Source organism: Lysobacter sp. P5_B12 (assembly GCF_056400425.1).
In genome coordinates this window covers 112649-167832 of the sequence record NZ_JBFULG010000009.1, presented here as the reverse complement: position 1 = coordinate 167832, position 55184 = coordinate 112649, and the positions used below count along the sequence as shown (strand labels likewise).

The 55184-nt window shown below is 67.3% G+C and carries 54 protein-coding genes (2 of these 54 running past the window's edge); 24 read left to right on the top strand and 30 right to left on the bottom strand.

The window, feature by feature from the left end:
* The 4 genes from AC1DOM_RS14465 to AC1DOM_RS14450 form a co-directional block, all read left to right on the top strand.
* Positions 1–459, top strand: partial view of an acyl-CoA thioesterase gene (locus AC1DOM_RS14465; protein ID WP_498964493.1) — the 3' portion only. Its footprint begins 429 nt before the window's first position; 459 of the gene's 888 nt are visible here — the last part of the coding sequence; its start codon lies off the left edge, out of view; it ends in the stop codon at positions 457–459.
* 1 nt (position 460) lies between these two features.
* Positions 461–1318: a hypothetical protein gene (locus AC1DOM_RS14460; RefSeq protein ID WP_498964491.1), complete on the top strand. Its 858-nt coding sequence runs from the start codon at positions 461–463 to the stop codon at positions 1316–1318.
* A 28-nt stretch (positions 1319–1346) separates the two neighbouring features.
* Positions 1347–2495 carry an RNA polymerase sigma factor gene (locus AC1DOM_RS14455; RefSeq protein WP_498964489.1) on the top strand — a complete coding sequence of 383 codons (1149 nt, stop codon included), beginning with the start codon at positions 1347–1349 and terminating at the stop codon, positions 2493–2495.
* 71 nt (positions 2496–2566) lie between these two features.
* Complete coding sequence (locus AC1DOM_RS14450; protein WP_498964487.1) at positions 2567–3307, top strand: arginyltransferase; 741 nt, start codon at positions 2567–2569, stop codon at positions 3305–3307.
* A gap of 240 nt (positions 3308–3547) precedes the next feature.
* Here the strand turns inward: AC1DOM_RS14450 and AC1DOM_RS14445 are convergent, their stop codons facing one another.
* Both AC1DOM_RS14445 and purT read right to left on the bottom strand, forming a co-directional pair.
* Positions 3548–3952, bottom strand: coding sequence for a hypothetical protein (locus AC1DOM_RS14445; RefSeq protein ID WP_498964485.1), 405 nt, complete (start codon positions 3950–3952; stop codon positions 3548–3550).
* 4 nt (positions 3953–3956) lie between these two features.
* The gene (purT, locus tag AC1DOM_RS14440) at positions 3957–5150 is read right to left on the bottom strand and encodes a formate-dependent phosphoribosylglycinamide formyltransferase (RefSeq protein ID WP_498964483.1); all 1194 of its coding nucleotides are present in this window, start codon (positions 5148–5150) and stop codon (positions 3957–3959) included.
* Positions 5151–5215: 65 nt separating this feature from the next.
* On the opposite strand from purT, the gene AC1DOM_RS14435 reads away from it, so the two are divergent.
* The 8 genes from AC1DOM_RS14435 (at position 5216) to AC1DOM_RS14400 (ending at position 10564) form a co-directional block, all read left to right on the top strand.
* Positions 5216–6109: a hypothetical protein gene (locus tag AC1DOM_RS14435; RefSeq protein WP_498964481.1), complete on the top strand. Its 894-nt coding sequence runs from the start codon at positions 5216–5218 to the stop codon at positions 6107–6109.
* 92 nt (positions 6110–6201) lie between these two features.
* Positions 6202–7065 carry an SPFH domain-containing protein gene (locus tag AC1DOM_RS14430; RefSeq protein WP_498964479.1) on the top strand — a complete coding sequence of 288 codons (864 nt, stop codon included), beginning with the start codon at positions 6202–6204 and terminating at the stop codon, positions 7063–7065.
* Positions 7065–7256, top strand: coding sequence for a type II toxin-antitoxin system antitoxin (locus AC1DOM_RS14425; protein ID WP_498964477.1), 192 nt, complete (start codon positions 7065–7067; stop codon positions 7254–7256). The genes AC1DOM_RS14430 and AC1DOM_RS14425 overlap by 1 nt, the downstream gene beginning before the upstream one ends.
* On the top strand, positions 7246–7425 hold the full coding sequence (locus tag AC1DOM_RS14420) for a DUF4177 domain-containing protein (RefSeq protein WP_498964475.1): 180 nt from the start codon (positions 7246–7248) through the stop codon (positions 7423–7425). Before AC1DOM_RS14425 ends, AC1DOM_RS14420 begins: the two co-directional genes overlap by 11 nt.
* An 11-nt stretch (positions 7426–7436) precedes the next feature.
* On the top strand, positions 7437–7628 hold the full coding sequence (locus AC1DOM_RS14415; RefSeq protein ID WP_498964473.1) for a hypothetical protein: 192 nt from the start codon (positions 7437–7439) through the stop codon (positions 7626–7628).
* A 22-nt stretch (positions 7629–7650) separates the two neighbouring features.
* Complete coding sequence (locus tag AC1DOM_RS14410; RefSeq protein ID WP_498964471.1) at positions 7651–8454, top strand: M15 family metallopeptidase; 804 nt, start codon at positions 7651–7653, stop codon at positions 8452–8454.
* Positions 8444–9502 (top strand): acyltransferase family protein, encoded by a 1059-nt coding sequence (locus AC1DOM_RS14405; RefSeq protein ID WP_498964469.1) that lies wholly within the window; start codon positions 8444–8446, stop codon positions 9500–9502. The genes AC1DOM_RS14410 and AC1DOM_RS14405 overlap by 11 nt, the downstream gene beginning before the upstream one ends.
* A gap of 105 nt (positions 9503–9607) precedes the next feature.
* A complete protein-coding gene (locus AC1DOM_RS14400) occupies positions 9608–10564 on the top strand; it encodes an RICIN domain-containing protein (RefSeq protein ID WP_498964468.1) in 957 nt (318 codons plus the stop codon).
* 22 nt (positions 10565–10586) lie between these two features.
* Here the strand turns inward: AC1DOM_RS14400 and AC1DOM_RS14395 are convergent, their stop codons facing one another.
* The 5 genes from AC1DOM_RS14395 to AC1DOM_RS14375 all read right to left on the bottom strand — a co-directional run bounded on the left by AC1DOM_RS14395 (position 10587) and on the right by AC1DOM_RS14375 (position 14840).
* A complete protein-coding gene (locus AC1DOM_RS14395) occupies positions 10587–11273 on the bottom strand; it encodes a DNA-3-methyladenine glycosylase family protein (protein WP_498964467.1) in 687 nt (228 codons plus the stop codon).
* A 10-nt stretch (positions 11274–11283) separates the two neighbouring features.
* Positions 11284–11652 (bottom strand): DUF423 domain-containing protein, encoded by a 369-nt coding sequence (locus tag AC1DOM_RS14390; protein ID WP_498964466.1) that lies wholly within the window; start codon positions 11650–11652, stop codon positions 11284–11286.
* A gap of 67 nt (positions 11653–11719) precedes the next feature.
* Positions 11720–12793 (bottom strand): polyketide cyclase, encoded by a 1074-nt coding sequence (locus tag AC1DOM_RS14385; RefSeq protein ID WP_498964465.1) that lies wholly within the window; start codon positions 12791–12793, stop codon positions 11720–11722.
* A gap of 128 nt (positions 12794–12921) precedes the next feature.
* Positions 12922–13575 carry a response regulator gene (locus AC1DOM_RS14380; RefSeq protein WP_498964463.1) on the bottom strand — a complete coding sequence of 218 codons (654 nt, stop codon included), beginning with the start codon at positions 13573–13575 and terminating at the stop codon, positions 12922–12924.
* A complete protein-coding gene (locus tag AC1DOM_RS14375) occupies positions 13572–14840 on the bottom strand; it encodes a sensor histidine kinase (protein WP_498964461.1) in 1269 nt (422 codons plus the stop codon). The genes AC1DOM_RS14380 and AC1DOM_RS14375 overlap by 4 nt, the downstream gene beginning before the upstream one ends.
* A 145-nt stretch (positions 14841–14985) precedes the next feature.
* Between AC1DOM_RS14375 and AC1DOM_RS14370 the strand changes: the two genes are divergently transcribed.
* The 6 genes from AC1DOM_RS14370 (at position 14986) to AC1DOM_RS14345 (ending at position 20467) form a co-directional block, all read left to right on the top strand.
* Positions 14986–15588 carry a GNAT family N-acetyltransferase gene (locus tag AC1DOM_RS14370; protein WP_498964459.1) on the top strand — a complete coding sequence of 201 codons (603 nt, stop codon included), beginning with the start codon at positions 14986–14988 and terminating at the stop codon, positions 15586–15588.
* Positions 15585–16361, top strand: a complete 777-nt coding sequence (gene minC, locus AC1DOM_RS14365) for a septum site-determining protein MinC (RefSeq protein ID WP_498964457.1) — start codon at positions 15585–15587, stop codon at positions 16359–16361. The genes AC1DOM_RS14370 and minC overlap by 4 nt, the downstream gene beginning before the upstream one ends.
* Positions 16362–16394: 33 nt before the next feature.
* On the top strand, positions 16395–17204 hold the full coding sequence (gene minD / locus AC1DOM_RS14360; RefSeq protein WP_156641447.1) for a septum site-determining protein MinD: 810 nt from the start codon (positions 16395–16397) through the stop codon (positions 17202–17204).
* Positions 17205–17207: 3 nt separating this feature from the next.
* Positions 17208–17471, top strand: coding sequence for a cell division topological specificity factor MinE (gene minE / locus AC1DOM_RS14355; protein ID WP_156641446.1), 264 nt, complete (start codon positions 17208–17210; stop codon positions 17469–17471).
* A 3-nt stretch (positions 17472–17474) separates the two neighbouring features.
* A complete protein-coding gene (locus AC1DOM_RS14350) occupies positions 17475–17963 on the top strand; it encodes a hypothetical protein (protein ID WP_498964455.1) in 489 nt (162 codons plus the stop codon).
* Positions 17964–18487: 524 nt separating this feature from the next.
* Positions 18488–20467 carry a M2 family metallopeptidase gene (locus AC1DOM_RS14345; protein ID WP_498964453.1) on the top strand — a complete coding sequence of 660 codons (1980 nt, stop codon included), beginning with the start codon at positions 18488–18490 and terminating at the stop codon, positions 20465–20467.
* Position 20468: 1 nt separating this feature from the next.
* On the opposite strand, the gene AC1DOM_RS14340 is transcribed toward AC1DOM_RS14345, so the two are convergent.
* Positions 20469–21128, bottom strand: coding sequence for a protein-L-isoaspartate(D-aspartate) O-methyltransferase (locus AC1DOM_RS14340; RefSeq protein ID WP_498964451.1), 660 nt, complete (start codon positions 21126–21128; stop codon positions 20469–20471).
* 98 nt (positions 21129–21226) lie between these two features.
* On the opposite strand from AC1DOM_RS14340, the gene AC1DOM_RS14335 reads away from it, so the two are divergent.
* The 3 genes from AC1DOM_RS14335 (at position 21227) to AC1DOM_RS14325 (ending at position 24012) form a co-directional block, all read left to right on the top strand.
* Complete coding sequence (locus AC1DOM_RS14335) at positions 21227–22330, top strand: aromatic ring-hydroxylating oxygenase subunit alpha (protein WP_498964448.1); 1104 nt, start codon at positions 21227–21229, stop codon at positions 22328–22330.
* A gap of 126 nt (positions 22331–22456) precedes the next feature.
* Positions 22457–22750 (top strand): hypothetical protein, encoded by a 294-nt coding sequence (locus AC1DOM_RS14330; protein WP_498964446.1) that lies wholly within the window; start codon positions 22457–22459, stop codon positions 22748–22750.
* 2 nt (positions 22751–22752) lie between these two features.
* A complete protein-coding gene (locus AC1DOM_RS14325) occupies positions 22753–24012 on the top strand; it encodes a multidrug effflux MFS transporter (RefSeq protein ID WP_498964444.1) in 1260 nt (419 codons plus the stop codon).
* Between the two features lie 4 nt (positions 24013–24016).
* Here AC1DOM_RS14325 and AC1DOM_RS14320 read toward each other — a convergent pair whose 3' ends face one another.
* The 17 genes from AC1DOM_RS14320 to rlmE form a co-directional block, all read right to left on the bottom strand.
* Positions 24017–26095, bottom strand: a complete 2079-nt coding sequence (locus AC1DOM_RS14320) for a mechanosensitive ion channel family protein (protein WP_498964442.1) — start codon at positions 26093–26095, stop codon at positions 24017–24019.
* Positions 26096–26206: 111 nt separating this feature from the next.
* Complete coding sequence (locus tag AC1DOM_RS14315; protein ID WP_498964440.1) at positions 26207–28861, bottom strand: M1 family metallopeptidase; 2655 nt, start codon at positions 28859–28861, stop codon at positions 26207–26209.
* Between the two features lie 125 nt (positions 28862–28986).
* Entirely contained in the window at positions 28987–31497 is a 2511-nt protein-coding gene (gene uvrA, locus AC1DOM_RS14310; protein ID WP_498964438.1) for an excinuclease ABC subunit UvrA, read from the bottom strand.
* Positions 31498–31507: 10 nt separating this feature from the next.
* Positions 31508–32722: an NAD(P)/FAD-dependent oxidoreductase gene (locus AC1DOM_RS14305; protein ID WP_498964436.1), complete on the bottom strand. Its 1215-nt coding sequence runs from the start codon at positions 32720–32722 to the stop codon at positions 31508–31510.
* Between the two features lie 36 nt (positions 32723–32758).
* The gene (locus tag AC1DOM_RS14300) at positions 32759–34051 is read right to left on the bottom strand and encodes an adenylosuccinate synthase (RefSeq protein ID WP_498964434.1); all 1293 of its coding nucleotides are present in this window, start codon (positions 34049–34051) and stop codon (positions 32759–32761) included.
* A 127-nt stretch (positions 34052–34178) separates the two neighbouring features.
* Positions 34179–35042, bottom strand: coding sequence for a protease modulator HflC (hflC, locus tag AC1DOM_RS14295; RefSeq protein ID WP_498964432.1), 864 nt, complete (start codon positions 35040–35042; stop codon positions 34179–34181).
* Entirely contained in the window at positions 35039–36130 is a 1092-nt protein-coding gene (hflK, locus tag AC1DOM_RS14290; RefSeq protein ID WP_498964430.1) for an FtsH protease activity modulator HflK, read from the bottom strand. Before hflK ends, hflC begins: the two co-directional genes overlap by 4 nt.
* A 90-nt stretch (positions 36131–36220) precedes the next feature.
* Complete coding sequence (hflX, locus tag AC1DOM_RS14285; protein ID WP_498964429.1) at positions 36221–37549, bottom strand: ribosome rescue GTPase HflX; 1329 nt, start codon at positions 37547–37549, stop codon at positions 36221–36223.
* Between the two features lie 42 nt (positions 37550–37591).
* Positions 37592–37873, bottom strand: coding sequence for an RNA chaperone Hfq (gene hfq / locus AC1DOM_RS14280; protein WP_498964427.1), 282 nt, complete (start codon positions 37871–37873; stop codon positions 37592–37594).
* Between the two features lie 210 nt (positions 37874–38083).
* Entirely contained in the window at positions 38084–39031 is a 948-nt protein-coding gene (gene miaA / locus AC1DOM_RS14275; protein ID WP_498964425.1) for a tRNA (adenosine(37)-N6)-dimethylallyltransferase MiaA, read from the bottom strand.
* A gap of 3 nt (positions 39032–39034) precedes the next feature.
* Positions 39035–40540 (bottom strand): sodium/proline symporter PutP, encoded by a 1506-nt coding sequence (gene putP / locus AC1DOM_RS14270; protein WP_498964423.1) that lies wholly within the window; start codon positions 40538–40540, stop codon positions 39035–39037.
* 111 nt (positions 40541–40651) lie between these two features.
* Positions 40652–43135, bottom strand: a complete 2484-nt coding sequence (locus AC1DOM_RS14265) for a TonB-dependent receptor (protein WP_498964421.1) — start codon at positions 43133–43135, stop codon at positions 40652–40654.
* Positions 43136–43229: 94 nt separating this feature from the next.
* Positions 43230–45257 carry a tetratricopeptide repeat-containing sulfotransferase family protein gene (locus AC1DOM_RS14260; RefSeq protein WP_498964419.1) on the bottom strand — a complete coding sequence of 676 codons (2028 nt, stop codon included), beginning with the start codon at positions 45255–45257 and terminating at the stop codon, positions 43230–43232.
* 102 nt (positions 45258–45359) lie between these two features.
* Positions 45360–46259, bottom strand: a complete 900-nt coding sequence (folP, locus tag AC1DOM_RS14255) for a dihydropteroate synthase (RefSeq protein ID WP_498964417.1) — start codon at positions 46257–46259, stop codon at positions 45360–45362.
* An 18-nt stretch (positions 46260–46277) separates the two neighbouring features.
* Positions 46278–47918: a TPR end-of-group domain-containing protein gene (locus AC1DOM_RS14250; RefSeq protein WP_498964415.1), complete on the bottom strand. Its 1641-nt coding sequence runs from the start codon at positions 47916–47918 to the stop codon at positions 46278–46280.
* Positions 47919–48005: 87 nt separating this feature from the next.
* Positions 48006–49898, bottom strand: a complete 1893-nt coding sequence (ftsH, locus tag AC1DOM_RS14245; RefSeq protein ID WP_498964413.1) for an ATP-dependent zinc metalloprotease FtsH — start codon at positions 49896–49898, stop codon at positions 48006–48008.
* Between the two features lie 34 nt (positions 49899–49932).
* Complete coding sequence (gene rlmE / locus AC1DOM_RS14240; RefSeq protein WP_498964411.1) at positions 49933–50595, bottom strand: 23S rRNA (uridine(2552)-2'-O)-methyltransferase RlmE; 663 nt, start codon at positions 50593–50595, stop codon at positions 49933–49935.
* A gap of 67 nt (positions 50596–50662) precedes the next feature.
* Here rlmE and yhbY point away from each other — a divergent pair, with 67 nt between their 5' ends.
* Complete coding sequence (gene yhbY, locus AC1DOM_RS14235) at positions 50663–50974, top strand: ribosome assembly RNA-binding protein YhbY (protein ID WP_498964409.1); 312 nt, start codon at positions 50663–50665, stop codon at positions 50972–50974.
* Between the two features lie 17 nt (positions 50975–50991).
* Positions 50992–51366, top strand: a complete 375-nt coding sequence (locus AC1DOM_RS14230) for an Mth938-like domain-containing protein (RefSeq protein ID WP_498964407.1) — start codon at positions 50992–50994, stop codon at positions 51364–51366.
* A gap of 3 nt (positions 51367–51369) precedes the next feature.
* On the opposite strand, the gene AC1DOM_RS14225 is transcribed toward AC1DOM_RS14230, so the two are convergent.
* From AC1DOM_RS14225 to surE, 4 genes are read right to left on the bottom strand one after another with little or no spacing between them, the layout of a single operon-like run.
* Positions 51370–52143 (bottom strand): peptidoglycan DD-metalloendopeptidase family protein, encoded by a 774-nt coding sequence (locus AC1DOM_RS14225; RefSeq protein ID WP_498964405.1) that lies wholly within the window; start codon positions 52141–52143, stop codon positions 51370–51372.
* Entirely contained in the window at positions 52140–52754 is a 615-nt protein-coding gene (locus AC1DOM_RS14220) for a YqaA family protein (protein ID WP_498964403.1), read from the bottom strand. Before AC1DOM_RS14220 ends, AC1DOM_RS14225 begins: the two co-directional genes overlap by 4 nt.
* Before the next feature lie 3 nt (positions 52755–52757).
* Positions 52758–53453, bottom strand: coding sequence for a protein-L-isoaspartate(D-aspartate) O-methyltransferase (locus AC1DOM_RS14215; protein ID WP_498964401.1), 696 nt, complete (start codon positions 53451–53453; stop codon positions 52758–52760).
* The gene (surE, locus tag AC1DOM_RS14210; RefSeq protein WP_498964399.1) at positions 53450–54232 is read right to left on the bottom strand and encodes a 5'/3'-nucleotidase SurE; all 783 of its coding nucleotides are present in this window, start codon (positions 54230–54232) and stop codon (positions 53450–53452) included. Before surE ends, AC1DOM_RS14215 begins: the two co-directional genes overlap by 4 nt.
* 59 nt (positions 54233–54291) lie before the next feature.
* On the opposite strand from surE, the gene AC1DOM_RS14205 reads away from it, so the two are divergent.
* Positions 54292–54849, top strand: a complete 558-nt coding sequence (locus AC1DOM_RS14205; protein WP_498964397.1) for a Smr/MutS family protein — start codon at positions 54292–54294, stop codon at positions 54847–54849.
* Here the strand turns inward: AC1DOM_RS14205 and truD are convergent.
* Positions 54846–55184, bottom strand: partial view of a tRNA pseudouridine(13) synthase TruD gene (gene truD / locus AC1DOM_RS14200; RefSeq protein ID WP_498964395.1) — the final stretch only. It continues 672 nt past the right edge of the window; 339 of the gene's 1011 nt are visible here — the last part of the coding sequence; its start codon lies off the right edge, out of view; the stop codon is at positions 54846–54848. The genes AC1DOM_RS14205 and truD overlap by 4 nt on opposite strands.

The following is a 55184-nucleotide window of genomic DNA, read 5'->3' as shown; positions in this document are numbered from 1 at the left end:
GATCATCTCGCGCGGTTGCCCTCGAAGGTGCAGCGCTGGTTGTCGCGCCAGGGGCCATTCGAATTCCGCCACGTGTATCCGCGCGACGAGCTCAATCCGCCGAAGCGCCCGCCGTTCCAGCACGTGTGGTTCCGGTTGGGCGAACGCGTGGGCGACGCACCGGAATTGCATCGCGCGCTGCTTGCGTATGCCTCGGACTTCCATCTGCTCGGCACCGCGACTTTCCCGCACGGCATCAGTTACTACCAGCCGAATGTGTTGATGGCTTCGCTCGATCACGCGCTGTGGTTCCATCGCCCCTTCCGCGCGGACGAATGGCTGCTGTATTCCATCGACAGCCCGACGGCGCAGGACGGGCGCGGCCTCGCGCGCGGCCAGATCTACGACCGCGCCGGCAAGCTGGTGGCGAGCACCGCGCAGGAAGGCCTGATCCGCGTCATCAACGAAGGCAAGGCCTGACATGCGGCAAGTGTTTTCCAGTCCGCGCCTGGCCAACGTCGAAGGCATCGCGAAGATGCTCGCCGACGAAGGCATCGAAGTGCGCATCACGCACGGGCGTTCGTACAAGAGCGCCTGGAGCGGGCGGCGCACGTACAAGGACGACGAAGCCGGCGGCCCCTTGCCCGCGGTGTGGGTGCTGAAATCGGAAGACCAGCCGCGCGCGCGGCAGATCCTGCGCGAAGCGGGCCTGCTCGATTCCACGCGCGGCGGGAGCGACAGCTTCCTGCCGGAGTCCACGATCACCGGCACCTACGAATTGCGCGCCGCGGTGGCGCCGACCAAGCGCGCGTTTCGTTACAAGATGGGCTTGTTGGTGCTGATCGTCGTTGCGGTCGGGCTTGCATGGGTTGCGGCGCATCGGGCGAATACGTCGGCGACCGTGGCAACCGCCGTCGTCGACAAACATCTGTTCGATGCGCGCGCGCCCAAGGCTGCGAGTACCACGGCGCCGCCGGCCGAGCCGGTCCCCGGCGCCTATCCTGTCGAAACCCCGCCCGCGCTGGCGACCATGCTCGCCGGTGTCGAACTCGCCGCCGACGCACCGGCCGTGGCCTGCGTGCGCATCGACGGCACGCCTGCCACCAAGGCCCAACTCGCCGACCTGCCCGCCTCGAAGACCCGCTTCGATTGCGGCGACACAACGGGCAAGTCTTCCGTCCTCATCGACATCCGCGGCTACCGCACCGACGGCTCGGGCACCGGCACGGTCGAGCTTGCCGTCACCAGCGCAGGCGCACAGGCCACGCAGGTCCGCACACTGCTGGTGCGCCGGACCGAGGCGACCTGGCGGGTGTTGCGGGTCCTCGCGGTCCGTTGAGTCACATCCGGCGACCGGCGACGTCTTGATGTCCATGGACACCACCATCGACCAGCTGATCCGCCTGAACCTCCCCGCCGCGCGCGACGGGGACCGCGATGCCTACGGCCGCATCGTGATCGCCTGCCAGAACACGATCACGGCGATTGCGCTGGCGATCACGCGCGACGTGCCGAGCAGCGAGGACATCGCGCAGGACGCCTTCCTCAGCGCATGGCAACACCTGCGCCGCCTGCACAACGCCGACAGTTTCCTGCCCTGGCTGCGGCAGATCACGCGCAACCTCGCGCGCGATCATTTGCGCGCGAAGGTGCGCGGCCCCTTCCCGGTCGATGACGTCGAGGCCGCGATCGCAGCCGCCGCCGATCCCGCGCCGTCGCCCTTGCATGCGCTGATCGACGAGGAGCGCCACATCGCCGCCGCCGACGTGATTTCCGCCTTGCCCGAAGACAGCCGCGAAACGCTGTTGCTGTTCTATCGCGAAGGCCAGAGTTCGAAACAGGTCGCCGCACTGCTCGGCTTGTCCGACGCCGCGGTGCGCAAGCGTCTGTCGCGTGCGCGGCAACAGGTGCAGGACGACCTGCTCCAGCGCTTCGGCGAATTCGCGAAGGGCTCGGCGCCGGCCGCTGCGTTCGCGACCATCGTGACCAGTGCGCTCGTCGTCGCCAGCCCGTCGGCCGCCGCGGCGACGATGATCGGCGGCGCGGGCCTGGGCGCGAAGACGATCGGCCAGGTGCTGCTCGGCGCCGCCTCGGGTGTCGGCATCGGGCTGGTGGCCGCGAACGCGAGCATCTTCTGGGGCTGGCGCAAGCAGATGCGCGAAGCGATGGATGCGCAAGAACGGCGTGCGCTCACCCGTTCGGCCATCGTGAATGTGTTCGCGATCTTCGGTTACCTGGTGTCGATGCTGCTGACCACGACCTCCACGCGCGGATGGGTGCCGGCGACGGTCGCCACCTGCGTGTTCATGGGCATCGTGTTCTGGCAGACGGGCGTCGTGCAGCCCCGCGCGAAAGCGCGCCGCCTCGCCGTGGAAGCGCGCGTCGACCCCGAAGGCGCCGCCAAACGTCGGCGCCGCGAGCGCATCCAGTGCCGCATCGGCCTGGTGCTCGGGACGCTGGGCGGTTTGGGCGGGCTGATCGCCGGTCTGGTGGCATCGGGCCGCGTGACGTTCTGACACGGACTTCACGACATCGCGTGACGGGGACGCGACAACGTCTTCGCATTCGATGGCGGTATGCTCCGGCCATGGGCGCCAACAACACCCCGGACCAGGATGAACTCCGCGTCTTCCACACCGGCGACCACGCGTGTGGTTACTGGCCCACGCGCATCGCTCGCGACCTCGTGCTCGACCCGCGCGATCCGCGCATGCCCAACCTGTATCCGCTCGCATTGGGGTGGGGGTTCCGCCGCTCCGGGGACATCGTCTATCGGCCGCATTGCCAGGGGTGCCGCGCGTGCGTCGCGGTGCGCATTCCCGTCGCGCAATTCACGCCTGATCGCAGCCAGCGCCGTTGTCTCGCGCGCAACGCCCATGTCGAGTCGCGCATCGTGCCGGCCGAGCGAACGGAAGAGCAGTTGGCTTTGTACCAACGTTATCTGCGTGCGCGACATCGCGGTGGCGGGATGGACGAGCACGGCGGGATCGAGTTCGACCAGTTCCTGATCGGCAGTTGGTCGCATGGGCGCTTCATGGAGTTGCGGGAGCGCAGCGAAGGCAAGGGGCCGGGGCGGTTGTTGTCCGTTGCGATCACCGACGTCGTCGAGAATGCGCTGTCGGCCGTCTATACCTTCTTCGACCCTGATCTCCCGGAACGCGGGCTGGGGACCTTGTCGCTGCTGCGGCAGATCGCCTGGGCGCAGCGCGACAATCGCGCGCATCTGTACCTCGGGTACTGGATCGAGGGACACGACAAGATGGATTACAAGCGGCGCTTCCGGCCTTTGGAAGCGTTCGATGGCAGGGCTTGGCAAGGGATGGCGTAATCGGGGTGTAGGTCCGAAGGAGCAAGAGCGCCGCTTGCGTTATTGGCGCGCCGCCCGAACGTTGTGAGTTCCAAATTTTTCTGGGAAAAAAATTTGAAACTCACAACGCTGGGGCATCACCTTTCGAGCGTTGGCTCTCGCTCGGGTGATTCGCCCGAGCGTTCGTTTGCCGGTGCGAAGCGAGCTTCGCACTGACCCGATCGTTGTCGAAGGCGGCCGCCGAAGTCGTTTTTTGGGAGCTCAGCCCTCGGGCGGCAAGTTCTTCGCCTCGGCCTTGGGCGCTTCACCCGTCTGCGGAACTGCTTGCGTCGGCGCGCTCGGTGCTGGCGCCTGCCCCGCCACCGGGGGCAACGATGCCATCAACGCTGGTGCCACGCGGGGCGAAAACCCGAAGCCCGCCTCGCTGTGTGCCGAGACCACCATCCGGATCATCGACTGCGGCACCATCAACTCCAGCGCCACCGTGCGCCCATCGTTGGCCTGCGCCTGGATCGTCATCTCCAGCAACGCGCCTGCCGTATCGATCTCGTGGCAGAGCACGTGCTCGCCGCCGGGGCCCTCGCGCAGATAGGGTTTGATCGCCTCGCCGAGCGCTTCGAGCGCCTGCGGGAAGAAATAGACCACGTAGCCTTCGGACTCGTTCATCGCGTCATTCTTCCAAACGGATGGTGATGGCGGCGGCGGCGTCGCGCGCACGCGAGCGCGCGTCGTCGATGTCGGTGCCGCGCGCGAGGGTCACGCCGACGCGGCGGTGACCTTCCACGCGCGGTTTGCCGAACAGGCGCAGTGCCGTATCTGTTTCGCGCAATGCGCCTTCGACATTGTCGAACACCGGCACGCCGTGGCCCTGCGCGAGCATCGCGCACGAAGCAGTGGGACCGAGTTGGCGGATCGCGGGAATGGGCAGGCCGAGGATCGCGCGCGCATGCAGCGCGAACTGGCTCAGGTCTTGCGAGGCGAGCGTGACCAGGCCGGTGTCGTGCGGGCGCGGGGAGACTTCGGAGAACCATACTTCGTCACCTTTGACGAAGAGCTCGACGCCGAACACACCCCAACCGCCGAGATCGTCGGTCACGGCTTTGGCGATTTGCTGCGAGCGTTCGAGTGCCTTGGGCGACATCGGCTGCGGCTGCCAGCTTTCGCGATAGTCGCCGTCGCGCTGCAGGTGACCGATCGGTTCGCAGAAACTCGTGCCGCCGGCATGGCGCGCGGTGAGCAGCGTGATTTCGTAATCGAAGTCGACGAAGCCTTCGACGATGACGCGGCCCGCGCCGGCGCGGCCGCCGGTCTGCGCGTAGTCCCACGCCGCGTCGATGTCGGCTTGCGTGCGCACCAGGCTCTGGCCCTTGCCGGAGGAGGACATCACCGGCTTCACCACGCACGGCAGGCCGACGGCCTGCACGGCGTCTCGATAATCGGGCAGCGTGTCGACGAAGCGATACGCGGAGGTCGCAAGCCCGAGCGTTTCGGCGGCGAGGCGACGGATGCCTTCGCGATCCATCGTCAGCCGCGCGGCGCGCGCGGTGGGGATGACGCGCAAGGCGCCTTTCGCTTCGGCTTCGATTTCGATGAGCGTGGGCGTGCTGATCGCTTCGATTTCGGGCACGACGATGTGGGGGCGCTCGCGTTCGATCAGCGCGCGCACTGCCTTGCCATCGAGCATGTCGAGCACGTGGCTGCGGTGCGCGACCTGCATCGCCGGTGCGTCGGCGTAACGGTCGGCGGCGATGACTTCCACGCCGAAGCGTTGCAATTCCAGCGCCACTTCCTTGCCCAGCTCGCCCGAGCCGAGCAGGAGCACGCGCGTGGCGTGCGGGGACAGGGGCGTACCGATCGTGGGCATCGAACAGGTGCCGAAAGATGGGGCGCGTAGTGTACCCGCGCCGGCCATGCCATCCTGCGCGCCTCATGCGCATGCCCCGTGCCCTGCCCGCCCTTGCCTGTTGTGCATTGCTCGCCGCGTGCGACGGGCAAGGCCCGCAGCCGCGCCTGGCGGGCGTGATCCTCGACGGTTCGATCGACGAGACCAGTGGCCTTGCGACGTCCACGGTGCATCGCGACACGCTGTGGTTGCTCCAGGACGGCGGCAACGGGCCGATGTTGCATGCGATCTCGCGGCGCGGTTCGCGCATCGCGAGCGTGCGCGTGGCCGGCGTGCGCAACACCGATTGGGAAGACCTCGACGCCTTCCAGTGGCAGGGCCGCCACTGGTTGCTGATTGCCGACACCGGCGACAACGGCGGCCTGCGCCGCACGGCGCAGCTGCATGTCGTTCCCGAGCCCGATCCGCTGGTCGATGGCGGCGCGGTCTCGGCGGCGTGGTCGATCGCCTTCCGCTGGCCCGACGGCCCGCGCGATTGCGAGGCCGTCGCGGTGGATGCCCAGGCCGGCGAAGTGCTGCTGATTTCGAAGAAGCGCAAACCGGCGCAATTGTTTTCGGTGCCTTTGCGCCCGGCGCGCGGTGCGGTCGTGGTCGCGCGCCGCATCGGCACCCTGGCCGAAGCGCCGGCCGAATCCGGCATCTCCGATCCGCGGCGCGTTGCGCTCGGCCGCCAGGTCACCGCGGCCGATCTGTCGCCCGATGGCCTGACGCTCGCGGTGCTGACCTACGACCGCTTGCTGCTCTATCGCCGCGCGCCCAATGAACCGTGGCCGCGGGCGGTCGCGCGCGTGCCCGCCACCCAGCCGCTGCCCTGGCTGCACCAGGCCGAAGCCCTCGCCTGGCTGCCCGACGGCAAGGGCCTGATCGCGACCGGCGAGTTCAGCCCCGCGCCGCTGGTCTGGCTTCCGGCGACCCGCTGAGCGACGCCATTCGTCGTCCACCGCTTGCGTGTCTGATATCAGAGTGATATCACATCGGCGCGCCCCAATCCCGGGGCTTGTCGAGGCCTTCGATGAAAGAGAACCCCATCCGTTCCGCCGCGGGCATCCCCATGCTGCTCCTGCTGCTGGCGGTGCTGCTGGTCGGCGGATTCCTGATGTTCAACGGCATCCGCATGGAAGCCCCGCTTTGGGTCGTCCTGGGCCTGCTGACCGATCTGATCGCCTTCTTCTGCCTGTTCGGCCTGTACATGGTCGAGCCCAACAAGGCCGCGGTGCTGAGCCTGTTCGGCAAGTACGTCGGCACGGTCAAGGAAAACGGCCTGCGCTGGAACAACCCCTTCTACGCCAAGCGGAAGGTGAGCCAGCGCGTGCGCAATTTCGAAAGCGGCAAGCTCAAGGTCAACGAGCTCGACGGCAGCCCGATCGAAATCGCCGCGGTCATCGTGTGGCAGGTCGTGGATTCGGCCGAAGCGGTCTACAACGTCGACGACTACGAGAGCTTCGTGCAGATCCAGTCCGAATCGGCGTTGCGCGCGATGGCCACCAGCTATCCGTACGACCAGCACGAGGAGGGCCAGCTTTCGCTGCGCAGCCACGCGGCCGAAATCAGCACGCATCTGTCGCAGGAACTGTCCGAACGCCTGGCCGATGCCGGCGTGCAGGTGATCGACGCGCGCATCAGCCACCTGGCCTACGCACCGGAAATCGCGCAGGCGATGCTGCAGCGCCAGCAGGCCAACGCGATCATCGCCGCGCGCACGCGCATCGTCGCCGGCGCGGTGGGCATGGTCGAAATGGCGCTGGCCGAGCTGCAGAAGAACGGCGTCGTGCACCTGGATGAAGAGCGCAAGGCGCAGATGGTCAGCAACCTGCTGGTCGTGTTGTGCGGCGAACGCGCCACGCAGCCGATCGTCAACGCGGGCACGCTCTACTGATGGGTGAGAAGAAGGCCTATCCGCTGCGCATCAACGCGGACGTGTTGAACGCCGCGCAGCGGTGGGCCGACGACGAGATCCGTTCGCTCAACGCGCAGATCGAATACGTGTTGCGCGACGCCTTGCGCAAGGCGGGGCGCCTCCCGGCGCCGCCGCCGACGAAAGAAGAGGAATCAAACGATGGCGAGTGACCGTTGGACGTACCAGGTCGTGCAGGTCAAACCCGGCTTTTTGGGGATGGCACGCGACGTGGTGCAGGAAAAGCTCGTGCAACTCGGCCTGCAGGGCTGGGAATTGGTGAGTGTCGTGCAATCGCATCCGTTCAAGCCCGTGCAGCTTTACCTGAAGAAACCGCTCTGAGGAGACCGGCCATGGCGACGTCGCATCGTGGGTATGTCACTGCTTCGGCGATCGTGTTCACCGTCGTCGCGTTGTTGCAGGCCTGGCGCGCGCTGGTCGGCGCGCCGGTGGAGATCGGCGGACAAGCGATTCCGGTCGCGGCGTCCTGGGTCGCGGCGCTCGTCGCCGGCAGCCTGGCGGCATGGGGTTGGCGCACGCGCTGACGGCCTCGGGTACCCTTGGCGCATGCGACGCAATCCCAAGGTGTTGCTCAACACGCCGGACATCGAGCTGTGGCCCGGCGGCCTGCTGCGCGCGCGCAGCAACCACGACGCGCGCGTGCTCTCGCGCGCGCTGTGCGTGTTGCGCCGCAAGCGCGACGGCCGCTATCTCGCGGCAGAGTTGCCGGAAGGCTTGATGCCGCTGGTGCCGTCGCTGCAGCGCGAGGACGGGATCGGCGAAGCGCTCGACGCGCTGGACAGTTTCTCGCCGCACGAACGCTGGGGCGTGGAGCGTGTGTACGAACTTCCCCTCGCCCGCCTGCACGAACGCCTCGACCAACTCGACATCGACGAAGACGCGTACACGCAACGCACCGGCCTGTCGCTCGTCGCCGAACCCGATCGCCTCGACTTCGCCGGCTTCGACCGCTTCCGTCGCCCGCTCTGGCTGCGCCCCGGCGCCGCGCGCGCGTGGCTGCACATGCAGGCCGAAGCGCTGCGCGACGACGTCGTGCTCGAGTCGATCAGCGGTTATCGCTCGCACGACTATCAACTCGGCATCTTCGAACGCAAGCTTGCGCGCGGGCAGACGGTCGAAGAGATCCTGACGGTCAACGCCGCGCCCGGTTTCAGCGAACACCATGGCGGCCGTGCGCTCGACATCGGCACGCCGGACGAACCGCCGGCGGAAGAGAGCTTCGAGAAGACGCGCGCCTTCGCATGGTTGCAGGACAACGCGCAGGGGCACGGGTTCGTGCTCAGTTATCCGCGCGAGAACCCGCATGGCATCGTCTACGAGCCCTGGCATTGGTGTTGGCGTGGCGGGTGAGCGCACGCTGGCGTCCGCCTGGACGTCCGGCCACAACCATTTCAATGTCCTGCGCCTGATCGCCGCCTGGCTGGTGATCTACGGCCACGCATGGGCGATCACCGGCACGCCGGGCGGCGACCTGCTGGCGCGTGCGACGCAGGTGAAATTCGCCGGCGCGATCGCGGTGGACATGTTCTTCGTGATCAGCGGCTTCCTGATCGCCGCGAGCCTGCAGCGCAACAGCGTGCGCGGGTATCTGGGGTCGCGGGCGTTGCGGATCCTGCCGGCGCTGGTCGTCTGCGTGTTGCTGAGCGTGTTCGTGCTCGGGCCGATGATGACCACCGCGCGCGACTATTGGGCGGCGGACGCGTGGCGCTATCTGTGGTCGAACGCGACGCTGTGGCGCGCGGAATTCCATCTCCCCGGCGTGTTCGAAACGCTGCCGCAAACGGCGGTCAACGGATCCCTGTGGACCTTGCCGGTGGAAGGTCGCTTGTATGTGTTGTTGCTCGGTGCTTCGTTGGTCGGCGTGTTGACGGCGAAGCGTTACCTGTTGCCGTGGCTGGCCTTGATCGCGGGGATCGCGGCATTCGCATGGTTTCGCGCGCCGCTGCCGGATTGGTTGGGCAACGATCTGTGGTGCGTTGCGTTCTTCGTCACCGGTACCGCGGCCTGGCTGTGGCGCGATCGCATCCGCTTGTCGTGGATACCGATCGTGGTGCTGTTGATTCTCGCGGCACTGTTGCGCGGCACGCCCTGGTTCGCGGCACCCTACTTCGCACTCGTGGCCTACGGCACCTTGTGGCTCGCGTTCGCGCCGGTGCCCGCGAAGCTTGCGCACCACGATCTCTCGTACGGCCTGTATCTCTACGGATGGCCTAGCGCGCAAATCGTGCAGACGTATTCGCCGGGCCCGCCGATGCACAACGTGCTGTGGGCGAGCGTGCTTGCGTTCGCATGCGCGGCGGCCAGTTGGTTCCTGATCGAGCGCCCTGCGCTGCAATTCAAACGCCGCTTCGGGACGCGCACGCCCATCGAGTCGCCTGCAAGACCGACGCACGCGTAGGTTTTCAAAGCGCGCGAGTCTTCCGCGAAAAAAGCGGAGCAATCGCCCTGTCGCGCGTGCAAGGCCTGCGCAAGTCTCTTCGAACCTGTCATCGGAGAGCCTGCAATGTCGCTGCGTATCCTGCTTGCAACGCTCGCGTTGCTGATCGCAACACCGGCCGCGGCCTACGAGCCCGACCACTTCTACGTCATCCGTTCGAAACTCGACGGCCGTGTGCTCACGGCCGAAGGCAATCCGACGACGCTACACGGGCAGGCCCATGTGCCGACCGGCGTGGCGATGCGCGCGCCCGACAACTCACCCGCGCAACTGTGGTACGTCGAGCGCGCACCGGGGGTCTACGGCGCGATGGGGATGATGTACGTCCGTAATTACCTGGGCGGCCGCGTGCTCGATGTCGAGGGATGGCAGACCAACGTCATCACGTACGCGAAGAAATCGGCGCCGGAGTGGAACCAGCTCTGGCGCATCGACGGCAATCGCATCCTCTCGTACCGCGCCACGAACCACTGGCAATGCCTCGACGTGCTGTACGCCAATTGGCGTTACGGGCCGAACACCGGCCGCTGGAATTGCCACGGCGGCAGCAACCAGCAATGGGAATGGGTGCGGAAGGAACGCATCGTGCGGATGGGCGACGTGCAGGGACGCGCCACGGTTGCGCCTGCGGGTGGATTGATGTTCGCGCGCCCGCTGACACCCGAGGAGGCGAGCGCCGGGGCAATCTACGGTTGGCCTGTTCCCGCCAGCCCCAAGATGAAGGCGTACATCCTCCTGACGTGGAAGAATTCGAAGGCTGCCTGCGAACGCCTCGTCGTGAACGGCACCCCGAACTGGCGCCTGCCGAGCCAGAACGAGTTCATCACGTTGCTCAACACCTACAAGCCGTTGGGCGCACCGCCTTCGGGCGTTGCGCTCGAGCGTCTCGGCTGGATCAACGGAACGCACTGGATCTCGCGCGTCGTCGGTGAGTACCGGAACGGGTTGATCGTGCCCGATGACCCGACGCGGGAAGACACGTGGGGCACCGACACCCCCTTCCTTGCGGCGTGCGTACGCTGATGCGGAGCGACGCGCTCGCAGCTCACCCCTGCGAGCGCTTCACCGGCTTGGCATCCTTCGCCTTCGGGGCATTCGCCAGGTCGGCGATGCGCCAGAGGTAGAGGCTCGCGTAGGTGCGGTACGGCCCCCATTTCTCGCCGCGCGCCAGCAAGGCTTTCGGCGCAGGCATTTCGTCGAGTTTGTCGATGGCCTGCGCCCCCTTGCGGATGCCGAGGTCGTCGACGGGCAACACGTCGGGGCGGCCGAGGCGGAACATCAGCATCATCTCAACCGTCCAGCGTCCGATGCCGCGGACCGGCACGAGCGCGGCGATGATCGCGTCCTCGTCCATCGTCGCCATTTGCCGTAGCGTGGGGATTTCGCCGCGTTCTTCGCGCAGCGCGAGATCGCGCAACGCGAGCGACTTGTTGCCGGACACACCACAAGCCCGCAATGCTGCATCGTCGATGCGCGCGAGCGTGTCGCAATGGAAGCGGTCGCTGGCGATCGCGGCTTCGACGCGACCCACGATCGTCGCCGCGGCCTTCCCACTCAGCTGCTGGTAGAGGATGGCGCGTGCGAGCGCGTCGACGGGATCGAAGGGTTTGCGCCAGCGCGGGTCGGGCGCGATCGGCCCGAGTTTTTCCATCCACTTGCCGAGCTTCCGGTCGCGCCTGGTCAGGTGCGACCAGGCGGCCTCGGTGTCGAATCCCCGTGTGCGTCGTGCCATCGCGGCTCCTTCAGCGTCGCAGGCTGTGCAGGGCGAAGACCAGCCAGCCCGCGATCGTGATCATGCCGCCCAGCGGGGCGAATGTCGTGGGTGTGTGAACCACCGCGGCGCCGACAAGGCTGCCGGAAAACAGCAACACGCCGACGAGCAAGGCAAACAGCGACAGCGCACCCAGCCAATGCGCGCCATGCCGCGCGAGCGCCGCCAGCGCGATGCCGTGGCCGAAGGCGAAGGCCGCGCCGATGATCACCTGTTCGCGTGCGTGGGGGTCGAGCTCCGCGTGCATCGCGTAAGCCGACAACGCAACCGCGCACGCGGCGAACAGGCCACCGGCGAAACCGGCCAGGCGGATGGTGATCGTGCGTTCGCCCGTGCGCATTGTCGTTCCTCCAAAACGACGAACGCCGCGAGCGCGGCGTTCGTCTCCAAGCATCGATGTCGAAGGCTTACTTCAGCTGCCAGTACAACTGGTAGTGGCCGTCGTCGGTGAAGCCCGAATCCACGCCGTTGGTCCACGCTTCGAACGGGCGGCCGGTGGTTTCGTAGCCGCGGGTCATCGTCCAGGCGCGCAGCGAGTCGCGGACCTTCGCCAGGTTGATCATGTGGCCGGTGAAGCCGGCGCTGGCGTAGCGCGCGGGCGTGGTGCGGATGAACTGCACCTGCTGCTCCAGCTTCGGCGCCGGGATTTCGGCGTTCGGGTCGGTCGCACCCTTCTTGCGCACCGGCATCGCGGTGTCGAAGGAGTAGGCGTCGGCGGCGAACTCGGTGGTGATGACGCGGATCGGGCCGGCCGATTCCAGGCCGTTGGCGTCCATCACCTTCTTGATCCACTGCAGGTTGGCGTTCATCGCCTGCTGGATCTTGTCGGGGTCGCGCTCGACGGTGGCCGGCGCGAACAGCAGGTTCTCCGCCGGGAGTTCGACGACCTTCGGCAGGTCGGCCTGGGTCTTGCGGCCGAAGTCGGCGTTGTAGTCGTAGTTCGGCACGCCGGCGAGCATGTTGGTGAACTTGCCCAGGCCCAGCTTGATGTCGTCGCCGATGGCGCGGACGTACAGGCCCGAGTAGCGGCCCAGCAGGTCGAAACCGTAATCGACGTCGTAGGTCTGCATGACTTCGACGTTGCGGTTGTTGCGGCCCGTCGGCTTGAGGAAGAACGACGTTTTCTTGTTGGTGCCGCGGGTGCTGTCGACGATCTGGTATTCGATCTGGTTCGGATCGTTCTTGGTCAGCGTCCACTTGCCCGAGCCGACCATCTTGTTGGTCGAGGCGTATTCGAAGCCGGCGCCCACGCCGGTATCGGGACCGAAGAACTTCCACTCCATGCGCGGGTCGCGCAGCGCCAGCGTGTTCCACTCCTTGAAGCGGCGCGGGCTGGTGAGCGTGTCGCGCACGATGATCATCTTGCGGTTCGTCTCGATGCTCTCGGACACGTGGCGCGAGGACGGCAGCGCGATGCCGACGACGACGAACAGCACGGCGACGATCGCCAGGGAAATCAGGATCTCGATCAAACGGGTCATTCGGAAGGTCTCCAGACCGGGCCGCCGCCGGGCGGCCCGCACAGACCGGCGATGCTAGCAGGTGAGCGGCCGTGCTTGCGAGCCATCCGCACGCGAAGCCGCGTGCGGCCGCCATCACGGGGCCTTCGTCACACCAATTGCAGTTCGAAGGCCTTGAGCACCGCACGGGTGCGATCGCGCACGCCGAGCTTGGACAGGATGTTGGACACGTGGTTCTTGATCGTGCCCTCGGCCACGCCCAGCGAATTGGCGATCTCCTTGTTCGAAAAGCCGCTTGCCATCAGCCGCAGGATCTCGGTTTCGCGGTCGGTCAGGGGGTCGGGACGGTCGAGGCTGACGAAGTCGTTGCGCATGTGCTCCAGGCCCGACAGCAGCCGCTGCGTCACGGCCGGTTGGACCAGCGAGCCGCCCGCGGCGACGGTCTGGATCGCGCCGACCAGCTGTTCGAGCGTCACGTCCTTGAGCAGGTAACCCTTGGCGCCGGCTTTCAGGCCCGCAAGGACGAGTTGGTCGTCGTCGAAGGTGGTGAGGATGATCGTCGGCGGCAGGGTGTTGGCGCGGCCCAGTGCCTGCAGGGCTTCCAGGCCCGACATCACCGGCATGCGCATGTCCATGAGGACGACGTCCGGCTGGACTTGGGGGATGAGCTCGACGGCCTGGCGCCCGTCTCCGGCTTCGGCGACGACCTCCATCCCCGGTGCGAGGGCCAGCAGCGAACGAATGCCCTGCCGCACGAGGGTCTGGTCGTCGACCAGGCAGATGCGGATGGTGGCGGTGTTCATGACGCGGTGGCTCCTTCGGGGGTGGTCTGCCCCTGCTCGGGCGGGGTTTGCGAGGGGTTGGACACGGGAGCGGCCGCAGGGTTCGCCAGCGGCACGCCCAGCATGGTCGCCGGCAAGGTCAGGCGCAGGGAGAACCCGGCACCCGGGCGCGACTCGACCTGCAGGTCGCCGCCGTGCTGGGCGAGGCGTTCGCGCATGCCGCGCAGGCCGTTGCCGGGCACGAGCGCGTCGGCGCCGGCGCCGTCGTCGCGCGCCTGGATGACGATGCCGCCGTCGGCGCGGCGCGCGTCGATCCAGAGGTTGCGCGCGCCGGCATGGCGCACCGCATTCGTGATGATTTCCTGCGTGCAGCGCAGCAACACGTGTGCGCGCTCGGGATCGTCGAGGGTCAGCGGCTCTTCGAGGTCCATGTGGATCGCGAGCGAGGGCACGTTCTCCGCGAGCGGGCGCAGCGCGGCGGCGAGGTCGATCGCCCCGCCCTCGCGCAATTGGCTCACCGCTTCGCGCACGTCGGTCAGCAACAGGCGCGCGAGCGTGTGCGCCTGCTGCACGTGTTCCTTCACCCGCCCGTCGGACAGGTGGCCCGCGACTTCGAGATTCAGGCTGAGCGCGGTGAGATGGTGGCCGAGCAGGTCGTGCAATTCGCGCGAGATGCGCGTGCGTTCGTTGACGCGCGCGCTTTCTGCCAGCAATGCGCGCGTTGCGCGCAATTCGGAATTCAGCCGTCGTTGTTCTTCGCGCGCCTGCGCCTGTTGTCGCGCGACCAGGCTGGTCACGAACACGAACCCCGAGAAGCCCGCGTACAACACCGACTGCATCAGGGCTTCGAGCAACGGGAAGTTGAGCCCGTGCACGAACACCGGCACCACCGCGAGCTGGCTCAGGACCAGCCACGCCACGCCGAGCGGGAGCGGCAACAACCACGGCAGCACGCACGCGGCGACCATCAGCAGCACGCTGCCCAGGCCGCTCTCGTTCCAGTAGCTCACGCCCACCGCGGCCAGGGTGAGGATCAGCAACAGCGCGAAATCGCCGACCGTGCGCCGCCGCACGCCCAGCCCGCGCGTGAGCCACGCGTAGCTCAAGCCGAAGGCGAAGTAGGACAGCCATCCCTGCCAGGGCATCGGGCGCAGCGCGAGCTGCGCGTCCGCGCCGTCCCCGAGCAAGGGCACCAGCCAGGAATAGACGAGGGGCAGGCTGACGACGGCCCAGGTGAACAGGCCGGCATAGCGCAGGAGGCGGTCGTGGCCGAATCGGGCGAACATGCCCAATCCTAGCCCTCCGGGGCAGCAGGTGCGGGAGGCCGAAAGTCATGCCCCGGCCACCGGATCGCGTGCGATAATCCGCGCCAGCGCCGGGGACAGCGCGTCCCTCCTCGCCCGCAAGACCTGAGAAAGACCGGAGCCGTCAATGTCGATTGTTGTCCGCGACGTGCGAGAGCACGAGCTGGATTCCGTCCTTGCCCTCAACAATGCCGCCGGCCCCGCCATCCTGCCGCTCGATGCGGCAAAGCTCCGCAGCTTCTTCGATTCCGCCGAATACTTCCGCGTCGCCGTGCGCGACGGGACGATCGCCGGCTTCCTCGTCGGCTTCGGTTCGGACACCGCGCACGACAGCGACAACTTCGCGTGGTTCCGCGCGCGCCAGGGGGCGTTCTTCTACATCGACCGCATCGTGGTGGCCTCGCGCCGCCGTGGCGGCGGCGTGGGCCGCGCCCTGTACGCCGACGTCCAGAGCTACGCCGAACTGCGCTATCCGCAGCTGTGCTGCGAAGTGCTGCTCGAACCGGGCACCGACCACGCCCTGCTCTTCCACGGCAGCTTCGGCTTCCGCGAAGTCGGCCAGAACGTCATGCACAACGGCCACCGCGCCGCGATGCTGATGAAGGACCTGTGCAGCTACGCCTGGGTGCGCGACACCTACGGCGATGCCCTGCCCGCCGCACCCTGGTTGCCGATGCCGCGCCCGCAGTCGCGTACGCTCGCGCACCGCCCCACCGGAACCTGCGCGTGAGCACGGCCATCGATTACGAACAGGCAGGCGAACTCAAGATCGGCCAGGTCGGCATCGCCAACCTGCGCGTGCGCACGCTCGACGTCGCGCAACTGGCCGCCGAAATGCGCGACCGCGTGCAGCGCGCGCCCAAGCTGTTCGAACGCGCCGCGGTGATCCTGGATTTCGGCGGCCTGTCGAAGACGCCGGATGTTGACACCGCGCGCAGGCTCGTCGACGGCCTGCGCGCAGCCGGCGTGCTGCCGGTGGCGCTGGCCTACGGCACGCGCGAGATCGAAGAACTCTCGGCCGCGCTGGGCCTTCCGCTGCTCGCCAAGTTCCGCGCGCAGTACGAACGCGTCGGCGAAGCGCCGGCCGAAGCGGCCCCCGCGCCGCGCGCCGCATCGAAAGCCGCCGCTGAACAAAAGCCGGCGCCCGCGCCCGCCGCGTCGCAAGCCGGCGCCGCACCGGGCATGATGCAAGTGACGCCCGTGCGCAGCGGCCAGCAGGTGTACGCGGAAAATTGCGACCTCACCGTGGTGACCACCGTCGGCGCGGGCGCCGAAGTGATCGCCGACGGCTCCATCCACATCTACGGTGCGTTGCGCGGTCGCGCGCTCGCCGGCGCGCAGGGCAACGAGAAGGCGCGGATTTTCTGCCGCGAATTCCACGCCGAGCTCGTCGCGGTGGCCGGCCACTACAAGGTGCTGGAAGACATTCCGAAGGAGCTGCGCGGCAAGGCCGTGCAGGTCTGGCTCGACCAGGGGCAGCTCCGCATCGCGGCGCTGGACTGACAACTACAACAACAAGAATCAGGGAGGCATCACTTGGCCGAAATCATCGTAGTCACCTCCGGCAAGGGCGGCGTGGGCAAGACCACGACCAGCGCAAGCATCGCTTGCGGCCTGGCACGCCAGGGCAAGAAGGTCGCCGTCATCGACTTCGACGTCGGCCTGCGCAACCTCGACCTGATCATGGGTTGCGAGCGCCGCGTGGTGTACGACTTCGTCAACGTGATCCACGGCGAAGCTTCGTTGAAGCAGGCGCTGATCAAGGACAAGCGCTTCGACACGCTGCACGTGCTGGCCGCTTCGCAGACGCGCGACAAGGACGCGCTCGCGAAGGAAGGCGTCGAAAAGGTGCTCAACGACCTGGCCGAAGACGGCTTCGACTACATCGTGTGCGATTCGCCGGCCGGCATCGAGAAGGGCGCGTTCCTCGCGATGTATTTCGCCGACCAGGCGATCGTCGTGGTGAACCCGGAAGTCTCCTCGGTGCGCGACTCCGACCGCATCCTCGGCCTGCTGGCCTCCAAGACGCGCAAGGCCGAGAACGGCGAGCGCGTGAAGGAACACCTGCTGCTCACGCGCTACAGCCCCTCGCGCGTGGAAACCGGCGAGATGCTGTCGATCACCGACGTCGAGGAAGTGCTCGGCCTGAAGACGATCGGCGTGATCCCCGAATCCGGCGACGTGCTCAACGCCTCCAACAAGGGCGAGCCGGTGATCCTGGACATGGAATCCAACGCCGGCCAGGCCTACGACGACGCGGTTGCGCGCCTGATGGGACAGGAACGTCCCATGCGCTTCACGCTGCCCGAGAAGAAGGGATTCTTCACCAAGCTCTTCGGGGGCTGAGCCATGTCGATCTTCGATTTCCTCAAGCCCAAGAAGAACACCGCCGCGGTCGCGAAGGACCGCCTGCGCATCATCATCGCGCAGGAACGCAGCGCCCACGGCGGGCCCGATTACTTGCCTCTCCTCCGTCGCGAACTGCTCGAGGTGATCCGCAAGTACGTCAACGTCGACGCCGAAGCGGTGAAGGTCGACGTGGTCAAGGACGGCGAACACGACGTGCTGGACATCTCGGTGGCGTTGCCGGAGGAGCGCGCCGCGGTGGGTTGAGCGATGTCGGTGCTCACGCTCTCCGACATCGACCACGGGCACGTCGCCGCGTTGCTCGGCGCGTACGGGTTGCAGCTGGTGCACGTCGACGACGGTGCGACCATTCCGGGCAGTTACTGGGGCGAGCCCGAAGCGGGGCTCGTCGGCGCGACGGTGTATGCGCGCGCCGACACGCCGGTCCATTCGTTGTTGCACGAAGCGGCGCATCTGATCGTGTTGCCGCCGGAGAAGCGCGCGTTCGTGCATACCGACGCCACGGATTCGGTTGCCGAAGAAGACGCGGTTTGTGTCCTGCAGTCCCTGCTTGGGGATGCGATCCCGGGTGTCGGCGCTGCGCGCGTGTTCGCCGACATGGATGCGTGGGGATATACGTTCCGATTGGGTTCTGCGCGTGCGTATGTCGAGCAGGATGCGACGGAAGCGTGGGAATGGTTGGCGCGCCGTGGGCTGGTGGATGCTGAGTCCAAGAGCTTGGTTCAGCCGACGGTTTGATCCCGGCGTTGGGGTGCGGGGCCACCAGAAATGCGCAGCGATTCACTGTTCGCGACAGCAATCTGGTGAATTGGGTCGTCGCGATTTGATCGGGTCGCGCCTACAGCCAGCACACCAGACGGGCGGACGCCTTGCCCGTCGAGGGCATCTCGGAGCCGAGCTCCAGTCGCGCGTTCTCCTCGATGCCCTCTCTGGGACATCGGCGCCTTCGCGGCGATCGGATGGGTGAAGCGGGAACGCGGTGCTCTCAACGATCGGCGAGTGCGAAGCTTGCTTCGCACCTCCCAACAAACGCCCGAGCGAAAAGCCCCTGATCGAAGCGACCCGCAAGGTGATGCCCCAGCGTTGAGGGTTTCAAATTTTTTTCCCAAAAAAATTTGGAACCATCGACGTTCGGGCGGCGCGCCAATGCGGGTGGAACGCTCTTGGCGGCGACCCCAAGAAGCGCCCTATCGCGCCCCTACACCCGCTTTGCTAGCCTGCCGTCCTCCGCGCCCGCCCGGCGCACGCCCCAGGACCGCCCCGTGAAGCCACGCCACCTCCTGCTCGCCCTGGCCGTCACCGCGGGCCTGCTCGCGCTCGCCGGCTGCAAGAAGCCCGCGGAACAGGCACCGGGCCCCGCCGGCGTCGCCCCGGCGCCCAAGGGCGAGACGGCCGACCAATTCGTCGCGCGCGTGAACGCCGAGATGAAGAAGGACTACCCCGAACTCGCATCGGCGCAGTGGCTGTCCTCGACCTACATCAACAGCGACAGCGAACTGGTGTCGGCGAAGGCCGAGGAACGCAACCTCACGCAACTGCGCGGCTGGATTGAACAATCGCGCAAATACGAGGGCGAACAACTCTCCCCGCAGACCGCGCGCGCCATCCAGCTGCTCAAGCTGCAGGCCGACATGCCGCCGCCGAAGGATCCGCAGCAACTCGAAGCCCTGACGAAACTGGCGAGCAAGCTCGAAGGCATGTACGGCAAGGGCACGTACTGCAAGGGCACCGGCACCGCGAAGTCGTGCCGCGACCTGGGCGAACTGGAAGACGTGCTGCGCACCAGCCGCGATTACGACGAACAACTCGACGCCTGGCAGGGCTGGCACACCGTCGCGCAGCCGATGAAAGCCGACTACGTCAAGTTCGTCGAACTCTCCAACACCGGCGCGCGCGACCTGGGCTATGCCGACACGGGCGAATTGTGGCGCTCGGGCTACGACATGACGCCCGCGCAATTCGCGGCGGAAACCGATCGCCTGTGGGGCCAGGTCAAGCCGCTCTACGAGCAGTTGCATTGCTACGCGCGCACGCAACTCGACGCCAAGTACGGCGACCGCGGCGAAGTCGCCGGCGGCATGTTGCCCTCGCACCTGATGGGCAACATGTGGCAGCAGGACTGGAGCAACTTGTGGGACATCCTCCAGCCCTACCCCGATGGCGGCGATCTCAACATCACCGAAAAACTGCAGGAAATGGCGACGCAGGACTACAACCTGGCGCTCGCGCAGCATGACGGTTCGCCGACCGCCGACGACCTCGCCGACATGCGCGCCATCGGCCAGCTCGCCACCGCCAAGCACATGACCGAGCGCGCGGAAGACTTCTACACCTCCCTCGGCATGCCGAAGCTGCCGGCGTCGTACTGGGAGAAGTCGCAGTTCATCAAGCCGCGCGATCGCGACGTGGTCTGCCATGCGAACGCCTGGTCGATGGACATGGCCGACGACGTGCGCACCAAGATGTGCATCAAGCCGAACGAGGAAGATCTCACGACGATCTACCACGAACTCGGACACGTCTATTACTACACCGCGTACAAGCACCTGCCGCCGATTTTCCAGACCGGCGCGCAGGATGGTTTCCACGAAGCGATCGGCGACACGATCGTGCTCGCGATGACGCCGCAGTACCTGCAGTCGATCGGGCTGGTCGGCGAACAGCAGCAGAGCGACCAGGCGCTGATCAACGCGCAGATGCGCATGGCACTGGCGAAGGTGTCCTTCCTGCCCTTCGGTTTGATGATCGATCGCTGGCGCTGGGGCGTGTTCGATGGCTCGATCCGGCCCGACCAATACAACAAGGCGTGGTGGGACCTGAAGGCGAAGTACCAGGGCGTCGCGCCGACGACGCCGCGCGGCGAGGAATTCTTCGATGCCGGCGCGAAGTACCACGTGCCGGGCAACACGCCTTACACGCGCTACTTCCTTTCGCACATCCTGCAGTTCCAGTTCTACAAGGCGCTGTGCGACGCGGCCGGTTACAAGGGCCCGTTGCATGCGTGCAGCTTCTACGGCAACAAGGTCGCGGGCGCGAAGTTCCAGGCGATGCTCGCGCATGGCGCGAGCCAACCGTGGCAGGCGACGCTGAAGGAAATGACGGGCAGCGACAAGATGGATGCCGCGCCTGTCCTCGAATACTTCGCGCCCCTCCAGGATTGGCTGAAGAAGCAGAACGAAGGCAAGACCTGCGGATGGAATGCGGCGCCTGCCGCGGCGGCGCCGGCGAAGAAGGCGGGTTGATCTACACCCCGTCCTCCGCCCAACCATAAGTGCCGATCAGCGGTACGAACGCGACATCGTCGAACTCCCGGGTTTCGAACGACAACGCATCGGTGCGCATCACGCGCACCAGCCGCTGGTGATGCAACGAACGCCCCACCGGCATGACCAGTCGTCCGCCGATCGCGAGTTGTTGCTTCAGGGTCTGAGGGACATCGGGCCCGCCGGCGGCGGCGATGATCGCGTCGAAGGGCGCATTCTCGGGCCAACCATGCGTGCCGTCGCCGGTGCGCACTTCGATGTTGTCGTAATGCAGATCCGTGAAGCGCGTGCGTGCGAGTTCGGTCAATTGCCGATGGCGTTCGATCGCGTAGACCTGCGATGCGATCTGCGCCATCACCGCCGACGCGTAACCTGAGCCCGCGCCGATCTCGAGTACGCGCTCGCCGTGCGCAATGCGCGCAAGTTCGATCATGCGCGCCACGATGTAAGGCTGCGAAATCGTCTGCCCCGCCGCGATGGGCAGCGGCCCGTCTTCGTAAGCGAAGTCCTGCATCGACGCATCGACGAAACGCTCGCGCGGCACGCTGCGCATCGCCGCCAGCAGGGCCGGATCGTCGACCCCGCGCGCGGCGATCTGGCGCCGGACCATGGATTCGCGTTGGGGGCCGAAGTCGGGCATGCGTGCCCCGTGCATGAACGTCGCAGTTCACCGCAACCCTAACGAGAACGGGGTCCAAGCGACGTGACCCGCCCCATGCGCGGGCGTATCCTGCCGGGATGAACGAGACCACCCCCCGCTCGAAGGTCCCTGCGCCCGCGGACCTCGCCCCGCAGCCCCTCGACCACGCCACCGCCCTGCCCGCGCGCTTCTACGCCGACCCGGCGTACGCAGGCGTCGAGCGTGCGCTGATCTTCGATCGCGGCTGGCAGTTGATCGCGCATGTCTGCCAATTGCGCAACGCGGGCGACCATGCGATCGGCAATTTCGCCGGCTTGCCGGTGATCGCCGTGCGCGGTGCGGACGCGGTCATTCGCGTCTTCCACAACGTGTGCCGCCATCGCGCCGGTCCGCTCGCGCAATGCGACGGCCTGGGTGCGAAGGCCTTGCGTTGCCGCTATCACGGTTGGACGTACACGCTCGACGGCACGCTGCGTTCGGCACCGGAGATGGGCGATGCGCCGGACTTCGACGTGAGCGACGTGAAGTTGCCGCAGCTTGCGGTGCGCGTGTGGCAAGGGCTGGTCTTCGCCTGTGTCGATCCGCAGCGTGCGCCGGACTTCGATGCCTTCGTCGAAGGCATCGATGCGCGCATCGGCGCCGAGCGCGGGCTGGAACACTACGGACACCATCATCGCGTCGCGTACGACGTCGGCTGCAACTGGAAGGTGTACATCGACAACTACCTGGAGGGTTACCACGTTCCGCACGTGCACCCCGGGTTGAACAAGTTGCTCGACTACCGCAGCTACGTCACGCAGACCGCGCGCTGGTATTCGTTCCAGTGGAGTCCGCTGGAAAGCGGCGATACGCTCTACGGCAACGGCGATGCGCTGTATTACTGGATGTGGCCCAACACGATGCTCAACATCGTGCCCGGGCGCCTGCAGACCAATCGCGTCGTGCCGCTGGGCGTGGATCGCTGCCGCGTCGAGTTCGATTTCTACTACGCGATGGACGACAGCCCCGCCGGCCAGGCGCGTCGCGCGGCCGACCTGAGCTTCAGCGACGAAGTGCAGGTCGAGGACCTGACCATCTGCGAAGACGTGCAGCGCGGGCTGTCCTCCGGTTCCTACGTGGCCGGCCGCCTGAACCCCCTGCGCGAGAACGCGGTGCACCACTTCCACGAGTTGTTGCGCGCGACCTACCGCGACGGGGCCTGACCCGGGACGGCGCCAAACCCGCGCCACTGCGCGCGCGTGATGGCGTTCATGTCGCGGCACGCGGCCGGTTCGTAGAATGCGCGGCGCTGGATCGCCAGCGCTTGCTTCCGACCAGGGGTGTCCGCCATGCGCCTGACCGCCGTCACCGTTGCCATCTCCGCCGTCCTGCTCGCCGTGCCTTTCGCGCACGCGCAGGACGCCCGCAAGTCCTTCACCGCCCAGGGCGCGGACGAAAAGTCCGCCTGCGCCGCCGCCAACAAGCAGGCGCGCGACTGGACCAAGCAAGGCAAGTCGCAGGGCCGCGCGCGCGAACTGCTCGACGAAGGCAAATGCACCTGCACCGCCGCGGCCGGCGCGCAGTCGTGCACGCTGGATGTCGCCGTGCGCGATGAGCAGCACGAGGAAGAAGAGGAACGCTGATCGTGGATGCCGCGCCAGGGAAGGCGATCTCCACGCGGCGCCTCGCACTGTTGCTGGGCGGGCTGGCGATGTTCGGCCCGTTCTCGATCGACACGATCTTCCCTGCGTTCCCGCAGATGGGCGCGCAGCTGGCGGCCGACAAGGTCGCCATGCAGCAGACGATCTCCGTCTACCTGATCGCCTATGCGCTCATGAGCCTGGTGCACGGGCCGTTGTCGGATGCGATCGGCCGCCGCCGCGTGATCCTCGGCGGCCTGTTCGTTTTCGCGCTCGCCTCCGCCGGTTGTGCGCTCTCGCGCGACCTGACCACGCTGCTTTGGTTCCGCGCGTTGCAGGGATTGAGCGCGGGCGTCGGGCTCATCGTCGGGCGCGCGGTGATCCGCGACGTGCTGCAAGGCAACGATGCGCAGCGCCTGATGAGCCAGGTCTCGATGATCTTCGGCATCGCGCCGGCGATCGCACCGGTGATCGGCGGTTGGATCCTCGGTTGGTCGGCGTGGCCGGTGATCTTCTGGTTCCTCGTCGCCTTCTCGATCCTGTTGTGGTTCGCCACGCTGTTCGCGCTGCCCGAAACACACCCGCAACCGGCGCGCCTTCCCTTGCGCGCGAAGCCGTTGCTGCGCAATTACGTCGCGATCTTCCTCAATCCGCGCTTCCAGCGGTTGGCGGCGGCGGGCACGTTCAACTTCGGTGCGTTGTTCCTGTACATCGCCTCCGCGCCCGCCTTCGTGCTGGACCTGCTGCACCTGGACGAACGCAGCTTCGCCTGGTTCTTCGTGCCGATGATCAGCGGCATGATGCTCGGCGCGTTCACGTCCGGCCGAATCGCCGGGCGCGTCGATGGCACCACGCAGGTGCGCATCGGTTTCGCGTGCTGCGGCCTGGCCGCGGCCCTGAACATCGCCTACAACCTGTCCATCGACGTGCCCACCGTGCCGTGGGCCGTGTTGCCGATGATGCTCAACTCCTTCGGCATCGCGCTGGTGTTTCCGATCCTCACCCTCGCGATCCTCGACATGTATCCGCGGCAGCGCGGCAGCGCCTCGTCCTTGCAGGCCTTCACGGGCCTGGTGTCGAACGCGGTGATCGCCGGCGTGCTGTCGCCGTTGCTCAGCCACCATGCAGTGACCCTGGCGCTGGGCGCGGCGGTGTTCTCCTTCCTGGGATGGGCGTTCTGGCGTTGGGAAATGCAGGTCAATGCGCGGATGCGGGTGTGTCCGCCAGCGGAAGTCGCGGCGCTGGAACCGACGGAGCGCTTGTAGCCGGCTAACGCATGATCGGCGGCGGTGCCAGCTTGATGCCGGCGTCTTCGAACGCGCCCAGCAACATCATGCGCAGGTCGCTGGCGATGCGCCTGCGGTCCATGCCGGGCACCAGTTCGATCCAGTAATGCAGGGTGAAACGCAGCCCGTTGTCCGCGAAATCCTCGAGCAGCACGGTGGGTTCGGGATCCTCCACCAATTGCCCGTGGCGTTGCGCCGCCGCGCGCATCGCGTCGATCACCGCGCGGGGCTCGGAGTCGCCATCGAGCACGACGCTCAGGGATTGGCGTTGGACGCGCGTGCGATAGGTGACGTTCTTGACGTTCTCTTCCATCAACACGGAATTCGGAATCAGCGTGTCGGCGCCGTCTGCATCGCGCACTACCGACGTGCGCAGGTCGATGTCGACGACCATGCCGCGCAAGGCGCCGACTTCGATCACGTCGCCGAGCCGGAACGGGCGTTCGACGAGCACGAGCACGCCGCTGATCAGGTTCTTGAACAATGCCTGCATGCCGAAGCCGATACCGATCGCGACCGCGCCGCCGATGAAGGCGAAGGCCGCAAGCGGAATCCCGGCGATCGCCAGACTTGCCAGCACGCAGGCCGCGATGAGCAATGCCAGCGCCCAGCGCCGCATCAGGCGCGCGCGCCCTTCGTCCAGCCCGCGGCGGCGATGCAACCAGCGCTCCCACCACGACGTGAGTTTCATCGCCACGAACAGGCCGATGACGAGCAACAACGGCGCCTGTACGACCTTGCCGACCGTGACGCCGCGCGGCACTTCGGTCTTCCGGCCGTCGACCTCGACGGTCTGGTTGACGGTGAACAATTCGAAGGACCAGGCGCGCGCGATCGCATCGCGGGCGAAGGCCCAGGCCAGGCCGAGGCGCTCGTGCCATCCATACGCGCTCGCGCGCGCGTCGAAGTCCTCGCGCATGCGGCCGATCAGGTCGATCAGGCGCGATTCGTCGAAGCGTGCCCGCTGCACCATCTGCAGGCGCCGGTCGAACACGTCGCGCAGGGCGCGCTTGTCGGCCGCATCCGGTGCCGTGGGATTCTGCGCAAGTTCGGTCGACAGGCCCCCGCTGCGCGCGAGCACCTGGTCGGACATGGCCGCCAGGAAATCGCGACGTCGCTCGAGCCGTTCGACGAGCGTCGGCCCGTAGCGGCGCGCTTCGACGATCGCGCTTTCGTCGTGGTCGCGATAGATGCGGATCGCCATCTGCCAGGCGAGTTGTTCGGTCGCCAGGTTGGTCAGGGCTTCGCGCGTGAGTTCGATGTCGATGTCGGCATTGGCGACGCGTTCCTTCATCGCTTCGAGTTTCAGCACCGAGGCACCAGTGCCGTCCGCCGCGAGATCGGCGCGCGCACGTTCGCGTTCGGTCGTCGCCGCGGCCATGCGGCGGCGCAGTGCGGCACCGGAAGCACGCAAACGCGCATCGACCGCGGCGGCATCGTGCGGCGTCACGCCGACGTTCCTCATGTTCGACGACGCCAGCACATGGGCGATCGCGTCGCGTTGCGTCTGCGCCAACTTCTGCTGCAGGGCGAGCAGGTGCAGCATCTGGTCGACTTCGGCGGTCGCCGATTCGGTGAGTTGCGTTTCGAGTTTCGCCAGCGCGATCGCATCGGCGTTGGCACGCGCATCGATCAGGGTGCGTTCGGCCGCCACCTTGTCGGTGAGTTGCGTGGCGGTGGACGTGCGTTCCTGTTCGAGCAGTGCGATGCGTCGGCGTCCGCTGGTCAGATCCGCGTCGAGGCGCTGGATCTCGCGCCGCAAGTCATCGAGCGCGAGCAGGCTGCCGGGCCGCGCGACGGCCCCGGGCGTCACGGACAGGCGCTCGACGTCGGCCATCGCGCGCACCATGTCCTGGCGGCGTTCGAGCGAGGCGAGCAACTGGCGGCGGAGGAAGCCGGGCCGGTCTTCGGCGACGGTGTCCGTCGGCGGTCCGAGTTGCACGCGCAGGGCCTGCGCCTGTGCGGCGAGCGCGCGCGTGGACGCCGCCTGCGGCGCCTGCGCGTGCGCCATGCCCGCGCACAGCAAGGCAAGAAACGTGAGACGACCGAGCGTGGCGTTCATGACAGTGAGGATGGCCCCTCGCCAGAACGGATTGGCTATTTATAACGAGAAACGGGAAACGAGGGGTCAACCCCCGTTTCCCGTTCCCGGATTCCCGTCAACGCCCCGGGATCAGCCGCCGTTCTTTCCCAGCCACGCGTCGATCTGCGCCAGGCGTTCGGTGCGGATCTTCATGCGGTACTCGATGTTCGCGATCGCCGTGTCGGTCGGGCGACGCGAGCTGGCGGCGATGTTCTTGTCGGCGTACGCGCGCAGCTTGCCGACCATCGCCGGATCCAGCGAGGAGCTCGCCAGGCCCGGGTAATAGCGGCTCGACGAGGTCGAGTCCACGCGCTTGCCGACTTCCGCCTGGTGCGCCATGGCGAAGTCGAAGGCCTGGTCGGGGTGCTCGCGCGAGACCGCGCTGATCATGCCGGCGCTGTTGGTCTCGCCCGGTTCGTCGGTGAGCGCCAGGTCCAGCGCGCGCTGCGAAATCGCCGGGTCCTGCGCGATGGAGAGCATCGTGTACAGCTGGTCGCGCACGAGCGGCGTCTTTTCGGCCTTCGCCATCGCGTGCAGTTTGTCCCAGGTCGCGGCATCGGCGTGTGCGGCGACGACGCCGAGGATCGTGCGACGCAGCGGCGCCGGCATCGCCTTCGGATCGCTGTCCGATGCGGCGAAACGACGACGCGCTTCGTTCACCACCTGCTCGTCGCCGAGCTGCGACAGCGTGCCGATCAGATCGGTGCGCAGGATCGCGACCGGATCGGCTTCGCCCGCCTTCGCTTCCCAACCCACGCGTTCCATCACCGGGCGCAGGGTCTTGATCGCGAACTTGCGGTAACGCGCCTGGCGCTGCGCATCGCCCGCGTAATAGCGGTCGAGCGAGGCCAGGCTGTCGGCGACATCGCCCCAGATCTGCGGATCGGCATCGGCCGGGACGCGCATCGCCAGGTCCAGGAAATCCGAAGAGGACTGCAGGCCGGCCATGCCGAGCGACCACACGTCGTTCATCATGCCGAGCTGGTCGATCGGCGCGAGCTTGGTGAAGCCGTCGCGCAACTGCGCGAACTGCTGCGGCGTGTACAGCGTGCGGTAGTAACCGCTCTGCCCCGCGTTGACGACGACCGGGCCGCAACCGGGCACTTCCAGCGAGGCCGCGCCGCCCTGCACGAGCGTGCGCACCGGCTGCCCGCCGATGCTCTGCGCGATCACCGGCACGCGCCAGGTCAGCGGCTGCTTGTCGGCGCGGTCCTTGGTGAACTCGCCCTGCTTGAGTTGCAGCGTGGTCTTGCCGGCCTTGCACGTGGCCGATTCCACGCGGATCAGCGGAATGCCCGGCTGCAGCGTGAAGTCGTGCGCGATGTCGACGATCGGCACGCCCGACGCGGTCTGCACCGCGTTCCAGAGATCGTCGGACTTCGTGTTGCCGTAGGCGTGCGTCTTCATGTACGCACGCACGCCGTCGCGCCATGCATCGCCGCCGACGTAGCCTTCGAGCATGCCGATGACGGCGCTGCCCTTCTGGTAGGTGATCGAGTCGAAGGCCTGCGCGGCCTGTTCGACGGTTTCGACCTTCTGCACGACCGGGTGCGTGGTGGCCACCGAGTCCAGGCCCATCGCCGCTTCACGCTGGCCGACCTTGCCGAGCACCGTGTTCCATTCCGGATGCAGCTTCTGCGTGGTGCGCGCGGCCATCCACGTGGCGAAGCCTTCGTTGAGCCACAGGTCGTCCCACCAGCTCATCGTGACCAGGTCGCCGAACCACTGGTGCGCCATTTCATGCGCGGCGATCGAGAACACGCCCTGCTTGTCGGACTGCGTGGAGATCGACGGATCGAGCAGCAGCGCATATTCGAAGGTGTAGATCGCGCCCCAGTTTTCCATCGCGCCGAAGAACTGGCTGCGGCCCGGCGAGGCGACGTTGTCGAGCTTGGGCAGCGGATAGGGCGTGGCGAAGTAATCGTTGTATTCCTTGAGCACGTCGGCCGCCGAATCCAGCGCGAACTTCGCCTGGTCCGACACGCCGCGCTGGGTGACCACGCCCAGTTCGGTTACGCCCTGCATCTTCGTCGCGCGGTCGAAGTCGCCCACGCCGAAGAACAGCAGGTAGGTCGACATCTTCGGCGAGGTCTGGAACTTCACGCGCTTCAGGCCGTTGCCCAGGTCCTTCGACTCGGCGATGGGCATGTTGCTCACGGCCATCTGCTTGGCCGGCACGTCGGCGCTCAGGTCGAACACCGCCTTGTGGTTGGGCTCGTCGAAGGACGGGATGAACTTGCGCGCATCGGAGGCTTCGAACTGCGTGTACAACGCGCGCTGCTTGCCGTCCTTGTTTTCGTAGTCGATCGCGAACAGGCCGTTGGCCTGCGTGCCGATCTTGCCGGTGTAGTCGGTCGACAGCAGGTACTGCCCGGCCGGCAGCGGCTTGTCGAAGGTGAAGGTCGCGGTCTGCGATGCGGCATCGATGCTGACCTTGGGCTTCTGCACCTTGCCGTTGCGCGGGTTCAGGACCGAATTGGCGAAGGTCATGTCCACCGCGTTGAGCACGATCTTGTCGGTGGGTTCCAGCACATCCACTGCGATGGAGATCTTGCCGTCGAAGCTCATCTTCTCCGCGTGCGGCACGATGGCGATGGTGTAGTTGGTCGGACGCACGTTGCGCGGGAGTTGCGTGGTCGCGTCCGTGACGGGCGGTGCGACGTGGGGCGCAGCGGTTTGCGCGGCGGCGTCGAGGGTGGCGCCGGCCAGGGCGATCGCGATGGCGGAAACGAGAAGACGACGCATGCGTGGATCCTTGGGGATTCGGGAAGCCGCCCCTGCGGGCGGAACAGGTCGATGGTGAAGGGGCGGACGCATCGGCCCCACCGCCGGAAGTCATGTTTCACGCGACCTTGATCCGTAAGTCCTTGTTACCTCGCAATTGCGGGGGCGAGTGCATGCGCAAGATAGGGGGCAGTCCGGCTGCGTTTGGCCTTCGCCACTGCCTCCGGCGTCCCCGTCGCGACGATCCGCCCGCCCGCCTCCCCTGCCCCGGGGCCCACGTCGACGACCCAATCGGCATCGGCGACCACGCGCATTTCATGCTCGACGACGATGACGGTATTGCCCGCATCGACGAGGCCATGCAGCTGGCGCATCAGCCGATCGACGTCGGCCGGATGCAGGCCCGTCGTCGGTTCGTCGAGCACGTACAGCGTGTCGCCGCGTTGGCTGCGTTGCAGTTCGGTCGCCAGCTTGATGCGTTGCGCTTCGCCGCCGGAGAGTTCGGTCGCCGGTTGTCCGAGGCGCAGGTAACCCAGGCCGATGTCGTGCAGCAACGCAAGTGGTTTGTGCAGGTGCGGCTCGTCCTGGAAGAAGGCGAGTGCTTCGTCGACGGTCATGTGCAGGACTTGCGCGATGTTCTTCCCCTGCCATTGGATCTCCAGCGTCTTCTTGTCGTAGCGCGCGCCGTGGCAGGTCGGGCACGGCGCGAAGACGCTGGGCATGAACAGCAGCTCGACGCTGACGAAGCCTTCGCCTTCGCACGTCGGGCAACGGCCCTTGGCGACGTTGAATGAAAACTGGCCGGCGTCGTATTTGCGCGCCTTCGCGGCTTTCGTCGCGGCGAACAACTTGCGCACGTGGTCGAACAGACCGGTGTACGTCGCGAGGTTCGAACGCGGCGTGCGGCCGATGGGCTTCTGGTCGACGTTGACCAGGCGCCGGATCGCCTCCGCACCGGAGGCGATGCGGCCCGTTGTCTCTTGCACGACGGTGGGAACCTCGCTTTCCTCTTCCTCCGCCTCGGGTGCGGTGCCCAGGTGCGCGGCGATCAGATCGACCAGCGCCTGGCTCACCAAACTGGACTTGCCGGAACCGGAGATGCCGGTCACCGCGGTGAAGACGCCCAGCGGGAAGCGTGCATCCAGCGCATGCAGGTTATTGCGCGAGACATGCGCGAGTTCGAGCCAGGCTTGCGGCGCGCGGCGATCGCGATGCACGGGGATCGCTTCGCCGAACAAATAACACCGTGTGTGCGACGCCTTGACCTGCGCGAGGCCTTCCGGCGGACCGCTGTAGAGAATCTGGCCACCGTGCTGCCCGGCATCGGGCCCGACATCGATGAGCCAATCGGCGCGACGCATCATGTCCAGGTCGTGTTCGACGACGAAGATCGTGTTGCCGGCCGCGCGCAACTGGTCGAGCGCCTTGTGCAGGGCTTCGCTGTCCGCCGGATGCAGGCCGGCCGAAGGTTCGTCGAGCACATACACCACGCCGAACAGATGCGAACGGATTTGCGTGGCCAGGCGCAGGCGTTGCAACTCGCCGGGCGACAAGGTCGGTGTCGTGCGATCCATCGCGAGGTAGCCCAGGCCGAGCGCCTGCAGCGTGCCGATGCGATCGACGAGGTCTTCCGCGAGCCGTTGTGCCGCAATGCGTTTTTCTTCCGACAGGCGCGCGACACCCTTCACCGCCGGCTTCAGCGCGTCGGCCATGCGGTCGAGCGACAGCGCGGTGAGCTCGGCGATATCCAGTCCGGCGAATTTCACCGACAGGGCCTCGCGCTTCAGCCGCTTTCCTTCGCACACCGGGCACACGCTGCCGACCATGAAGCGCGCGACGCGCTTTTTCATCGTCGCGCTCTGCGTGGTCGCGAAGGTATGCCGCACGTATTTGCGCGCGCCCATGAAGGTGCCCATGTACGCGGGCTCTTCCTTGCGGCGCACCGCGGCGCGGGTTTCCTTCGGCGTGAATCCGGGATAGACCGGCGCGACGGGCTGTTCCTCGGTGAAGAGGATCCAGTCGCGGTCCTTCTTCGGCAGATCGCGCCACGGGATGTCGACGTCGTAGCCGAGCGTCACCAGGATGTCGCGCAGGTTCTGCCCGTGCCACGCGGGCGGCCAGGCGGCGATCGCCTTCTCGCGGATGGTGAGCGAAGGATCGGGCACCATCGACGCTTCGGTCACCGCGTACACGTTGCCGAGGCCGTGGCACTCGGGGCACGCGCCCTGCGCCGTGTTCGGCGAGAAATCCTCCGCGTACAACATCGGCTGTTTCGACGGATAGTCGCCAGCGCGCGAGTACAACATGCGCACGAGGCTCGACAACGTGGTGACGCTGCCGACGGACGAACGCACGCTCGGCGTCCCGCGCTGCTGCTGCAACGCGACCGCCGGCGGCAATCCTTCGATGCTGTCGACATCGGGAATGCCGACCTGGTCGATCAGCCGCCGGGCGTAAGGATTGACCGATTCGAAATAACGTCGCTGCGCTTCGGCATACAGCGTGCCGAAAGCGAGCGACGACTTGCCGGAACCCGAGACGCCGGAGAACACGACGAGCGCATCGCGCGGCACGTCGACGTCGATGTCCTTGAGGTTGTGTTCGCGCGCGCCGCGGACGCGGACGAAGTCTTCGGGGGAGCGTTTGCGCGTCTTCATCGCGAAAAGCCTAGCCCAACCGCTCGAACCCGAACAACCGCTTCAACGGATGCGCCCGCCGCTCCACATGCGCGCGCAGCAACGCCCCACCCAACACCGAATACGTGATGCCATTCCCGCCATACGCCATCGCGAATTGCACGCGCGGCCCGAGCGCCTCGTGCGGGCCGAAGAACGGCAATCCATCCTTCGTTTCGGCGAACGTACCGGCCCAGGCGAATGCGGGGGCCAGCTCCGGGAGGTTCGGCATCGCCGCTCGCACGCCTTTCACCAACTTTCGCGCCTTGGCATCGACGCGGCGATCGCGGCGTTGCGGGATGTCGACGCGATCGTCCTCGCCGCCGACGAGCACGCGGCCATCTTCGGTGCTGCGCATGTACAGGTACGGGCGCGCGGTTTCCCAGACGACGGTGTCGGCGATGCGCCCCAGCCCTGTCGCGTCGAGCGGATCGCTGATGAAGGCATAGCTGCTGCGGTTGGCCGCCACGCGTTGCGGGATCCACTGCTGCGCGGCGTAGCCCGCGGCGACGATGACGTGGTCGGCGGTGATGCGCGTGCCGTTCGCGATGTCGAGCACGACGCGGCGCGCGGTCGGATGCAATTCGCGCACCGTCGTGCGGTCGTAGATCGCTACGCCTTTGCCCGCGAGGCGTTGCAGCAAGCGCGAGGCCATGCGATAGGGATCCACGCGCGCGGCGTGGCCGCTCAGCAAGGCGCCGGCTGCGTCGATGCCGTAGTCGTCCTGCAGGCGTTCGCGCGATAGCCACCGCACGTCGATGCCGATGCGGCGCCGCGCATGGAGTTCATCGCGCAGGCCACGCACGTGTCGGGCTTTGCTCGCGTAATACAGGGACTGGGCGCGTGCGAATCCGACGTCGCGGATTTCGCGCGCGATGTCGGTCACTTCGTCGACCGCTTGCACGCATGCGTGATATGCGAGCGCGGCATCGTCTTCACCGTAGCGCTTCGTCAGCTCGGTGAGATGCGTGTCGATTTCGTATTGCAGCAGCGCCGTGCTCGCCGCCGTGCTGCCCCAGCCCACGTCGCGGTGTTCGACGATGCAGGTGTCGTATCCGTTCGCGGCGAACACGCGTGCGATCAATGCGCCGGTGATGCCCGCGCCGATGATCGCGACATCGCAGCGCAGGTCGCGCTGCAATGCCGGGAAGGTCGCCATCAGGCCGTTCTTGACGGCCCAATAGGGATAACCGGATTTGAGGTCCATCGGCCGAGCCTGCGGGCCCGGCCGTGAGGACGACGCTTACGCGAAGGGATCCTGCAACACGATGGTCGCGTCGCGGTCCGGGCCGGTCGACACGATGGCCAGCGGGCAACCGGCGAGTTCTTCCAGCGCGCGCAGGTATGCACGCGCGGCGGCCGGCAACTTTTCCCACTCGGTGACGCCGTGCGTGGATTCGTCCCAGCCGGGGAACTCGAGGTAGACCGGCGTGCATTCTTCCCAGCCGGCGGCATCCAGCGGCGCGTATTCGGTGCGCTTGCCGCGGTATTCGTAGGCGATGCAGATCTTCAGCTTCTCCATCCCGTCGAGGATGTCGAGCTTGGTGATGCACAGGCCGGTGATGCCGTTGATCGCCACCGCGCGCTTGAGCGCGACGATGTCCATCCAACCGCAACGACGCGGGCGGCCGGTGGTGGCGCCGTATTCCTGGCCGCGATCGCGGATGCCCTGGCCGACGGCGTCGTCGAGTTCGGTCGGGAACGGGCCGCCGCCCACGCGCGTGGCGTAGGCCTTCGCGATGCCGAGCACGTAGTCGATCGCATCGGCGCCGACGCCCGTGCCGGCGAGCGCGCCGCCGACGGTGGTGTTCGACGAGGTCACGTACGGATACGTGCCGTGGTCGATGTCGAGCAGCGAACCCTGCGCGCCTTCGAACATCACGCGCTTGCCCTGCTTGCGGAGCTCGTGGAGGATGCCGGCGACGTCGGACTTCATCGGGTCGACGTATTCGCCGAAGGCGAGCGCTTCATCGAGCGTCTTCTGGAAGTCGACGGGTTCGACCTTCAAATACTGCGTCAGCACGAAGTTGTGATAGTCGAGCGTCTCGCGCAGCTTCTCCGCGAGTTCCTTCGGATAGCTCAGGTCGGCCACGCGGATGCCGCGGCGCGCGACCTTGTCTTCGTATGCCGGCCCGATGCCGCGGCCGGTGGTGCCGATGGCCTTGCCGCCGGCGGCCTTTTCCCGGGCCTGATCCAGCGCGATGTGGTACGGCATGATGATCGGCGTCGCCGGGCTGATCTTCAGGCGCGAACGCACGTCCACGCCGGTGGCTTCGAGTTCGTCGATTTCCTTGCGCAGCGCGCCGGGATGCAGCACCACGCCGTTGCCGATCAGGCACAGCGCATCGGGGCGCAGGATGCCGGACGGAATCAGGTGCAGGACGGTCTTCTTGCCGTTGATGACGAGCGTGTGGCCAGCGTTGTGGCCGCCCTGGAAGCGCACGACGGCGCCGATTTCCTCGGTCAGCAGGTCGACGATCTTGCCCTTGCCTTCATCGCCCCACTGGGCCCCGAGTACGACAACTGACTGGCCCACGGCTTCGCTCCTTGGTTTAACCGGTCCGCTTTTCACGGAAAAAGCCGGAGGGCTGAGGGCCCGTCCGGCTTTTGTGGATTATCCGGGATTCGGCGGCTCGCCGTAACCCCGGATTCGTGACGACGCCTTAACGGTCGTCTTTCATGTACTGCAGGAAGGGATCGTCCTTGTCGAGCGAGATCACCGTCGAGCCATCGCGGAACGCAGCCTGGTAGGCCTCCAGGCTGCGCTGGAAGGCGAAGAAGCCCGGGTCGCGGTTGGCGGCCTGCGCGTACAGGCGTGCGGCCTCGGCGTCGCCTTCACCGCGCAGCTTCTGCGCATCGCGCTCGGCGTCGGCCACGATCACCACCTGATCGCGGTCGGCATTGGCGCGGATCTGGCGCGCCTGCTCCTCGCCCTCGGCGCGCAGGCGGCTGGCCACCTGCTGGCGCTGGGCGCGCATGCGGCTGTACACGTTGCCGATGACTTCGCTGTCGGTGGGCAGGTCGATCTTCTTGATGCGCAGGTCGACGATGCGCACGCCGAGCGAGGCGGCGCCGCGGTTGATCGCCGCCAGCTGCCTGTCGACGATCTGCGCGCGGTCGCCGGACACCACCTGCGACAGCGTGCGCGCGTTGATCTCGTTGCGCAGCGAGTCGCGGATGATCGGCGCCAGGCGCAGGACCGCGGTCTGCTCGTCGCCGTTGGTCGAGCGATAGAAGGTGCGCAGGTCCTCGATGCGGCCGATCGCGAAGAAGTCGACGCTGATGTCCTTCTTTTCGGCGGTGAGGTAGCGCTCCGGATCGGAGTCGAACACGGTGAGGCGGCGGTCGAAGACGAGCTTGGACTCGACCAGCGGCCACTTGAAGTGGAGGCCGGGGCCGATGTCGGTGCGCACGACGCGGCCGAGGTTGAGCACGATCGCGCCCTCGCCTTCCCGCACGGTGAACACCGAACCGAGCAGTGCGAGCAGCGCTGCGACAAGCAGCGGGATCCAGACGGGAAACCTCATCGCGATTCCTCCTCGCGGCCGGTGCGCGGGTTACGCGTCGGGCGGCCCTCGGGGCCGAGCGTTTCGACGGTCGGCGCCACCGAATCCAACGGCACGACGGCCGGCGGGTTGGCCGCGCCCGCGGCGTTTTGCGCGCCCAGCGGCACGTAGAGCAACTGGCGGCCGTCGCCCACGATCTTGCGGTTCTTCGAAAACACTTCCTGCAGCGTTTCCAGCCACAGGCGCTTGCGCGTCACTTCGGGCGCGCCCTTGTACTGGTCGACGAGCAGCGAGAAACGCGTCGCGTCGCCCGTGGCGCGCGCGATGATCGCGGTGCGATAGCCCTGCGCGCCGGTGCGGATCTGCGCGGCCTGGCCACGCGCTTCGGGCACGACCTTCGCCGCGTACGCCTGTGCTTCGCTCGTCGTGCGGTCCTTGTCCTGCTGCGCGCTGTTGACGTCGTCGAAGGCGGGTTTCACTTCATCCGGCGGACGTGCGTTGGGCAGGTTGAGCTCGGAAACGAACAAGCCCGTCTTGTAGGCGTCCAGCGAGGCCTGCAGGCGCTGCTTGGCGGTCACCGACAAGGCGCCGCGCGCACCGAGTACCGTATCCAGCGTGGAGCGGCCCACCTGCTCGCGCACGGTGCTGAGCGCCGCCTGCTCGAGCACGCGCCCGGCATCGCGACTGCTGAACAGGTACAGCTGCGGGTCGGCGACGGAGTACTGCACGTTGATTTCCACGCGCACGATGTTCTCGTCGCGCGTGAGCACCGGCACGGTCTCGTTGAAGGTGCGGATCTGCGTGGCCTCGACCTTGGTGACGCGTTCGATCGGCCACGGCCACTTGAAGTGCGGGCCCGGCTGCAGCACGCGGGCGAACTGGCCGAAGCGCAGCACGACGCCGCGCTGCTGCTCGGTCACCAGCACGAAGGTGTTGAAGGCCAGCCACAGGACCAGCAGGACGGCGACCCAGCGGCCGATGCCGCCGCCATTGCCCCCGAAGAGGCCGCGCAGGGGTTCGAGGTAGCGGTCGAAACCGCCGCCGCCACGCTTCTGCCAGGGGTTGCGACCGTCCTTGTTCGACGGACCGCCGGGGGTATTCCAGGCCATGCACGCTCCTGTGGGCCGCGGGGAGACTCCCCCGCCGGAGGCCGGCACGCGTTTTGCGCGCGCGAACCGGCCGATTCTATCGGACCCGACTCAAGTTGGGGCCGAGACGCCCTCAAGCAAGAGCGGCCGTAAGGGTTCCCCGTAGGCATGGGCCACGATGCGCTCGGCATCGGCCTGCGCGAGGTCCAGGCTCAGGGTCCAGCCGTGTTCGTCGTGATGCTCGGCGAGCACCGCCCCGAGTTCGTGCAGGCGCGCCCGCAGCCGCCCGGCGCCCGCGGGCAGTTGCACTTCGCCGGAGACGCGGCGCAGGCCCAGGCGCGCGCCGAGGGCGTCGCGCAGCAGGTCGAGCCCATCGCGGTCGCGCGCGGAGAGCCACACGCGTTCGCGCGGGGCGCGGGGATGGGCGTGGTCGTGGCCGTCGGTCGGCAGGTCGTGGCGCGCTTGCGCGCCTTCGATGCGATCGATCTTGTTGTAAACGAGCAATTGCGGGATCTCACCCGCGCCGATTTCCTCGAGCACCGAATCGACCTGCGCGATGCGTTCGTCGCGCAGCGGGTCGGCGGCGTCGATCACGTGCAGCAGCAAGTCGGCTTCGCGGGCTTCGGCCAGGGTCGAACGGAAGGCGGCGACCAGTTCGTGCGGCAGGTCGCGCACGAAGCCGACGGTGTCGGCGAGGACGACCGAACCGCCCGGCAGCGCGATGCGGCGCACGGTGGGATCGAGCGTGGCGAACAGCAGGTCCGCCGCGTACGCATCGGCACCGGTGAGCGCGTTGAACAGCGTCGACTTGCCCGCGTTGGTGTAACCGACCAATGCCACGCGCGGCAGTTCGCTGCGCACGCGCGCGCGACGCATCTGCGTGCGCTGCACTTCCACTTTTTCCAGGCGCTTCTGCAGTTGTTCGACGCGCTTCTGCAGCAGGCGGCGGTCGGTTTCCAGCTGCGTTTCGCCGGGGCCCCGCAGGCCGATCGAACCACCGCGCTGGCGTTCCAGGTGGGTCCACCCGCGCACCAGGCGCGTGGCCATGTGGCGCAATTGCGCCAGCTCGACCTGCAGCTTGCCTTCGTGGCTGCGCGCACGCTGGGCGAAGATGTCCAGGATTAGGCCGGTGCGATCGACGACACGCCGCTCCAGCGCCTTTTCCAGGTTGCGTTCCTGCCCGGGCGTCAGCGGATGGTTGACGAGGACGAGGTCGGCGCCGGTCGCGTCGGCCGCTGCCTTCACCTCTTCGAGCTTGCCGCTGCCGATGAGGGTGGCGGGATTGGGCCGGTCGATGCGCGCGGTGAGCATGTGCGCCACGCGCGCCCCCGCCGAGCGCGCCAGGTCGGCGAACTCTTCCACGGCGCCTTCGTCGGGCGGGCCACCGGCATGCGGCTGGATCAGCAGGGCGGTCTCGCCCTTCTTGCTACGTTCGAACATGCAGGGGTTTTACACCACATCGTGCGAAAGGCACGGCAGTGTTTACTGTTCCTCGTCCGCGCCGGTGTCTTCGGTGCTGCCGTCGGCGGCCTGCACGTAGCCGCCGCCCGGGCCCACGCGCACGTTGCGCGCCGGCACGACGGTGGAGATCGCGTGCTTGTAGACCATCTGGCTGACGGTGTTGCGCAGCAGGACGACGAACTGGTCGAAGGACTCGATCGTGCCCTGGAGCTTGATGCCGTTGACCAGGTAGATGGAGACCGGGACGCGCTCGCGGCGCAGCGCGTTCAGGAAAGGATCCTGCAAAGATTGGCCCTTGGACATGGGTGTTTCCCCAATTGTTGTTGTCAGTGTGCCGAACGCGGCAAACCGCCGCGCATCGCCCGACCCGCAACTCCCCGCGGCGGCGACAGCCGAATCGTACACGCACAGCCGGTTGGGGCGCGCATGACGGAGGTCCCGGATTCGTCGCTGTTTGATCCCCCTCGAGCGCGTTGCGCGCTCGATCCCCCTTGGGAAGGGGGATGGAGGCCGTCAGGCCAGGAAGGATTCGGTGAGCTCGCGCAGATCGCGCCCGTCGGTCGCCGGATCGCGCCAGACCGCGTCGAGCTCGCCCCGCAGCCAGGTCCATTGGCGTTTGGCGAGTTGGCGGGTGGCGGCGATGGCACGTTCGCGGAAGGTGGTCGCGTCGCCCTGCCCTTCGAGAAATTCCCAGGCCTGTCGGTAGCCGACGGCGCGGATCGCCGGAAGATCCAGGGGCGCGGGATGGCGCTGGAGTTCGGGAAGCGACCGCAGGCGGCGCACTTCGTCGAGGAATCCGGCATCGAGCATCGCGTCGAAACGGCGAGCGATGCGTTCGTGCAGCACCGCGCGTTCGCGCGGCGCGAGCACCAGCTTGAACACGCGCACGGGCAGGCGATCGCCGACATGCGTGCGCTGCCATTCGGAAATCGGGCGCCCGCTCGCGCGATACACCTCCAGCGCGCGCTGGATGCGTTGGGGATCGGTGGCGTGGATGCGGCGCGCGGCGTCCGGATCCACGCGCGCGAGTTCGGCATGCACCGCGGGCCAACCCACGCGCGCGGCCTCTTCCGCGATCGCCGCGCGCAACATCGGATCGGCCTCGGGCATCGGCGCCAGCCCGTGCAACAAGGCATGGAAATACAGGCCGGTGCCGCCGGCGAGGATGGGCGTCTTTCCGCGCGCGAGGATGTCTTCGATCGCCGTCCGCGCATCGCGCGCGAAATCGGCGGCGGAGTACGTTTCCCACGGATCGCGCACGTCGATCAGGTGATGCGGCACCTGCGCGCGCTCTTCAGGCGAAGGCTTGGCCGCGCCGATCTCCAGTCCGCGATAGACCAGCGCCGAATCGACGCTGACGATTTCCCCGTCGAACCGCGCCGCGCACTCCAGCGCGAACGCGGTCTTGCCCGATGCCGTCGGGCCCGCGATGGCGAGCGCGCGCGGGCGGCGGTCCTCCATCGCTCAGTAGCCGTTCTCGCCGAGTGCGGCGTGCACCTGCGCGTGGGTGGCGCGCACCGATTCCACCGGCACGCGATCGAACAGGCTGGCCAGCACGATGGCGACCGACGCCGCGGCGAAGCCCGGCACCATTTCGTACAACGCGCTGCCGTACTGATCCACCGCGATCTGCTTCCACGCAATGACCGTGACCGCACCGACGATCATGCCCGCGAGCGCGCCGTTGCGCGTCATGCGCGACCAGAACAGCGAGAACAACACGACCGGCCCGAACGCCGCGCCGAAGCCCGCCCACGCATAGCTGACCAGGCCGAGCACGCGCGAGTCGGGATCGCGCGCGATCCAGATGGCGAGCAACGACACCGCGAGCACCATCGCGCGACCGAACCACACCAGTTCGCGCTGCGAAGCCTTCGGCCGCAGGAAGCCCTTGTAGAAGTCTTCGGTCAACGCGCTCGAACACACGAGCAACTGGCACGACAGCGTGCTCATGATCGCCGCGAGAATCGCCGACAACAGCACGCCGGCGATCCACGGATTGAACAACAAGTTCGACAGCACGATGAAGACGCGCTCGGGGTTCGCGGTCACCGGCTCGACGCCCGGATGGCCGGCGAAATACGCCACGCCGAAGAAGCCCACCGCCATCGCGCCGAACAGGCACAGCACCATCCAGGTCATGCCGATGCGGCGCGCCTTGGGAATCGTGCGCAGGTCGTCGGCCGCCATGAAGCGCGCCAGGATGTGGGGCTGCCCGAAATAGCCCAGGCCCCACGCCAGCAGGGACACGATGCCGACGAAGCCGATCGCGCTACCCTTGAAGGGATCGAGCTTCGCCGGATCGATCGAACGGATCAGCGTCATGCTCTCGTCGAATCCGCCGGTGCCGATGATGACCACCACCGGCGTCAGCACCAGGGCGAAGATCATCAGCGTCGCTTGCACCGTGTCGGTCCAACTCACCGCGAGGAAGCCGCCGACCAGCGTGTAGAGGATCGTCGCCGCCGCGCCCCACCACAGCGCCTGCGCGTAGGGCACGCCGAACACGCTTTCGAACAGGCGCGCGCCGGCCACGATGCCGCTGGCGCAGTACACGGCGAAGAACACCAGGATCACCAGCGCCGACAACACGCGCAGGATGCGCGAGCGATCGTCGAAGCGATGGGTGAAGTAATCGGGCAGCGTGAGCGCGTTCTTCGTGCGCTCGGTGTACACGCGCAAGGGGCCTGCGACGAATTTCCAGTTGGCCCACGCGCCGAGGATCAGGCCGACGGCGATCCAGCCTTCCGACAATCCGCCCAGGTACAGCGCACCCGGCAGCCCGAGCAGTAACCAGCCGCTCATGTCGGATGCACCGGCGGACAGCGCCGTGACGTAACTGCCCAGCGAACGTCCGCCGAGGATGTAGTCGTCGAAACTCTTGGTCGATCGCCACGCGACCACGCCGATGGTGACCATCGCGAGCAGGTAGATGGCGAAGGTGACGACGAGCGGCGTGCTGGCGGTCATGCGGTGGGGCTCCCCTGTGGTGCAGGGAGTTTAGGGGCGTGGGGGAAACACTGCACCCCTCCCCGGCCCTCCCCTGCGTTTGCAGGGGAGGGAGTACTTCCGGGAGTTGCTTTAGAAATCGCGCGACCAGCGCACGCCGAAGGTCCTCGGCGGGGTGCTGACCGTGTACGGCTCGGCGCCGCACACCGCGATGTTGCACTCGGCGAAGTGGGTCAGGTCGCCCAGCTCGTTGGTGACGTTGCGGACGAAGAAGTCCAGCTTCCACGCACCGCGCTGGAAGCCCGCCGACACGTCCAGCGTCGTGTAGGCATCCAGGTGCTGGTACGGGGTGAAGCTGAAATCGTTGCCCAGCACGCCGCGTTCGAGATCGCGCAGGTCCACCGTGCGATCGCCCACGTGGAAGAGCGCACCCTGCGCGTAGGCCTCGTATTGCCCGACGTCCCACGTGTAACGACCCGTGAGGTTGCCCTTGAAGCGCGGCGTGATCGGCAAACGATCGCCCTTCACCGCCTGCGGGCCGATGGTGTTGACCTCGCCCGTCGACGGGACGATCGAGCCCGGCGGACAGAAGCTGATCGGGTTGCCCGCGAGATCGCCGTAACCGCAGTAGTCCTCCGACAACTTCGCGTCGTAGAACGCCACGCCGCCGGTGAGCATGAAGTTGTAGGTCATGGCCCACTGCAGTTCCATTTCCAGACCGTCGATCTTGGCGGCACCCGCATTGCGGATTTCCGTCAGGCCGTTCGCGCCGAGATACGAGAACTGGAAGTCGTCCCACTTCTGGTGGAACACCGCGCCGTTCCACGCCAGGCGCTTGTCCAGCCACATCGTCTTCCAGCCGAGCTCGTAGTTCTTCAGGTAATCCGACACGTACGGCGGCACCGAACCGCGGCGGTTGATGCCGCCCGGGCGGTAGCCTTCCGAATACGTGCCGTACACCAGCTTGGTATCGCTGATGTCCCAGGTCACGTTGAAGCGGCCGAGCGAACCGGACTCGCGCACTTCGCGATCGTTGACCAGGCAAGGCGCCCCTTCGTACGGCACCCAGTTCGCGCGATCGGCCCCGTACTGGGCCACGCACGCGCCTTCACCGTACGGCGGATCGCCGCCCGAGGAGTAGCCGATGCCGAACCCGTAATAGCCCTTCAGGCTGTTGCGTGCACGGAACCAGCGGCCACCGGCGGTGACGTGCCAGGCATCGGTGATGTCGAAGGTGAGTTCGCCGAACACCGCTTCGTCCTGGTCTTCGCGATCCTGCTCGGTCAGCCAGATCGTGTCTTCCCAGCCGCCGACCGACAGCACGGTGGCCAGCCCGTCGATCTTGTAGCGCTGTTCGATGTCGTGCTTGTGCTGCTGCCAGAACAGGCCGCCGACGAACCGCAGGCGATCCTCGCCCGGCGAAGCGATGCGCAGCTCGTGGCTGGTCATGCGATACGCGTCCTTCGCCTGGATGTACTGCGAAGGATTCACCAGCGCGCCGTCGTCGTCGTAGAAGTACGAGCCGTAACCGCGCAGCGTGTCGTACCAGAAGCCGTAGTCGCTGTAGTCGGCTTCCGATTCGACGTTGCGGTTGAGGTGGCCGAAGGCGTAGGTGATGTCGAAGTTGCCGATCTTGCCCTGCACCGTCAGCGAGGCCTGGTTCCACTTGTCTTCCGAGGATTCGGGATAGGCGTGGTTGACCTGGAACTCGCCGACGCTCGGATCCCAGCCGGTGCTGCCGCGCGCCGTCTGGCGCTGGCCCATGAGCATCGGCGTGATCGACCACTCGTCGGTGATGTCCCACTTCAGCGCGACGCGCGCACCGGTGGCGTTGGCTTCGTTGTAGTTGTCGTCGGCCAGGATGTCGTTGTTCTGCACGATGCCCGAGGTCGGGAACACGCGCGTGCCGGGGCGGTTGTCGACGTAACCGGCGTCATGGCGGTTCCAGCCCACGACGCGCACCGCGGCGTTCTTCGCGATCGGCACGTTGACCATGCCTTCGAGCACGTGGCCGAGGCCGCCGTCCTGGACCACGTTGACTTCGGCCGCGGCGCTCGCGGCGAAGCCCGAGGCATCCGGCTTGTTGGTGATGATGCGCAGCGTGCCCGACTGCGAGCTCGCGCCGTACAGCGTGCCCTGCGGGCCGGCGAGCGCTTCGACGCGCGCGATGTCGTACATGTGGACGTCGAGCGCGCCGGTGATCGTGGTGATCGGCTGCTCGTCGAGGTACACGCCCACGCTGGGCTGCGAACCGGAATGGTTGCCGTCGCCGCCGCTGGCCACGCCGCGCATGTACACCTGCAGGAAGCCCGGGCCGGAGAACACGCCGCCGCCGGCGGTGCCGAAGGTGACGCTGGGCAGCAGCTTCACGTAGTCCTGGAAGTTGGAGACCTGGTGTTGCTCCAGCGTCTCGCTGCTGATCGCCTGGATGCTGATCGGCACCTTCTGCAGGTCTTCGGCGCGCTTCTGCGCGGTGACGGTCACCGTCTCCAGCGTGGCGGTTTTCGATTTCTCCGTCGCGGGCGGCGCGGTTTGCGCTGCCTGGTCGGCCGGTGGCGTTTGCGGCGCATCCTGCGCGAAGGCGATGCCTGTTTGACAGCCGATGATCACCGCCATGGCGAGTGCATGCCTCGCGAGCGGCCGGCGCGCGAAAGCGCGTCGCGTGTTCGAAATTCCCATTTCCCCTTCCCTCCCTTTGGTGTGAACGCAATCAGTCGAGCAGGTGCGGCGGCACCGATGGATACGCCGCCAGCACCGGTCCCAAGGCTTCCTCCAACGGGGCCAACCACGGCGCGTAATGGCGCCACTGGTCCAGGCCTTCGCGATAGATCGGTTGGCGCACCTGCTCCGAACTCGCCGTCCGCACCGGGCGGTCGTTTTCGAAGAAGCGCAGGCACGCGGGGTCGAACGGCAGGCCGCAGTAATCGAGCAGGCGACGCACTTGATGCTCGGTGTCCTCGACCATGGTTTCGTAATGCACGCGATGCACGCGGCCGGGCAGCACCGCGTCGAAATGGGCCATCAGCGCGACGTAATCGCGGTAATACAGGCCGATGTCTTCGAGCCGGAAGCTGAAGTCCTGGCCGCGTGCGAATTGTTGTTTGAACAGCGAGAACCCGCACGCCAGCGGATGCCGGCGCGCGTCGATGATCCGCGCGTTCGGCAAGGCCAGGTGGATCAGGCCGACGTGCTGGAAGTTGTTCGGCATCTTGTCGATGAACAGCGGCGCGCCCGCCCTGCGATGGATGCGCGTGCGATCGAGGTATTCCTCGCCGATGGCGCGGAATTCGGCGATCTCCAGCGTCGGCAGCACGTCGTGGTAATGCCGCGCGCCCATCGCTTCGCCGCGTCGGCGCAACTCTTTCGTCATCGACAACAGGTCGGGCAACTCCATCGTCCCTTCGACATCGGGATGGCTGGAGAGGATCTGTTCGACCAGCGTGGACCCGGCGCGCGGCATGCCGACGATGAAGATCGGATCGCGCGCATCGCTGCCGCTGCCGGCACGTTCGCCGAGAAATGCCGGCGTGTAGGTTGCGATCGCCTTGCGCACGCGCGCGGTGTTGTCCTGCGCGATCCACGGGATCATCGCCACGCGTTGCGTGTTGCCGCGCCGATAGTGTTCGAAGGAGGCGGCGTATTCGCCCGCGTCTTCCAGCGCCTTGCCGAGCGCGAAATCCAGGTGCAGGCGATCGTCGGGCGTGAGTTCGCTGCGCGCCAGTTGCGCGCGGATCGTCGCGAGATCTTCGGGGGTGAAGCGGAAGGTCTTGAGGTTGGCCAGGCTCCACCACGCATCGCCGAAGCGCGGTTCGAGGCGCGCGGCTTCGCGATAGGCGGCGATTGCACGCGTCGAATGTCCCGCGGTTTTCAGCGCATGGCCGAAACTGAGCCACAGGCGCGCCTGGTGCGGATATTCGCGCACGAGCGCTTCGTAGACCGGAATGGCGGCCTCGTAGTCGCCGGTGCGGCACAGGACCACGGCGCGCAGGTTGCGATAACCGGCGTTGGCGGGATCCTTGGCGAGCAGCGCATCGACTTCGGCCAGTGCTTCGACGGGCTTGTTGGCACGATGGAGCACCATCGCGTAGTGGTGGCGCGCGGCGTCGAAGCCCGGCACCAGCTCCAGGCAGCGCGCGAGCAAGGACTCGGCTTCGTCGATGCGGCCCATGCGCGCCTGCGTTTCGGCGAGCATGCGGAGCGCGGGCGCGTCGGTCGGCGCGCTGCGCAGGTGGTCGCGCAGTTGGGCTTCGGCTTCGGGAATGCGATTCGCCTGCAGATCGGCGGCGGCCTGCAGCAACCGCGGCTCGCGCACCGAATGCACCAGGTGCGTGGCATAGGCCGCCTGCGCGCCCGACAGGTCGCCGACCGCGGACAGGTGGTCGCCGAGTGCGAGCCAGGCGCGCGGCAACTCCGGTTTCAGTGCGACCGCGCGACGCAGCGCCGCGACCGCCTCGTCGCCGCGGCCGCCGCGACCGAGCGCGATGCCCAGTTCGAGCTGCACCGCCGGCGAGCCGGGTTGTTCGCGCGCCAGCGGTTCGAGGATGCGCGTGGCGGCCTGCGCATCGCCGCAGGCACTGTGCGATGCCCCGAGCAGCAGCAAGGCGACCGGATGGCCATCGACGACGCGCAGGATTTCCTCGGCCTGGCGGCCGGCGAGCGCAGGATCGGTCGACAACAGGCGCGAGGCGTGCGCCAGCGCGGCGTCGACCGAAGCCGTCGGCTCGTGCGCGGATGTCATCCCTCGACCATGGACATGCGACCCCCCACCGGGTGATGCCCGAGACTAGGCCGCGTACGCCTGCGCACGCAAGGGTCGGAAGCGGTTACAGCGCGATTTGGGTCAATCGTCGTCGGGCCAGCGAATCGCGGGCTTCGCTTCCCGCGCCCGTACCGCCGGCTGCGCCGCGACGGCCGCCCAGACCTGCAATGCATCCACCGTCTGCGCCACGTCGTGCACGCGCACCAGGCGCGCACCCCGCTGCGCGGCCACCAGATGCGCGGCAACCGAGCCTGCGACGCGATCGTGCGGATCCGCACGACCGGTCAGATCGCCGATGGTCTTCTTGCGCGACAGGCCCGCGAGGACCGGCACGCCGAGCTCGGCGATCGTGTCCAGCCGCGCGAGCAGGGCCAGGTTGTGCTCGCGGTTCTTGCCGAACCCGAAGCCCGGATCGACCACGATGCGCGCCTTCGCGATGCCCGCCATCTCCGCCGCGAAGATCCGTTCGGCGAGGAAGCGATGCACGTCGGCCACCACGTCGTCGTACCGCGGCGATTCCTGCATCGATCGCGGCTGCCCAAGCATGTGCATCAACACGACGGGCACGCCGAGCGATGCAGCCGCATCGAGCGCACCGTCGCGACGCAACGCGTACACATCGTTGATCATCCCCGCGCCGGCGGCGACCGCGGCGCGCATCACCTCGGGCTTGGAGGTATCGACGCTGATCGGAATCGACGTCGCGCGCACCAGCCCTTCGATCACCGGGATCACGCGGCGCAGTTCTTCCTCGAGCGGCACTTCGTCGGCGCCCGGCCGCGTGGATTCGCCGCCGACGTCGAGGATGTCGGCGCCCTCCTCCGCCAGGCGCACGCCATGTGCGATCGCGGCTTGCGTGGTCGCATGCTCGCCACCGTCCGAAAACGAATCCGGCGTCACGTTGACGATGCCCATGACGCGGGTGCGGTCGAGCCGCACGATGCGTCCGTTGCAATCCAGTTGCGGGGTGGTGTCGAACATGGAAGGGGTTGTAAGCGCTCAGCCCTTCGCGCGCAACTGCGCCACGATCGCCTGGAACCGCGGATGCGGACGCAGCGGCCACAGGTCGGAGTCGTGTTCGATCCATTCCAGGTTGCCTTCGCCGTGCAGCACGGCGCGCTCCAGCAGGTTGATCGACTCCTCCGCGTCGCCGTCGAGGGCGAAGAAACACGCGCCGTTGTAGAGCACGTCGAAATCGTTCGGGCGGATGCGCAGCGCGTAGGCCATCTCCGCGTGCCCGTTGTCGCCCACGCGCAGGTGCTGCATCAGGCCGGCGGTCATGTAATGCGCGCGCGCGTTCTCCGGATCGATCTGCGCCTGGTGGCTCGCGCAGGCCAGGCCTTCGATGGCGAGTTTCTGCTTGCGCTCCTGGTCGCCCGCGGCATCGGCGGCGTTGACGGCGAGCGCGAGGGCCTGGAATTCGTCGGGTTGCACGCGGTGCGCGGCGACGAACAGGTCCACGGCGCGCGGATAGTTGCCTTGCGTATAGCAATGGCGCGCATAGAAGTAATACGCGACGTAGAGCTCCGGGTCGAGCTTGAGCGCGTGTTCGAAGGCTTCGGTCGCGCCATCGTGGTCGCCGGCGATCATGAGCGAGTGGCCCTTGGCGACATGCGCTTCGGCGAGGTCGGGGTCCAGTTGCAGCGCGCGATGCGCCGCTTCCCGGGCTTCGTCGAGCGCACCGCTCTCCGGATTCACCATGCGCCAGAGCATCAGCTCGCACAGGGAATCGGACAGACCCGCATAGGCCTGCCCGTATTCGGGATCCAGTTCGATCGCGCGGCGGAACATCGAGGGCGCCTGCTTCATCCCGACGTCGGTCATGCGCGCGCTGTGCTGCCGACCGCGCAGGTAGAACTCGTAGGCGCGCATGTCGCGCGGCGCGCGCTTCTGCAGGTCGAAGGCGACCGGCGCCTGCAGCGTGGGCCGCACCGCGTTGACGACGTTGCGCGCGATCTCTTCCTGGATCGCGAAGATGTCGGCGAGGTTGCGGTCGAAGTTCTCCGACCACAGGTGATAGCCGTTCGATGCATTGACCAGTTGCGCGGTGACGCGCACGCGGTCGCCGGCCTTGCGCACGCTGCCTTCCATGATTGCCGCCACGTGCAGTTCGCGGCCGATGTCGGCCGGTGTCGCGGTGCCGTCGCGGAAACGGAACGAGGCCGTGCGCGAAGCGACATGCAGGCCGCGCACCTTCGCCAGTGCGTTGAGGATCTCTTCGGCCAGGCCATCGCAGAAATAATCCTGGTCGCCCGCTTCGGACATGTCGGAGAACGGCAGGATCGCGACGGAGGCTTCCGGCAATGGAAGCGCGGCGGCCTGCGTGGGCTGGTCGCTCGCGCGGCGCGCCGGCACTTCACCCTCGAGCGCGTTCGCATCGGGCAAGGCGGGCGTGCGTTCGATGCCGTGCGGCTGGATGTCGTAGATCCATGCGAGCGCGCAGGCCAGGACGAAGCCCAGCGCGAGCAGCACGATCAGCAGGCGCGAGGCCCACGCCGGGAAACCCAGCGGTTCGAAGGTCGCATCGGCGACCTGCACCAGCACCCAGCCGACGATCAGGTACACCCCGGCCACGCGGAACACGCGGCGGCGCCGGAACTCCGAGATGGTGGTGCGCAGGCGGGCGGCGATGTCGGGCATGCGAACTCCGCGGAAACGACAAGGGCCCCCGCGGGAGCCCTGTCTTTCGTTCAACGTGTTTGCCGTACCGGTGCGGCCGCGCCGGGTTCAGGTCTGCGCCGCAGGACCGCCGATCGGCGGCAGCGGGCGCGCCTCGCCCTTGTTGTTGCGCGTCCAACCCATCGGCGGCGGCGGCTCGCGGCCTTCCATGATCGCGTCGATCTGCGGCACGTCGATGGTTTCGTATTCCAGCAGCGTCTTGGCCATCACGTGCAGCTTGTCGAGGTTCTCGGTGAGAAGCTGCTTGGTGCGGGCGTAGGCCTTGTCCAGGATCTTGTGCACGACCTCGTCGATCTTGCGGGCGGTGTCGTCCGAAACGTTCTTGTGCTGCGTGACCGAGCGGCCCAGGAACACTTCGTCTTCTTCCTCGCCGTAGGCGATCGGGCCCAACTCGTCGGACAGGCCCCACTTGGTGGCCATGTTGCGCGCCATCTTGGTCGCGCGTTCGATGTCGTTGGACGCGCCGGTGGTGACCTTGTCGTTGCCGAAGATCAGCTCTTCGGCGACGCGGCCGCCGTACAGCGAGCACAGCATCGATTCGATGGCGGTGCGGTTGTACGAATACTTGTCGCCTTCGGGCAGGTACATCGTCACGCCCAGCGCGCGGCCGCGCGGAATGATCGTGACCTTGTAGACCGGATCGTGCTCGGGCATCAGCCGCCCGACGATGGCGTGGCCGGCTTCGTGGTAGGCGGTGAGCGTCTTTTCCTGCTCGCTCATCGCCATCGAACGGCGCTCGGTACCCATCAGGATCTTGTCGCGGGCGCGGTCGAAGTGCTCCATGCGCACGTCCTTCGCGTTCTCGCGCGCGGCAAACAGCGCCGCCTCGTTCACGAGGTTGGCGAGGTCGGCGCCGCTGAAGCCCGGCGTGCCGCGCGCGATGGTCATCGCTTCGACGTCGTCGGCCAGCGGCACGCGGCGCATGTGCACGCGCAGGATCTGTTCGCGGCCCTTCACGTCGGGCAGGCCGACGGTGACCTGGCGGTCGAAACGGCCCGGGCGCAGCAGCGCCGGATCGAGCACGTCGGGGCGGTTGGTCGCGGCGATGACGATCACGCCTTCGCCGCCTTCGAAGCCGTCCATCTCGACCAGCAACTGGTTGAGGGTCTGCTCGCGCTCATCGTGCCCACCGCCGAGGCCCGCGCCGCGATGGCGGCCGACCGCGTCGATTTCGTCGATGAAGATGATGCACGGGGCGTGCTTCTTGGCCTGCTCGAACATGTCGCGCACGCGGCTGGCGCCGACGCCGACGAACATCTCGACGAAATCCGAACCGGAGATCGAGAAGAACGGCACCTTGGCTTCGCCGGCGATCGCCTTGGCGAGCAGCGTCTTGCCGGTGCCCGGGGGACCGACCATCAGCACGCCGCGCGGGATCTTGCCGCCGAGTTTCTGGAACTTGCCGGGGTCGCGCAGGAACTCGACGAGCTCGGCGACTTCCTCCTTCGCCTCGTCGCAACCGGCGACGTCCGCGAAGGTGGCCTTGGTCTGGTCTTCGTTGAGCAGCTTGGCGCGCGAACGGCCGAAGGACATCGCGCCCTTGCCGCCGCCCTGCTGCATCTGGCGCATGAAGTAGATCCAGATGCCGATGAAGAGCAGCAACGGACCGATGTTGATCAGGATGCCGAGCAGCGAGATGCCGCTGGACGGCGGCGCCTGCTTGATCTCGACCTTGTGGTTGATCAGGTCGTCGACCAGGCGCTCGTCGCGACGCGGGGCAACGGTCTTGCCCTTCGTGCTGTCCTTGCGCTCGAACTCGATCGTCTTCTCGTCCTCGCCGATGTCCACCGACTTGATCTTGTCGTTGACCACATCCGCCTGGAACTGCGAATAGACGACGTCCTGGCCGCCACCCATCTTCGGGCTGAAACTCTGGAACACCACCATCAGCACGACGGCGACGACCACCCACAACATCAGATTCTTGGCCAAGTCGTTCATCCTGTACTCCGCGACGGCGTCGCGATCACATCATTCAGTTGGCCGGCGTTCCGGCCAGCTTGCCCTGCGCCAGGGCGTAAACCTCCGGCGACCGCTTCCGCGAGGCCGCCGGCTTGCGGATCGCCACCTTGGCATAACGCCGCCGCAGCTGCCGCACGTATTCATCGAACCCCACGCCCTGGAACAGCTTGATCAGGAACGTACCGCCGGGCTTGAGGTGGCCGTCGGCGAATTCCATCGCCAGCTCGGCCAGGTGCATGCCCCGCGGTTGGTCCACCGCATCCACGCCACTTTTATTGGGGGCCATGTCGCTCAGCACAAGGTCGACGGGCTTCCCGCCAAGGGCCTGCTCCAGTGCCGATAACACGGCATCCTCCCTGAAATCGCCATGAAGGAACTCCACGCCGGCCAGGCCGGGCATCTCCAGGATGTCCAGCGCGATCACGCGGCCGGGGTCCTGGGTGCCGTTGTGCGACAGCCGGTCGAGCTCCGCGCGCACCCATTGCGACCAGCCGCCGGGCGCCGCGCCGAGGTCCACCACCACCATGCCGGGCTTGAGCAGGCGGTCGCGTTCGACCAGTTCCTCGAGCTTGTAGGCCGCGCGCGAGCGCAGGCCCTCGGCCTGGGCCTTCTTCACGAAGGGGTCGGAAAAATGTTCCTTCAACCAGCGCTGGCTGGACTTGCTGCGGGTTGCCATGCGCGGGGGGTCCTCTGGGTGGCCATGATACCCTGCCCCTCCCCCGTTCAGCCCCCGCGATTGTCCAATGCCGTCCGCAGTTCAGTTGACCAGCGCGCAGACCCGTTTCCTCCGTGGCCAGGCGCACGACCTGAATGCCATGCTCCAGGTCGGGGGCAAGGGCATCACCGACGCCCTGGTGACCGAAGTCGTCAACGCCCTGGAGCAGCACGAGCTGATCAAGGTGAAGGTGGCGGCCGAAGACCGCGAAGCCCGCGACGCGATGATCCAGGACCTGGCGCAGCGCGCCGGCGCGGCACTGGTGCAGCGCATCGGCCATACCGCCGTCCTGTATCGCCCGAGCAAGGACAAGCGGCAGATCGTGCTGCCCCGCGGCTGACGCCAGGTTCGCGCACCATGCAGCTGAACCTCGAACGCCCCGATTACACCTGGTACCTGCGTGGCGCCGATGGCCGGCACGCGCTCGTCAACGAACGCGAAATCACCGCCAGCTTCGTGATCGCCCCCGAGGCGCTGGTCGAAGACTGGCCCGTCACCGACGCCAAGGCGATGGAACCGGGCGACCTCGCACCGCTGTTCGCATTGCAACCGGAATTGATCTTGCTGGGCACCGGCCCGCGCCAGGTGTTTCCCCCGGCGCTGGTGATGCACGCCTGCCTGTCGCAGGGCATCGGACTGGAAGTGATGGACAATGCCGCGGTGGCGCGCACCTACAGCGTATTGGCGGGCGAAGGACGTCGCGTGGTCGCGGGATTCATGTTCCCGCGTTGAGCCTTACCGCTTCGGCAGATACGTCTGCGGATCCACCGGTTTGCCGTTGTAGCGAATCTCGAAGTGCACCATCTCGCGCGCCGCGCCCGTGCGGCCCATTTCCGCGATCTGCTGCCCCGCTTTCACCAGCTGGCCTTCGTTGACCAAACGCTTGCGGTTGTGCCCGTACGCCGAGAGCCACGCGTCGTTGTGCTTGACGATGATCAGCTCGCCGTAACCGACCAACCCCGCGCCCGAATACACGACCACGCCATCGCCCGCCGCACGCACGGGATCGCCGCCGTTGCCGGCGATGTCGATGCCCTGCTTGGTCGGTTCGCCTGCGACATAGCTGTTGAGAATCGTGCCGTTCGCCGGCCACGTCCATGCGATCGGGCTCGCCACGGGCGCGGGCGGCGGCACGGGACGCGGTGCGGGCTGCGTGACGGGTTTCGGTGACGTGGTTTGCGGCGTAGTCGGGCGCGAGGGCGTCGTCGTGGCGACCGAAGACGAACCCTTCGGGAACAGGCGCAGATGCTGCCCCGGATAGATCGTGTAAGGCGCGCCGATGCCGTTCCATGCCGCGAGATCGCGCACGTCGATGCCATTGCGGAACGCGATGCCGTACATCGTGTCGCCCTTGTTCACGACGACCGTCTTGCCCGGCTTCGGCGTCGAAACGCGCGGCGGCGGCGGCGACGAGGGTGCGTTCGTGCGATACACGGTGCTGCTGCCGCATGCGGCCAGCGCCAATGCGCAGGCGGCCGCGGTACCGACTCGAAGGATCGAAGGATTCATCCGCCGCGCGCCTTCCACACGACAAAACCGACCAGGGCTGCGAGCAACACCAGCGCGACCCAGCCGATGGGCTCGATGTATTTGTGCAGGATGCGTTCGGCGCGCTCGCCGCCCAGGCGGATGAGCAGCGCCAGCAGGAACACGCGCTTGCCGCGGCCGACGAACATGCTCGCCAGGTACGGCAGCATCGGCACGCCGACCACGCCCGAGGACCAGGTGAACACTTTCATCGGGATCGGCGAGAAACCGGCGAGCACGAGCATCCAGAACACCGCCCATGGCGACTCGATCATCTTCGCCTGGATCAGCGCGATGCCCGATTCGATGCCGTGCAGCATGCCGAGCGCGGCGAACATCGGCTTGAGCGCTTCGAAGGCGTAATGCCCGAGGTAATAACCGATCACCGCGCCGACCATCGACCCGGCCAGGCTCACGGCGGCGAACCAGAACCCGCGCCGCGGCGCCGCCACGCACATCGGCAGCAGCATCACCTCCGGCATGATCGGGAAGATGATCGCTTCGAAGAAGCTGAGCACGGCCAGCCAGGTCGTCGCGCGCTTGTGGCGCGCGAGCGCGATCGTGCGTTCGTAGAGCGGTCCGAACAACTTCATGCGTCAGTCCACCATCCCTGGCAACAAGGGCACGAACACGACGGGCGCGAGCTGCGCTTCGTCGACGGTGCCGCTTTCATCCTTGCGCAGGCGGATCAGCGTTTGTCCGCTGCTGCCGCCGACGGGGCACACGAGCGTGCCGCCCGGCGCGAGTTGCGCGGTCAGCGCATCGACCAGCGCGGGCGCGGCGGCGGTGACGATGATCGCGTCGAAGGGCGCGAGTTCCGGCCAGCCGATGCGGCCGTCGTCGTGCTTGCTGCGGATGTTGAAGCCGAGCGAACGGAAGCGTTTGCGCGCGGTGCGCAGCAATTCGCCGATGCGTTCGACGGTGAAGACTTCCAGGCCCAGCGCGGCGAGGATCGCGGCCTGGTAACCCGAACCGGTGCCGATCTCCAGCACCCGCATCGGCGGCGAACCGGCCGGGCGCGCCGCTTCGAGCAAGGTTTCGGTCATCTTCGCGACCACCCAGGGCTGCGAAATCGTCTGCCCGTGGCCGATCGGCAGCGCGGTGTCTTCGTAGGCGCGCGTGGCGAGCGCTTCATCGACGAACAGATGACGCGGCACCGCGCGGATCGCGTTGAGCACGCGGTCGTCCGAAATGCCGGTGGCCTGCAGGCGTTCGATCAGGCGATCGCGCACGCGCTGCGAAGTCATGCCCATGCCGATCGCTTCGGGCTGCAGGCGGATGCGCGCGGTCACGAGCGGTCCTCCTGCAACGCCGCCGCCAAACCGCCGACCCAGCTCGCGACCTGTTCGAGCGCCTGGTAGCGCGTGAGGTCGACGTGGATCGGCGTGATGGAAATATGCCCGGTGCGCACGGCGTGGAAATCGGTGCCGGGGCCGGCGTCCTGTTCGGGCCCGGCCGCGCCGATCCACCACCACGTGCGGCCGCGCGGATCCTTTTGCGGGATGCACGGTTCGGCGCGATGGCGGTTGCCCAGGCGCGTGACTTCGAAACCGCGCACGTCTTCCCACGCGATGTCGGGCACGTTCACGTTGAGGATCGTGTCCGCCGGCAGGGGATCGACCTTCAGGCGCGCGATGATTTCCACCGCGGCGCGCGCGGCGGTGTCGTAATGGCGGCCGTCGTGGTCCGACGATGCGAGCGACATCGCGACCGCCGGCAGGCCGAGGAAGCGGCCTTCCATCGCGGCGGCGACGGTGCCCGAATAAATGACGTCGTCGCCCATGTTCGCCGAGGTGTTGATGCCGGAGACGACCAGGTCGGGTTCTTCTTCGAGCATGCCGGTGATGGCGACGTGCACGCAGTCCGTCGGCGTGCCGTACACCTTGAAGCGACCGTCTTCCATCGCGACCACGCGCACGGGGCCGTCGAGGGTGAGGGAATTGCTGGCGCCGCTGCGGTCGCGATCGGGCGCGACCACGGTGACGGCATGCCCTGCATCGCGCAGCCCCTGGGCGAGGATCCGGATGCCGGGGGCGTCGACACCATCGTCGTTGCTGACCAATACGCGCAAAGCAGTTGTCCTTCCGGCGTCCACCGCATCATAGCCGATGACTGAAGTAGGCTTGCGGCATGGCCAGCAAGTCGCATCCCCCGCCGCCGCCGGAACCGGTCGACGACGCCGCGCTGTTCCGCGACGCGATCGGCCCGGTGCGCGAATTGCCCGCGCAACCCTCGCCGCCGGCCAGGCCGCGGCCGCGCCCCGCCGCGCGCATGGCCGCGCGTGATGAAGCGCAGGCCTTGAGCGAATTCCGCCGCGCGATGTCCGCCGATGCGCTGGAAGCGGGCGATGCCTTGTCGTATCGGCGCGAATCGGTGCCGCCGCGCACCCTGCAACGCCTGCGGCGCGGGGAATACGCGGCGCAGGAGGAATTGGACCTGCACTGGACCGATGCCAGGCACGCCGAAGCGATGCTGCGCGAGTTCCTGGTGCATGCGCGGCAACACGGCCTGGGCTGCGTGAAGATCATCCACGGCAAGGGCCTGAACAGCGACAGCAAGACGCCGCCGCTGAAGAACCTCGTCGACCGGATGCTGCGGCATCGCGGGGAAGTGCTGGCCTTCGCCTCGGCACCGACGAACCAGGGCGGCACGGGCGCGGTGCTGGTGTTGCTGGCGCCGAAGCGTTAGCCGATCTCGCCGATCTGCCCGATCACCGTCGTCGCGTAACTGCCCGGCGGCAATTCGAAGGTCAGTTGCAGCACATCGTGCGCCGGCCACTCCCACGCCATCGCCTGCGGCCGCAAGCGCAGCGCGCGACGTTCCTGTTTCAGGCGCGCCGCCTCGAGCCCCGCGCGCACGGCGCGTGATTCGGCATCATCCAACGCCGCTTCTTCCAGCGCGCGCGCCTCACCCGTCGTGCGCAAGTCGCCTTCACCCCACAGCGGGCCGGTGGGATGGATGTCGAAACTCGCCAGGCGCGCCGCAAGCGCATCGTCGAACGGCTCGGGCCCGAACACACTGCG

Excerpts from the sequence above, each read along its gene's own strand:
- hflK (WP_498964430.1), bottom strand. The coding sequence starts at position 36,130 with ATGGCCTGGAATACCCCCGGCGGTCCGTCGAACAAGGACGGTCGCAAC.
- AC1DOM_RS14450 (WP_498964487.1), top strand. The coding sequence starts at position 2,567 with ATGGGCGCCAACAACACCCCGGACCAGGATGAACTCCGCGTCTTCCAC.
- AC1DOM_RS14260 (WP_498964419.1), bottom strand. The coding sequence starts at position 45,257 with ATGACATCCGCGCACGAGCCGACGGCTTCGGTCGACGCCGCGCTGGCG.
- AC1DOM_RS14315 (WP_498964440.1), bottom strand. The coding sequence starts at position 28,861 with ATGCGTCGTCTTCTCGTTTCCGCCATCGCGATCGCCCTGGCCGGCGCC.
- minE (WP_156641446.1), top strand. The coding sequence starts at position 17,208 with ATGTCGATCTTCGATTTCCTCAAGCCCAAGAAGAACACCGCCGCGGTC.
- AC1DOM_RS14400 (WP_498964468.1), top strand. The coding sequence starts at position 9,608 with ATGTCGCTGCGTATCCTGCTTGCAACGCTCGCGTTGCTGATCGCAACA.
- ftsH (WP_498964413.1), bottom strand. The coding sequence starts at position 49,898 with ATGAACGACTTGGCCAAGAATCTGATGTTGTGGGTGGTCGTCGCCGTC.
- AC1DOM_RS14225 (WP_498964405.1), bottom strand. The coding sequence starts at position 52,143 with ATGAATCCTTCGATCCTTCGAGTCGGTACCGCGGCCGCCTGCGCATTG.
- AC1DOM_RS14265 (WP_498964421.1), bottom strand. The coding sequence starts at position 43,135 with ATGGCGGTGATCATCGGCTGTCAAACAGGCATCGCCTTCGCGCAGGAT.
- AC1DOM_RS14350 (WP_498964455.1), top strand. The coding sequence starts at position 17,475 with ATGTCGGTGCTCACGCTCTCCGACATCGACCACGGGCACGTCGCCGCG.
- AC1DOM_RS14370 (WP_498964459.1), top strand. The coding sequence starts at position 14,986 with ATGTCGATTGTTGTCCGCGACGTGCGAGAGCACGAGCTGGATTCCGTC.
- AC1DOM_RS14250 (WP_498964415.1), bottom strand. The coding sequence starts at position 47,918 with ATGCCCGACATCGCCGCCCGCCTGCGCACCACCATCTCGGAGTTCCGG.
- AC1DOM_RS14330 (WP_498964446.1), top strand. The coding sequence starts at position 22,457 with ATGCGCCTGACCGCCGTCACCGTTGCCATCTCCGCCGTCCTGCTCGCC.
- purT (WP_498964483.1), bottom strand. The coding sequence starts at position 5,150 with ATGCCCACGATCGGTACGCCCCTGTCCCCGCACGCCACGCGCGTGCTC.
- yhbY (WP_498964409.1), top strand. The coding sequence starts at position 50,663 with ATGCCGTCCGCAGTTCAGTTGACCAGCGCGCAGACCCGTTTCCTCCGT.
- AC1DOM_RS14430 (WP_498964479.1), top strand. The coding sequence starts at position 6,202 with ATGAAAGAGAACCCCATCCGTTCCGCCGCGGGCATCCCCATGCTGCTC.
- AC1DOM_RS14390 (WP_498964466.1), bottom strand. The coding sequence starts at position 11,652 with ATGCGCACGGGCGAACGCACGATCACCATCCGCCTGGCCGGTTTCGCC.
- AC1DOM_RS14205 (WP_498964397.1), top strand. The coding sequence starts at position 54,292 with ATGGCCAGCAAGTCGCATCCCCCGCCGCCGCCGGAACCGGTCGACGAC.
- AC1DOM_RS14380 (WP_498964463.1), bottom strand. The coding sequence starts at position 13,575 with ATGAACACCGCCACCATCCGCATCTGCCTGGTCGACGACCAGACCCTC.
- AC1DOM_RS14335 (WP_498964448.1), top strand. The coding sequence starts at position 21,227 with ATGAACGAGACCACCCCCCGCTCGAAGGTCCCTGCGCCCGCGGACCTC.
- AC1DOM_RS14445 (WP_498964485.1), bottom strand. The coding sequence starts at position 3,952 with ATGAACGAGTCCGAAGGCTACGTGGTCTATTTCTTCCCGCAGGCGCTC.
- AC1DOM_RS14415 (WP_498964473.1), top strand. The coding sequence starts at position 7,437 with ATGGCGACGTCGCATCGTGGGTATGTCACTGCTTCGGCGATCGTGTTC.
- putP (WP_498964423.1), bottom strand. The coding sequence starts at position 40,540 with ATGACCGCCAGCACGCCGCTCGTCGTCACCTTCGCCATCTACCTGCTC.
- folP (WP_498964417.1), bottom strand. The coding sequence starts at position 46,259 with ATGTTCGACACCACCCCGCAACTGGATTGCAACGGACGCATCGTGCGG.
- AC1DOM_RS14220 (WP_498964403.1), bottom strand. The coding sequence starts at position 52,754 with ATGAAGTTGTTCGGACCGCTCTACGAACGCACGATCGCGCTCGCGCGC.
- AC1DOM_RS14305 (WP_498964436.1), bottom strand. The coding sequence starts at position 32,722 with ATGGACCTCAAATCCGGTTATCCCTATTGGGCCGTCAAGAACGGCCTG.
- AC1DOM_RS14340 (WP_498964451.1), bottom strand. The coding sequence starts at position 21,128 with ATGCCCGACTTCGGCCCCCAACGCGAATCCATGGTCCGGCGCCAGATC.
- AC1DOM_RS14460 (WP_498964491.1), top strand. The coding sequence starts at position 461 with ATGCGGCAAGTGTTTTCCAGTCCGCGCCTGGCCAACGTCGAAGGCATC.
- miaA (WP_498964425.1), bottom strand. The coding sequence starts at position 39,031 with ATGGAGGACCGCCGCCCGCGCGCGCTCGCCATCGCGGGCCCGACGGCA.
- uvrA (WP_498964438.1), bottom strand. The coding sequence starts at position 31,497 with ATGAAGACGCGCAAACGCTCCCCCGAAGACTTCGTCCGCGTCCGCGGC.
- AC1DOM_RS14455 (WP_498964489.1), top strand. The coding sequence starts at position 1,347 with ATGTCCATGGACACCACCATCGACCAGCTGATCCGCCTGAACCTCCCC.
- AC1DOM_RS14395 (WP_498964467.1), bottom strand. The coding sequence starts at position 11,273 with ATGGCACGACGCACACGGGGATTCGACACCGAGGCCGCCTGGTCGCAC.
- AC1DOM_RS14385 (WP_498964465.1), bottom strand. The coding sequence starts at position 12,793 with ATGACCCGTTTGATCGAGATCCTGATTTCCCTGGCGATCGTCGCCGTG.
- AC1DOM_RS14420 (WP_498964475.1), top strand. The coding sequence starts at position 7,246 with ATGGCGAGTGACCGTTGGACGTACCAGGTCGTGCAGGTCAAACCCGGC.
- hflX (WP_498964429.1), bottom strand. The coding sequence starts at position 37,549 with ATGTTCGAACGTAGCAAGAAGGGCGAGACCGCCCTGCTGATCCAGCCG.
- AC1DOM_RS14375 (WP_498964461.1), bottom strand. The coding sequence starts at position 14,840 with ATGTTCGCCCGATTCGGCCACGACCGCCTCCTGCGCTATGCCGGCCTG.
- hfq (WP_498964427.1), bottom strand. The coding sequence starts at position 37,873 with ATGTCCAAGGGCCAATCTTTGCAGGATCCTTTCCTGAACGCGCTGCGC.
- AC1DOM_RS14410 (WP_498964471.1), top strand. The coding sequence starts at position 7,651 with ATGCGACGCAATCCCAAGGTGTTGCTCAACACGCCGGACATCGAGCTG.
- AC1DOM_RS14230 (WP_498964407.1), top strand. The coding sequence starts at position 50,992 with ATGCAGCTGAACCTCGAACGCCCCGATTACACCTGGTACCTGCGTGGC.
- AC1DOM_RS14425 (WP_498964477.1), top strand. The coding sequence starts at position 7,065 with ATGGGTGAGAAGAAGGCCTATCCGCTGCGCATCAACGCGGACGTGTTG.
- hflC (WP_498964432.1), bottom strand. The coding sequence starts at position 35,042 with ATGAGGTTTCCCGTCTGGATCCCGCTGCTTGTCGCAGCGCTGCTCGCA.
- AC1DOM_RS14320 (WP_498964442.1), bottom strand. The coding sequence starts at position 26,095 with ATGAACGCCACGCTCGGTCGTCTCACGTTTCTTGCCTTGCTGTGCGCG.
- rlmE (WP_498964411.1), bottom strand. The coding sequence starts at position 50,595 with ATGGCAACCCGCAGCAAGTCCAGCCAGCGCTGGTTGAAGGAACATTTT.
- AC1DOM_RS14435 (WP_498964481.1), top strand. The coding sequence starts at position 5,216 with ATGCGCATGCCCCGTGCCCTGCCCGCCCTTGCCTGTTGTGCATTGCTC.